General features: G+C 68.6%; 61 protein-coding genes and 1 tRNA gene (1 of these 62 running past the window's edge). 58 read left to right on the forward strand and 4 right to left on the reverse strand.

What is annotated here, in order from left to right:
* Positions 1-135: 135 nt before the first annotated feature.
* From L0P92_RS07425 to L0P92_RS07440, 4 genes are all read left to right on the forward strand, one after another.
* Positions 136-1593 (forward strand): MFS transporter, encoded by a 1458-nt coding sequence (locus L0P92_RS07425; protein WP_234761718.1) that lies wholly within the window; start codon positions 136-138, stop codon positions 1591-1593.
* A 44-nt stretch (positions 1594-1637) separates the two neighbouring features.
* On the forward strand, positions 1638-2018 hold the full coding sequence (locus tag L0P92_RS07430; RefSeq protein WP_234761719.1) for a DUF3291 domain-containing protein: 381 nt from the start codon (positions 1638-1640) through the stop codon (positions 2016-2018).
* 85 nt (positions 2019-2103) lie between these two features.
* Positions 2104-3159 carry a UDP-N-acetylmuramate dehydrogenase gene (locus L0P92_RS07435; protein ID WP_234761720.1) on the forward strand — a complete coding sequence of 352 codons (1056 nt, stop codon included), beginning with the start codon at positions 2104-2106 and terminating at the stop codon, positions 3157-3159.
* A gap of 106 nt (positions 3160-3265) precedes the next feature.
* The gene (locus L0P92_RS07440) at positions 3266-3970 is read left to right on the forward strand and encodes a DsbA family protein (RefSeq protein WP_234761721.1); all 705 of its coding nucleotides are present in this window, start codon (positions 3266-3268) and stop codon (positions 3968-3970) included.
* A gap of 6 nt (positions 3971-3976) precedes the next feature.
* Here L0P92_RS07440 and L0P92_RS07445 read toward each other — a convergent pair whose 3' ends face one another.
* Positions 3977-5008 (reverse strand): adenosine deaminase, encoded by a 1032-nt coding sequence (locus L0P92_RS07445; RefSeq protein WP_234761722.1) that lies wholly within the window; start codon positions 5006-5008, stop codon positions 3977-3979.
* A 121-nt stretch (positions 5009-5129) separates the two neighbouring features.
* A complete protein-coding gene (locus tag L0P92_RS07450; RefSeq protein WP_234761723.1) occupies positions 5130-6356 on the reverse strand; it encodes a pyridoxal phosphate-dependent aminotransferase in 1227 nt (408 codons plus the stop codon).
* Positions 6357-6639: 283 nt separating this feature from the next.
* Here L0P92_RS07450 and L0P92_RS07455 point away from each other — a divergent pair.
* The 16 genes from L0P92_RS07455 (at position 6640) to tuf (ending at position 26190) form a co-directional block, all read left to right on the forward strand.
* Positions 6640-6712: transfer RNA gene (locus L0P92_RS07455), tRNA-Trp, on the forward strand.
* Between the two features lie 108 nt (positions 6713-6820).
* Positions 6821-7105 carry a preprotein translocase subunit SecE gene (secE, locus tag L0P92_RS07460; protein ID WP_234761724.1) on the forward strand — a complete coding sequence of 95 codons (285 nt, stop codon included), beginning with the start codon at positions 6821-6823 and terminating at the stop codon, positions 7103-7105.
* 80 nt (positions 7106-7185) lie between these two features.
* Entirely contained in the window at positions 7186-8010 is an 825-nt protein-coding gene (gene nusG / locus L0P92_RS07465) for a transcription termination/antitermination protein NusG (protein ID WP_234761725.1), read from the forward strand.
* Positions 8011-8189: 179 nt separating this feature from the next.
* Positions 8190-8624 carry a 50S ribosomal protein L11 gene (gene rplK / locus L0P92_RS07470; protein ID WP_028805116.1) on the forward strand — a complete coding sequence of 145 codons (435 nt, stop codon included), beginning with the start codon at positions 8190-8192 and terminating at the stop codon, positions 8622-8624.
* 79 nt (positions 8625-8703) lie between these two features.
* Complete coding sequence (rplA, locus tag L0P92_RS07475; RefSeq protein ID WP_234761726.1) at positions 8704-9429, forward strand: 50S ribosomal protein L1; 726 nt, start codon at positions 8704-8706, stop codon at positions 9427-9429.
* A gap of 130 nt (positions 9430-9559) precedes the next feature.
* Positions 9560-10369 carry an SCO4651 family lipoprotein gene (locus tag L0P92_RS07480; RefSeq protein ID WP_234761727.1) on the forward strand — a complete coding sequence of 270 codons (810 nt, stop codon included), beginning with the start codon at positions 9560-9562 and terminating at the stop codon, positions 10367-10369.
* A gap of 119 nt (positions 10370-10488) precedes the next feature.
* Positions 10489-11340, forward strand: a complete 852-nt coding sequence (locus tag L0P92_RS07485; protein ID WP_234761728.1) for an SCO4651 family lipoprotein — start codon at positions 10489-10491, stop codon at positions 11338-11340.
* A 287-nt stretch (positions 11341-11627) separates the two neighbouring features.
* Positions 11628-12158, forward strand: coding sequence for a 50S ribosomal protein L10 (gene rplJ, locus L0P92_RS07490; RefSeq protein WP_190073632.1), 531 nt, complete (start codon positions 11628-11630; stop codon positions 12156-12158).
* A gap of 119 nt (positions 12159-12277) precedes the next feature.
* The gene (gene rplL / locus L0P92_RS07495; protein ID WP_234761766.1) at positions 12278-12661 is read left to right on the forward strand and encodes a 50S ribosomal protein L7/L12; all 384 of its coding nucleotides are present in this window, start codon (positions 12278-12280) and stop codon (positions 12659-12661) included.
* Between the two features lie 581 nt (positions 12662-13242).
* Entirely contained in the window at positions 13243-16728 is a 3486-nt protein-coding gene (gene rpoB / locus L0P92_RS07500) for a DNA-directed RNA polymerase subunit beta (RefSeq protein ID WP_234761729.1), read from the forward strand.
* 97 nt (positions 16729-16825) lie between these two features.
* Positions 16826-20725: a DNA-directed RNA polymerase subunit beta' gene (locus L0P92_RS07505; protein ID WP_234761730.1), complete on the forward strand. Its 3900-nt coding sequence runs from the start codon at positions 16826-16828 to the stop codon at positions 20723-20725.
* Between the two features lie 300 nt (positions 20726-21025).
* Entirely contained in the window at positions 21026-21490 is a 465-nt protein-coding gene (locus L0P92_RS07510; RefSeq protein WP_234761731.1) for a DUF1707 and DUF4190 domain-containing protein, read from the forward strand.
* Between the two features lie 341 nt (positions 21491-21831).
* Positions 21832-22203 (forward strand): 30S ribosomal protein S12, encoded by a 372-nt coding sequence (rpsL, locus tag L0P92_RS07515; protein ID WP_003948652.1) that lies wholly within the window; start codon positions 21832-21834, stop codon positions 22201-22203.
* A 2-nt stretch (positions 22204-22205) separates the two neighbouring features.
* Positions 22206-22676: a 30S ribosomal protein S7 gene (gene rpsG / locus L0P92_RS07520; protein WP_003998848.1), complete on the forward strand. Its 471-nt coding sequence runs from the start codon at positions 22206-22208 to the stop codon at positions 22674-22676.
* Positions 22677-22715: 39 nt separating this feature from the next.
* Positions 22716-24842, forward strand: a complete 2127-nt coding sequence (gene fusA, locus L0P92_RS07525) for an elongation factor G (protein WP_234761732.1) — start codon at positions 22716-22718, stop codon at positions 24840-24842.
* Positions 24843-24996: 154 nt separating this feature from the next.
* Entirely contained in the window at positions 24997-26190 is a 1194-nt protein-coding gene (gene tuf, locus L0P92_RS07530) for an elongation factor Tu (protein ID WP_030860906.1), read from the forward strand.
* Positions 26191-26286: 96 nt separating this feature from the next.
* Here the strand turns inward: tuf and L0P92_RS07535 are convergent, their stop codons facing one another.
* Positions 26287-26655, reverse strand: a complete 369-nt coding sequence (locus tag L0P92_RS07535; protein WP_234761733.1) for a hypothetical protein — start codon at positions 26653-26655, stop codon at positions 26287-26289.
* A gap of 550 nt (positions 26656-27205) precedes the next feature.
* Between L0P92_RS07535 and L0P92_RS07540 the strand changes: the two genes are divergently transcribed.
* From L0P92_RS07540 to rplO, 38 genes are all read left to right on the forward strand, one after another.
* Positions 27206-28615, forward strand: a complete 1410-nt coding sequence (locus tag L0P92_RS07540) for an exopolysaccharide biosynthesis polyprenyl glycosylphosphotransferase (protein ID WP_234761734.1) — start codon at positions 27206-27208, stop codon at positions 28613-28615.
* Between the two features lie 75 nt (positions 28616-28690).
* Positions 28691-29278 carry an LbetaH domain-containing protein gene (locus L0P92_RS07545; protein WP_234761735.1) on the forward strand — a complete coding sequence of 196 codons (588 nt, stop codon included), beginning with the start codon at positions 28691-28693 and terminating at the stop codon, positions 29276-29278.
* Positions 29275-30390: a glycosyltransferase gene (locus tag L0P92_RS07550; RefSeq protein ID WP_234761736.1), complete on the forward strand. Its 1116-nt coding sequence runs from the start codon at positions 29275-29277 to the stop codon at positions 30388-30390. The genes L0P92_RS07545 and L0P92_RS07550 overlap by 4 nt, the downstream gene beginning before the upstream one ends.
* A gap of 220 nt (positions 30391-30610) precedes the next feature.
* Positions 30611-31312, forward strand: coding sequence for a CDP-alcohol phosphatidyltransferase family protein (locus L0P92_RS07555; RefSeq protein ID WP_234761737.1), 702 nt, complete (start codon positions 30611-30613; stop codon positions 31310-31312).
* Between the two features lie 119 nt (positions 31313-31431).
* Positions 31432-32412: an NAD-dependent epimerase/dehydratase family protein gene (locus L0P92_RS07560; RefSeq protein ID WP_234761738.1), complete on the forward strand. Its 981-nt coding sequence runs from the start codon at positions 31432-31434 to the stop codon at positions 32410-32412.
* 30 nt (positions 32413-32442) lie between these two features.
* On the forward strand, positions 32443-33648 hold the full coding sequence (locus tag L0P92_RS07565) for a glycosyltransferase family 4 protein (protein ID WP_234761739.1): 1206 nt from the start codon (positions 32443-32445) through the stop codon (positions 33646-33648).
* Positions 33649-33803: 155 nt separating this feature from the next.
* Positions 33804-35237, forward strand: coding sequence for a hypothetical protein (locus tag L0P92_RS07570; protein WP_234761740.1), 1434 nt, complete (start codon positions 33804-33806; stop codon positions 35235-35237).
* Positions 35234-36853 (forward strand): hypothetical protein, encoded by a 1620-nt coding sequence (locus L0P92_RS45425; RefSeq protein WP_234761741.1) that lies wholly within the window; start codon positions 35234-35236, stop codon positions 36851-36853. Before L0P92_RS07570 ends, L0P92_RS45425 begins: the two co-directional genes overlap by 4 nt.
* Positions 36850-38394: an oligosaccharide flippase family protein gene (locus L0P92_RS45430; protein ID WP_234761742.1), complete on the forward strand. Its 1545-nt coding sequence runs from the start codon at positions 36850-36852 to the stop codon at positions 38392-38394. Before L0P92_RS45425 ends, L0P92_RS45430 begins: the two co-directional genes overlap by 4 nt.
* Positions 38395-38477: 83 nt before the next feature.
* The gene (locus L0P92_RS07585) at positions 38478-40025 is read left to right on the forward strand and encodes a PQQ-binding-like beta-propeller repeat protein (RefSeq protein ID WP_234761743.1); all 1548 of its coding nucleotides are present in this window, start codon (positions 38478-38480) and stop codon (positions 40023-40025) included.
* A gap of 16 nt (positions 40026-40041) precedes the next feature.
* The gene (locus L0P92_RS07590) at positions 40042-40527 is read left to right on the forward strand and encodes an FAD synthase family protein (protein WP_372497213.1); all 486 of its coding nucleotides are present in this window, start codon (positions 40042-40044) and stop codon (positions 40525-40527) included.
* Positions 40528-40669: 142 nt separating this feature from the next.
* Entirely contained in the window at positions 40670-41773 is a 1104-nt protein-coding gene (locus tag L0P92_RS07595; protein ID WP_234761745.1) for a PQQ-dependent sugar dehydrogenase, read from the forward strand.
* A 67-nt stretch (positions 41774-41840) separates the two neighbouring features.
* Positions 41841-41987, forward strand: coding sequence for a pyrroloquinoline quinone precursor peptide PqqA (gene pqqA / locus L0P92_RS07600; RefSeq protein WP_234761746.1), 147 nt, complete (start codon positions 41841-41843; stop codon positions 41985-41987).
* A 2-nt stretch (positions 41988-41989) separates the two neighbouring features.
* A complete protein-coding gene (pqqB, locus tag L0P92_RS07605) occupies positions 41990-42889 on the forward strand; it encodes a pyrroloquinoline quinone biosynthesis protein PqqB (RefSeq protein ID WP_234761747.1) in 900 nt (299 codons plus the stop codon).
* Positions 42886-43623: a pyrroloquinoline-quinone synthase PqqC gene (gene pqqC, locus L0P92_RS07610; protein WP_234761748.1), complete on the forward strand. Its 738-nt coding sequence runs from the start codon at positions 42886-42888 to the stop codon at positions 43621-43623. Before pqqB ends, pqqC begins: the two co-directional genes overlap by 4 nt.
* Positions 43620-43892 (forward strand): pyrroloquinoline quinone biosynthesis peptide chaperone PqqD, encoded by a 273-nt coding sequence (gene pqqD, locus L0P92_RS07615; protein ID WP_234761749.1) that lies wholly within the window; start codon positions 43620-43622, stop codon positions 43890-43892. The genes pqqC and pqqD overlap by 4 nt, the downstream gene beginning before the upstream one ends.
* Entirely contained in the window at positions 43889-44989 is a 1101-nt protein-coding gene (gene pqqE, locus L0P92_RS07620; RefSeq protein WP_234761750.1) for a pyrroloquinoline quinone biosynthesis protein PqqE, read from the forward strand. Before pqqD ends, pqqE begins: the two co-directional genes overlap by 4 nt.
* A gap of 370 nt (positions 44990-45359) precedes the next feature.
* Complete coding sequence (gene rpsJ, locus L0P92_RS07625) at positions 45360-45668, forward strand: 30S ribosomal protein S10 (RefSeq protein ID WP_003948644.1); 309 nt, start codon at positions 45360-45362, stop codon at positions 45666-45668.
* 17 nt (positions 45669-45685) lie between these two features.
* The gene (rplC, locus tag L0P92_RS07630) at positions 45686-46330 is read left to right on the forward strand and encodes a 50S ribosomal protein L3 (protein WP_190073617.1); all 645 of its coding nucleotides are present in this window, start codon (positions 45686-45688) and stop codon (positions 46328-46330) included.
* A gap of 8 nt (positions 46331-46338) precedes the next feature.
* Positions 46339-46995: a 50S ribosomal protein L4 gene (gene rplD, locus L0P92_RS07635; RefSeq protein ID WP_234761751.1), complete on the forward strand. Its 657-nt coding sequence runs from the start codon at positions 46339-46341 to the stop codon at positions 46993-46995.
* Positions 46995-47414: a 50S ribosomal protein L23 gene (gene rplW / locus L0P92_RS07640; RefSeq protein WP_234761752.1), complete on the forward strand. Its 420-nt coding sequence runs from the start codon at positions 46995-46997 to the stop codon at positions 47412-47414. The genes rplD and rplW overlap by 1 nt, the downstream gene beginning before the upstream one ends.
* A 40-nt stretch (positions 47415-47454) precedes the next feature.
* On the forward strand, positions 47455-48291 hold the full coding sequence (rplB, locus tag L0P92_RS07645; protein WP_037887002.1) for a 50S ribosomal protein L2: 837 nt from the start codon (positions 47455-47457) through the stop codon (positions 48289-48291).
* A 12-nt stretch (positions 48292-48303) separates the two neighbouring features.
* A complete protein-coding gene (gene rpsS / locus L0P92_RS07650) occupies positions 48304-48585 on the forward strand; it encodes a 30S ribosomal protein S19 (RefSeq protein WP_019753092.1) in 282 nt (93 codons plus the stop codon).
* Positions 48586-48629: 44 nt separating this feature from the next.
* Entirely contained in the window at positions 48630-48977 is a 348-nt protein-coding gene (gene rplV, locus L0P92_RS07655; protein WP_019753093.1) for a 50S ribosomal protein L22, read from the forward strand.
* The gene (gene rpsC / locus L0P92_RS07660; protein ID WP_031477835.1) at positions 48977-49798 is read left to right on the forward strand and encodes a 30S ribosomal protein S3; all 822 of its coding nucleotides are present in this window, start codon (positions 48977-48979) and stop codon (positions 49796-49798) included. The genes rplV and rpsC overlap by 1 nt, the downstream gene beginning before the upstream one ends.
* A 5-nt stretch (positions 49799-49803) precedes the next feature.
* Positions 49804-50223, forward strand: a complete 420-nt coding sequence (gene rplP, locus L0P92_RS07665; protein ID WP_030745246.1) for a 50S ribosomal protein L16 — start codon at positions 49804-49806, stop codon at positions 50221-50223.
* Entirely contained in the window at positions 50223-50447 is a 225-nt protein-coding gene (gene rpmC, locus L0P92_RS07670) for a 50S ribosomal protein L29 (protein ID WP_007494763.1), read from the forward strand. Before rplP ends, rpmC begins: the two co-directional genes overlap by 1 nt.
* Positions 50447-50731 (forward strand): 30S ribosomal protein S17, encoded by a 285-nt coding sequence (gene rpsQ, locus L0P92_RS07675; RefSeq protein ID WP_018543912.1) that lies wholly within the window; start codon positions 50447-50449, stop codon positions 50729-50731. Before rpmC ends, rpsQ begins: the two co-directional genes overlap by 1 nt.
* A gap of 107 nt (positions 50732-50838) precedes the next feature.
* The gene (rplN, locus tag L0P92_RS07680; protein WP_003998823.1) at positions 50839-51207 is read left to right on the forward strand and encodes a 50S ribosomal protein L14; all 369 of its coding nucleotides are present in this window, start codon (positions 50839-50841) and stop codon (positions 51205-51207) included.
* Positions 51208-51209: 2 nt separating this feature from the next.
* Complete coding sequence (gene rplX, locus L0P92_RS07685; protein ID WP_053674523.1) at positions 51210-51533, forward strand: 50S ribosomal protein L24; 324 nt, start codon at positions 51210-51212, stop codon at positions 51531-51533.
* Entirely contained in the window at positions 51533-52090 is a 558-nt protein-coding gene (gene rplE / locus L0P92_RS07690; protein WP_015658460.1) for a 50S ribosomal protein L5, read from the forward strand. The genes rplX and rplE overlap by 1 nt, the downstream gene beginning before the upstream one ends.
* Positions 52091-52095: 5 nt before the next feature.
* On the forward strand, positions 52096-52281 hold the full coding sequence (locus L0P92_RS07695; protein WP_003948630.1) for a type Z 30S ribosomal protein S14: 186 nt from the start codon (positions 52096-52098) through the stop codon (positions 52279-52281).
* Between the two features lie 212 nt (positions 52282-52493).
* Complete coding sequence (gene rpsH, locus L0P92_RS07700; RefSeq protein ID WP_030046382.1) at positions 52494-52892, forward strand: 30S ribosomal protein S8; 399 nt, start codon at positions 52494-52496, stop codon at positions 52890-52892.
* A gap of 24 nt (positions 52893-52916) precedes the next feature.
* A complete protein-coding gene (gene rplF, locus L0P92_RS07705; RefSeq protein WP_030046383.1) occupies positions 52917-53456 on the forward strand; it encodes a 50S ribosomal protein L6 in 540 nt (179 codons plus the stop codon).
* Positions 53457-53459: 3 nt separating this feature from the next.
* On the forward strand, positions 53460-53843 hold the full coding sequence (rplR, locus tag L0P92_RS07710; protein WP_071364959.1) for a 50S ribosomal protein L18: 384 nt from the start codon (positions 53460-53462) through the stop codon (positions 53841-53843).
* A gap of 36 nt (positions 53844-53879) precedes the next feature.
* Positions 53880-54485, forward strand: a complete 606-nt coding sequence (gene rpsE, locus L0P92_RS07715) for a 30S ribosomal protein S5 (RefSeq protein ID WP_015658456.1) — start codon at positions 53880-53882, stop codon at positions 54483-54485.
* 2 nt (positions 54486-54487) lie between these two features.
* Entirely contained in the window at positions 54488-54670 is a 183-nt protein-coding gene (gene rpmD / locus L0P92_RS07720) for a 50S ribosomal protein L30 (RefSeq protein WP_003974250.1), read from the forward strand.
* 2 nt (positions 54671-54672) lie between these two features.
* Entirely contained in the window at positions 54673-55128 is a 456-nt protein-coding gene (gene rplO / locus L0P92_RS07725; protein WP_014674382.1) for a 50S ribosomal protein L15, read from the forward strand.
* A gap of 89 nt (positions 55129-55217) precedes the next feature.
* On the opposite strand, the gene L0P92_RS07730 is transcribed toward rplO, so the two are convergent.
* Positions 55218-55928, reverse strand: partial view of a hypothetical protein gene (locus L0P92_RS07730; RefSeq protein WP_234761753.1) — the 3' portion only. Its footprint extends 297 nt past the window's final position; the window shows 711 of its 1008 coding nt (coding positions 298-1008); the start codon falls outside the window, past its right edge — the gene reads right to left on this strand; its stop codon occupies positions 55218-55220.

Raw genomic sequence — 55928 nt, forward strand, 5'->3', positions numbered from 1 at the left:
GGCGAGGGGCAGCCGTAAGGGTGGGGGCGGCGTGGATCGCCCGGCCTTTTCATGAGCGTGAAAGTTAGTGATCAATAACTATCCAGACTGAAGAGTCCGTCACAGAAATCGGAACGCATCACCCCTGGGGGAGCGATGTCACACCAGATCGAACAGAACGCACGGCCGGCCGGCCTCCGAGGGGCCGTGTGGGCCCTCGTCATCACCAGCGTCGCCGGGTTCATGGCGGCACTCGACAACCTCGTCGTCACCACCGCGCTGCCCTCGATCCGCGAGGACCTGGGCGGATCGCTGCCCGACCTGGAGTGGACGGTGAGCGCGTACACGCTCACGTTCGCCGTCCTGCTGATGTTCGGCGCGGCCCTGGGCGACCGGTTCGGCCGGCGTCGGCTCTTCCTCGTCGGCATCACGATCTTCACCGGCGCGTCCGCCGTCGCGGCCCTCGCGCCCGGGCTCGACTCGCTCATCGCCGCCCGCGCGGTACAGGGCGTCGGCGCGGCCATCATGATGCCGCTGACCCTGACCCTGCTGACGGCCGCCGTGCCCGCCGCCAAGCGCGGGATGGCGTACGGCATATGGGGTGCCGTCAACGGGCTCGCGGTCGCGTCCGGGCCGCTCATCGGCGGCAGCCTCACCGAACACATCTCCTGGCAGTGGATCTTCTGGCTGAACGTTCCGCTGGGGCTCGCCCTGCTGCCGCTGGCCCGCCTGCGCCTGGCCGAGTCGTACGGCACCGGCTCCCCGCTCGACATCCCCGGCACCCTGCTGGCCAGCGGTGGCCTGTTCGGGATCGTGTACGGCCTGGTGCGCGGCCCCGCCGACGGCTGGACCGGACGCCTGGTCCTGACCGGCCTGTTCGCCGGAGGCGCGCTGCTCGTCGGGTTCGTGCTCTACAGCACCCGGGCCAAGAACCCGATGCTGCCGATGCGGCTGTTCCGCTCCCGGGCGTTCGCCGGGATCAACACCGCGAGCATGCTGATGTTCCTCGGTATGTTCGGGTCGATCTTCCTGCTCAGCCAGTACATGCAGGGTGTGCTCGGCTACTCGCCGACCGAGGCGGGGCTGCGGATGCTGCCGTGGACCGGCATGCCCATGCTCGTCGCGCCGATCGCCGGCATCCTCTCCGACCGCGTCGGCGGGCGCCCGGTCGTCGCCACCGGCCTGTTCTTCCAGGCCGCAGGGCTCGCCTACATGGCCTCCGTGGTCACCGTCGACGCCTCGTACGCCGCGCAGCTGCCCGGACTGATCATCAGCGGCGTCGGCATGGCCCTGTTCTTCGCGCCGGCGGCCAACCTGGTCATGTCCAGCGTCCGAGCCTCCGAGCAGGGCATCGCCTCCGGCGCCAACAACGCGCTGCGCGAGGTCGGCGGCGCGCTCGGTATCGCCGTGATGGCGTCGATCTTCTCCGCGCAGGGCGGCTACGAGACCGGCCAGACCTTCGTCGACGGCCTGCGGCCCGCCCTGGTCACCGGTGCCGCGGTGGTGGCCCTCGCCGGGGTCGCGGCCCTGCTCATCCCGGGCCGGCGCCACGCCGGCGCTGCCGCGGCCGCCCAGCAGCTGCCCGAGCGCGAACTTCAGACGGCCTCCCACTGACACGTCCGACGAGAACAGACACCTGCGACGAGAAAGGAGCGGTCATGCCCACCCTTCCCTGGACCGTGCCGAACCCCGCCCCGCGCGATGCCGAGGTGCATGTCTTCGCCTCACGCTTCGAGACCCGCACCCTCTGGGGAGCGCTCCGCTTCCTCGCCCGTACGCCGGGCGTGTGGCGGCAGGTGAGCCGGGCGCCCGGAGCGTACGGGGCGACCCTGAAGGCCGAGCCGTTCAAGCGGACCTTCTGGACGCTCTCCGCCTGGGAGTCGCCCGCCGCGCTGAAGGACTTCGCCCGCTCGGGCACCCATGCCCCGACCTCACAGGGCCTGTCCGCGCAGATGCGGGACGCGAAGTTCGCCACCTGGCAGGTGACGGGCGAGGACCTCCCGCTGGACTGGGCGGAGGCGCACCGTCGGCTCACCTGAACGGCACGCGCGCGTGCCGCACGCGTCGGCCCCGGCACTCACATGGGTGCCGGGGCTGTCAGTGCCGTCTCGTAGTCTTGGGCGCGTGCAGGAACTCCACGACGCTCCCCTCGCCCCCCTCACCACCTTCCGGCTGGGCGGACCGGCCACCCGCCTGGTCACCGCCACCACCGACGCCGAGGTGATCGACGTCGTGCGCGAGGCGGACGCCGAGGGGACCCCGCTGCTGCTCATCGGCGGTGGATCGAACCTCGTCATCGGCGACAAGGGCTTCGAGGGCACCGCACTCGTCATCGCCACGAAGGGCTTCGAGCTCGACGGCACCACGCTGGAGCTGGCCGCCGGCGAGGTGTGGACCGACGCCGTCGCCCGCACCGTGGAAGCAGGGCTCGCCGGGATCGAGTGCCTCGCCGGAATCCCCGGCTCCGCGGGCGCCACGCCCATCCAGAACGTCGGCGCGTACGGCCAGGAGGTCTCCGCCACGATCACCGAGGTGATCGCCTACGACCGCCGGGCCGGCGAGACCGTCGTCATTCCGAACGCCGACTGTGCCTTCTCCTACCGCCACAGCCGCTTCAAGGCCGACCCCGAGCGCTATGTCGTCCTGCGCGTCCGCTTCCGGCTGGAGGACGCGGGCGGGCTCTCGGCCCCGGTGAAGTACGCCGAGACGGCACGCACCCTCGGCGTGGCCGTCGGTGACCGCGTACCGCTGGCCGACGCCCGCGAGACGGTGCTCCGACTGCGCGCCGGCAAGGGCATGGTGCTCGACGCCGAGGACCACGACACCTGGTCGGCCGGCTCGTTCTTCACCAACCCGATCCTGACCGAGGAGCAGTTCGCGGCGTTCCGCGCGCGCGTGACCGGGCGTCTCGGCGACGGCGTGGAGCCGCCCGCGTACCCGGCGGGGGAGGGGCACACCAAGACCTCGGCGGCCTGGCTCATCGACAAGGCGGGCTTCACCAAGGGCTACGGCACCGGCCCCGCCCGTATCTCCACCAAGCACACCCTCGCCCTCACCAACCGCGGCGAAGCGACCACCGAGGATCTGCTCGCCCTCGCCCGCGAGGTCGTGGCCGGCGTCCGCGAGGCCTTCGGCATCACCCTGGTCAACGAGCCGGTCACGGTCGGCGTCAGCCTGTAGCCGCAGGCCGTCGGGGAATACCCGCGTGCGGCGGCCCACAGGAGCCGCATAGAGTCGGCCTCTGTCGCGCCCAGGGGAGGGCGCGCTGTCGGGGGAGGGGACACCTATGCGGGGCGCAGGACGGCGTCGTAGAGCCGTGATCGCGGCGGTCGTGGTCATGGCGGCCGTAGTCGCCACCGGGTGCGGTCGGCGCGCTGCGGACACGGGGGGCGGGCACGCCGACGCCGAGGAGTACGCGACGGTCTCGCAGATCGCCGAGTCGATCGCCGTGGACGGCACCACCATCCGCGTCGGCTCCACGCGCGCGAGAACCACCGTGCACCTCTACGAGGACATGCGCTGCCCGGTGTGCGAGGAGTTCGAGACCCAGGGAAGCGGTCAGGCCCTGCTCGACCTGGTGATGGCCGGCCGGATCAGAGTGGAGTACACGCTCGCCTCGTTCCTCGACGACAGGGTCGGCGGCCACGGCTCCGAGAAGGCCGCCAACGCGCTGCGGGCCGCGCTGGACCAGGGGCGGTTCGTCGAGTACCACGAGGTGCTCTACGCCCACCAGCCCGAAGAGGTCGTCGACGGCTACACCGACGCGTTCCTGCTGGAGATGGCCTCGAAGGTGGACGGCCTGCGCGGGCCGGAGTTCGACGCCGCGGTCAAAGGCATGAAGCACCGCGACTTCGTCGCCGAGTCCCAGAAGGCGTTCGACGAGTCCGGGGCACCGGGCACCCCCACCATCGAGGTGAACGACCAGCGGCTCCCGCTGTACGAGGGGCTGTTCGACGGGCAGCAGCTGACCGTGCTGCTCACCAGTCTCTGACGCCGTTCAGCCGGCCAGCCAGTCGTCCACCCTCGACAGCAGCTTCGCCTTCATCTCCTCCGGCGCCGCCGACCCCCGCACCGACTGCCGCGCCAGTTCCGCCAGCTCCTCGTCCGTGAAGGCGTGGTGCCGGCGCGCGATCTCGTACTGGGCGGCGAGCCGCGAGCCGAAGAGCAGCGGGTCGTCGGCGCCCAGGGCCATCGGCACGCCCGCCTCGTACAGCGTGCGCAGCGGCACGTCCTCCGGCTTCTCGTACACGCCGAGGGCGACGTTCGACGCGGGACACACCTCGCAGGTCACGCCCTTGTCGGCGAGGCGCTTCAGCAGCCGCGGGTCCTCGGCCGCCCGCACCCCGTGCCCGATCCGGTTCGCGTGCAGGTCGTCCAGGCAGTCACGGACCGAGGACGGGCCGGTCAGCTCGCCACCGTGCGGGGCCGACAGCAGGCCGCCCTCGCCGGCGATGTGGAAGGCGCGGTCGAAGTCCCGTGCCATGCCCCGGCGTTCGTCGTTCGACAACCCGAAGCCGACCACACCCCGGTCGGCGTACCGCACCGCCAGACGCGCCAGCGTGCGGGCGTCCAGGGGGTGCTTCATACGGTTCGCGGCGACCAGGACGCGCATCCCGAGCCCCGTGTCCCGCGACGCCGTCTCCACCGCGTCCAGGATGATCTCCAGAGCCGGGATCAGACCGCCCAGCCGGGGGGCGTACGACGTGGGGTCCACCTGGATCTCCAGCCAGCCGGAGCCGTCCTTCAGATCCTCCTCGGCGGCCTCCCTGACCAGGCGCTGGATGTCCTCTGGCTGCCGTAGGCACGAGCGCGCCGAGTCGTACAGACGCTGGAAGCGGAACCAGCCCCGCTCGTCCGTCGCCCGTAGTCTCGGCGGCTCCCCGCTGGTCAGCGCGTCCGTCAGCGCCTCGGGCAGGCGCACACCGTACTTGTCGGCCAGCTCCAGCAGGGTGGTCGGCCGCATCGAGCCGGTGAAGTGCAGGTGCAGATGGGCTTTCGGCAGTTCAGAGACATCACGTACACGCTCCATTCCAGGATCCTGCCGTACGTGTCCGCAGTCCCGGTAGCCGTTTCCCCTTTAGTGGTCTTGCTCGCACAGACAAACGGGGCACATACCAGAGCTGGTATGTGCCCCGCGCCGATGCGGAACGTCAGTCCCGCGCCTCGGCCAGCAGCTTCTGGATCCGGCTGACGCCCTCGACCAGGTCCTCGTCACCGAGCGCGTACGACAGCCGCAGATAGCCCGGCGTACCGAAGGCCTCACCCGGGACGACCGCGACCTCGGCCTCCTCCAGGATGAGCGCGGCCAGCTCGACCGAGTCCTGCGGGCGCTTGCCGCGGATCTCCTTGCCGAGGAGGGCCTTCACCGACGGGTAGGCGTAGAAGGCGCCCTCGGGCTCGGGGCAGACCACGCCGTCGATCTCGTTGAGCATCCGCACGATCGTCTTGCGGCGGCGGTCGAAGGCCTCGCGCATCTTCGCGACGGCGTCCAGGTCACCGGAGACGGCGGCGAGCGCGGCGACCTGCGCCACGTTCGAGACGTTCGACGTGGCGTGCGACTGGAGGTTGGTCGCGGCCTTCACGACGTCCTTCGGGCCGATGATCCAGCCCACGCGCCAGCCCGTCATGGCGTACGTCTTGGCGACACCGTTGACCACGATGCACTTGTCGCGGAGCTCGGGCAGGACGGCCGGCAGGGACACGGAGACCGCGTCGCCGTAGACCAGGTGCTCGTAGATCTCGTCGGTCATCACCCACAGGCCGTGCTCGACGGCCCAGCGGCCGATCGCCTCGGTGTCGGCCTCGCTGTAGACGGCGCCGGTCGGGTTGGACGGCGACACGAAGAGGACGACCTTCGTCTTCTCCGTACGGGCCGCCTCCAGCTGCTCCACGGAGACGCGGTAGCCGGTCGTCTCGTCGGCGACGACCTCGACCGGGACACCGCCCGCGAGACGGATCGACTCCGGGTACGTCGTCCAGTACGGGGCGGGGACGATGACCTCGTCGCCCGGGTCGAGGATCGCGGCGAAGGCCTCGTAGATGGCCTGCTTGCCGCCGTTGGTGACGAGGATCTGCGAGACGTCGGGCTCGTAGCCGGAGTCGCGCAGCGTCTTCGCGGCGATGGCGGCCTTCAGCTCGGGCAGACCGCCGGCCGGGGTGTAGCGGTGGAACTTCGGGTTCTTGCAGGCCTCGATGGCGGCCTCGACGATGTAGTCCGGGGTCGGGAAGTCGGGCTCACCGGCGCCGAAGCCGATCACCGGACGCCCGGCGGCCTTGAGGGCCTTGGCCTTGGCGTCCACGGCGAGGGTGGCGGACTCGGAGATCGCGCCGACTCGGGCGGAGACCCGGCGCTCGGTGGGAGGGGTTGCAGCGCTCATGGGGCCCATCGTTTCAGACAGGAAACGCGCCCGGCACGGGGGTTTCACAGACTGAACATCAGCTGAACAACCGTGCGGATCCGGGCCACGGCCAGCGGATCTTGCGCCCGGCGACCGCTGATCTTCGGCCGATCTTTCGTCCGACAACCCTCCCACGGGCACTTTCTGTTCGACGGCGCGCCCCGGACCACGTACACTCTCACCTCGTTGGCCATCAGCGGCCCGCAGTCACAGGGTGCACACCGTGCACCCGCCCGGATGCGGTACGTTGGGGGACACACAAAGGGTCGTAGCTCAATTGGTAGAGCACTGGTCTCCAAAACCAGCGGTTGGGGGTTCAAGTCCCTCCGGCCCTGCTACACACACCTTCGCCAGGATGTGTGCGCATGTACGTACAGCAATGCACCGCCGTGCGGCTCAGACCGGGCGCGGCACGGCCACGACCCGGAATCAGGTGAGGACGAGTGACGGACGCCGTGGGCTCCATCGACATGCCTGATGCCCAGGACGAGGCGCCGGAGTCCAAGAAGACCCGTAAGGGTGGCAAGCGCGCCAAGAAGGGCCCGCTGAAGCGACTCGCGCTCTTCTACCGCCAGATCGTCGCGGAACTCCGCAAGGTCGTCTGGCCGACGCGCAACCAGCTGACGACGTACACCACCGTGGTGATCATCTTCGTCGTCATCATGATCGGCCTGGTGACCGTGATTGACTATGGGCTCGACAACGCCGCCAAGTACGTCTTCGGCTGAGCCAAGAGCGAAGGGCGCCGTGGTTACCGGCGCCCCTTTCGCATGTTCCACCCCTATGTATCCAGGAAGAAGCAGCCACCGTGTCTGACCAGAACGTGAACGACGCCATCGAGCCACACGGGCAGGGCGTCGAGTCCGTGGAAGACGAGCTCGACATCGTCGAAGGCGCGGACGAGGACCTGGACGAGGTCGAGGCTGCCGAGGCCGAGGCGGGCGAGCCCGCCGAGGAGGCCGCGCTCCACGTGGAGGACGAGGAAGAGGTCGCCGAGGAGGAGCCGGCCGAGCCGGTCGACCCCGTCGCCGCCCTCCGCGACGAGCTCCGCACGCTGCCCGGCGAGTGGTACGTCATCCACACCTACGCCGGTTACGAGAACCGGGTGAAGACCAACCTGGAGCAGCGCGCCGTCTCGCTGAACGTCGAGGACTACATCTTCCAGGCCGAGGTGCCGCAGGAAGAGGTCGTCCAGATCAAGAACGGCGACCGCAAGACGATCAAGCAGAACAAGCTGCCGGGTTACGTCCTGGTCCGCATGGACCTGACGAACGAGTCCTGGGGCGTCGTCCGCAACACCCCCGGCGTCACCGGCTTCGTGGGCAACGCCTACGACCCGTACCCGCTGACCCTGGACGAGATCGTCAAGATGCTCGCCCCCGAGGCCGAGGAGAAGGCTGCCCGCGAGGCCGCCGAGGCCGAGGGCAAGCCGGCTCCGGCCCGCAAGGTCGAGGTCCAGGTGCTGGACTTCGAGGTCGGCGACTCGGTCACCGTCACCGACGGCCCGTTCGCCACGCTGCAGGCCACGATCAACGAGATCAACGCCGACTCGAAGAAGGTCAAGGGTCTCGTCGAGATCTTCGGCCGTGAGACGCCGGTCGAGCTCTCGTTCGACCAGATCCAGAAGAACTAGGTCCCGCCAGTTCCTTCTGGAGTCACTGCTTCCGCGCAGGTCAGACGGGCTTTCGTAGCCGGTCTGACCTGCTCGGTTTTTAGCCGCGCATCTATACCCGCTATCGTTGTGCGGTATGCCTGCGTCCGGGTTGGTCCCCAGGTGCAGGCAGGACCCGAATCGAAAGGACCCGGAGAGTAATGCCTCCCAAGAAGAAGAAGGTCACGGGGCTCATCAAGCTCCAGATCCAGGCCGGTGCCGCCAACCCGGCTCCGCCGGTCGGCCCCGCGCTGGGTCAGCACGGCGTGAACATCATGGAGTTCTGCAAGGCCTACAACGCCGCGACCGAGTCGCAGCGCGGTTGGGTCATCCCGGTGGAGATCACGGTCTACGAGGACCGTTCCTTCACCTTCATCACCAAGACGCCGCCGGCCGCCAAGATGATCCTCAAGGCCGCGGGCGTGGAGAAGGGCTCCGGCGAGCCGCACAAGACCAAGGTCGCCAAGATCACCGAGGCGCAGGTCCGCGAGATCGCCACCACCAAGATGCCCGACCTCAACGCCAACGACCTGGACGCCGCCGCGAAGATCATCGCCGGCACCGCCCGTTCCATGGGCATCACGGTCGAGGGCTGACCCCAACCCCCCAAGCAGAAGTGAGTGGCAGGGCCTGCTCGGCCCGGACCACAACTCCTAAGAAATCACAGGAGCAGTTGTGAGCAAGCGCAGCAAGTCTCTCCGCGCTGCGGACGCCAAGATCGACCGGGAGAAGCTGTACGCCCCGCTCGAGGCCGTCCGTCTCGCCAAGGAGACGTCCACGACCAAGTTCGACGGCACTGTCGAGGTCGCCTTCCGTCTGGGTGTCGACCCGCGCAAGGCCGACCAGATGGTCCGTGGCACCGTGAACCTTCCGCACGGCACCGGTAAGACCGCCCGGGTCCTGGTCTTCGCGACCGGTGACCGTGCCGAGGCCGCGCGTGCCGCGGGCGCCGACATCGTCGGTGCCGACGAGCTGATCGACGAGGTCTCGAAGGGCCGCCTGGACTTCGACGCCGTCGTCGCCACCCCGGACCTCATGGGCAAGGTCGGCCGTCTCGGCCGCGTCCTCGGCCCCCGTGGTCTCATGCCGAACCCCAAGACCGGCACCGTGACCCCGGACGTCGCCAAGGCTGTCAACGACATCAAGGGCGGCAAGATCGAGTTCCGCGTCGACAAGCACTCGAACCTGCACTTCATCATCGGCAAGGTGTCCTTCGACGACACCAAGCTGGTGGAGAACTACGGCGCCGCGCTGGAGGAGATCCTCCGTCTGAAGCCGTCCGCCGCCAAGGGTCGCTACATCAAGAAGGCCGCGATCAGCACCACGATCGGCCCCGGCGTTCCCGTCGACCCGAACCGCACCCGCAACCTCCTCGTCGAGGAGGACCCGGCCGCGGTCTGAGCCACCGGCTCACCAGGCTCGAAAGCGGGCCCCACACCCTTCCCGGGTGTGGGGCCCGTCCCCTTGTCCCACCACGTTTGTCAGTGCCCTGGGTTAACGTGCATTCACGGGATTCGCACAGGGGGGACGAATGACGAGCACGAGGGTGCGCCGGTCGGCGTTCTGGGTCGCGCTGCTGACCGCGCTGACGGCCCTGGCCGCCTGCACCTCCACCGACCGCCCCGACGAGGCGGAGCGCACCGGGCCGGCCCGCGCCGTGACAGCCGCCCTGCGCACCGTCGAACGGTCCACCGACCGGGCGGAGTCCGCTCGCGTCAGATCCACCACCACCATCGGCTCGACGCTGTCCATGAAGGCCGACGGCACCCTCGCCTGGGCCGACGACCTCACCGGCACCCTGACGATCACCTACACCGGCGGCACGACGGCAGAGGCGATGCGCCGCCTCGGGACCACCTCGATGGAGGCCCGCTACCTCCCCGACGCCTATTACGCGCGCATAGGCGAGGCGTTCTCCGCCAAGACCGACGGTAAGCACTGGATCAAGTACGCCTACGACGACCTGGACGACCTCGCCGGCAGCTCCGGAGCGGACCTGGCCGCCCAGATGCGCGGCCAGGCCCCGCACACCTCGGTGCAGCGGCTGCTGTCCTCCACGGACGTAAGGAAGGTCGGCGAGGAGACGGTCGGAGGCGTGCGCACCACGCACTACTCCGGGACGGTGCGGGCGGAGGGCGGCACCAGCGAACAGACCGTCGACATATGGGTGGACGGCCGGAACCTGCTGGTCAAGAAGGTCGAGCAGGGCCGCACGGCCACCGGGCGGCTGACCCAGACCGCGTACTACAGCGACTACGGCGTGAAGGCCAGGGTCGAGAAGCCTCCCGCGGCGGACACGGCGGACCTCAAGGAGCTGCTGAAGGGCTCGGCGGGCCGCTGAATTCGCAGGAGTGTTCCCGTCGCCTGGGATACGCTCCCGATCTTGCTGTGCGCCGACCACGCATCAGCCATGTGTGCGCACCAGCCGCGCACCAGCCCTGTGTTCCTTGGGGGGAATCAGTGAGTCTTGCCGTACGTGCCGTCCTGCCTGCCGTGGTTCTGCCGGCCGCCGTGTTGCTGCTCGCGGGCTGTGGGACGGGAGCCGGTGCGGAGGAGTCCGCGGGCTCGTCGGCCGCCGAGGCCGTCGCGCGGGCCGCTGAGCGGACCGAAGGGCTCACGTCCCTGCACTATCGCGTGACCGGCCGGTTCCCGGAGCGGGGGCGGATAGCGGACGAGGGGGCCGTCCGCAGGAAGCCGCTTCAGGCGCGGCTCACGACGGTCAACCTGAGCGGTGCCGAGAAGGGCAGGACCGAGCTGCGGCTGGTCGGCGGGGTGCTGTACGGCAGCGCGCCCGACGACATGGTCGAGAAGATGGGCGGCCGGCACTGGATCAGCTACGGCCCGAACGAGAAGTTCACCACGGACAGCGGCCTGCGCATGGACGTGGGCAGCCTGCGCGACCAGGTCGGCCGCAACCCGGTGCGGGAGGCCGCCTTCCTGGCCGACGCCGAGGACGTGAGGCGGGTCGGCGCCGAGAAGGCCGGGGGCGCCGACACGGCGCACTACGCGGGCACGGCCACGGTCGACGAGCTCCGGGCCTCACTCAAGGGGATCAAGGACAAGGCCGTCCGGGAAGGGCGGGCGAACAGCCTCGACCAGTACGAGAAGGCGGGCGTGGACGAGCTCACCCTGGACGTGTGGGTCGACCGCGACGACCACGTCAAGCAGCTCCGCACCCAGGGCTTGGGTCGCCACGGCGCGCTCGACCTCACCTTCACCTTCCTCGACCAGGACAAGCCGGTGACCGTCCGCGCGCCGCACGCCGGCGACACGGCGGACCTGCGCAAGCCGCTGGAGAAGAGCCGGAGCTGAGGGCCGTAGGGGCGGATTTGCTTGACGGCGATTCCGTCCCGTACTCTCCTACAGAAGCCAAAGACCGCTGGTCGTTGCCGTGTGCTCGTACGAGGGCGCGGTGGCCGAAGGATCCGCTGAAATTCGCGGACGACCCGCGCAGGTGACTGTGGAAGTGCTCCCGGAGTTCGCTGCCCAACAGCGTGCGAGTCCCGGTCGAGCTACGCCCCGTGCGCCTGCGCCGGGGCGTTTCGTTTATGCAGCCCCTTCTGAGCGGTCCTCATCACCCGGAAGGAGGCCGACGCTCTATGCCGACGCCCGACAAGGCTGCCGCGGTAGCCGAGCTCACGGACAAGTTCCGCAGCTCGAACGCCGCCGTGCTGACCGAGTACCGGGGTCTCACCGTGGCCCAGCTCAAGCAGCTGCGCCGTTCGCTCGGTGAGAACTCCGAGTACGCCGTGGTGAAGAACACGCTGACCAAGATCGCGGCCAACGCGGCCGGGATCAACACGCTCGACGACCTGTTCAACGGTCCGACGGCGGTCGCCTTCGTCACCGGTGACCCGGTGGAGTCGGCCAAGGGTCTTCGTGACTTCGCCAAGGACAACCCGAACCTCGTCATCAAGGGCGGTGTCCTTGACGGCAAGGCGCTGTCCGCCGACGAGATCAAGAAGCTTGCGGACCTCGAGTCCCGCGAGGTTCTGCTCGCCAAGCTGGCGGGCGCTCTGAAGGGCAAGCAGACGCAGGCTGCTCAGGTCTTCCAGGCGCTCCCGTCGAAGCTCGTCCGCACCGTGGACGCGCTTCGTGCCAAGCAGGACGAGCAGGGCGGTGCCGAGTAACTCGGCTCGCGCATTGACCGCCGCCTGAGGCTCCCGGCCTGAGGCAGGGGTCGTAGCGGGCCACGTACGCCCGCCAGACATGTACATCCGGCACCAGCCGAATTAGTGGAAGGAAAGCCATCGTGGCTCTCACCCAGGACGAACTGCTCGCCGAGTTCGAGGGCATGACCCTCATCCAGCTCTCCGAGTTCGTGAAGGCGTTCGAGGAGAAGTTCGACGTCACCGCCGCCGCCGCGGTCGCCGTCGCCGGTCCGGCCGGTCCGGCCGCCGCCGCCGAGGCCCCGGAGGAGAAGGACGAGTTCGACGTCATCCTCTCCGGCGCCGGCGACAAGAAGATCCAGGTCATCAAGGTCGTGCGTGAGCTGACCTCCCTCGGCCTGAAGGAGGCCAAGGACCTGGTCGACGGTGCGCCGAAGCCGGTTCTGGAGAAGGTCAACAAGGAGGCCGCGGACAAGGCCAAGGAGGCCCTCGAGGGCGCCGGCGCGTCCGTCGAGGTCAAGTAAGACCCCTCCGGTCGAGTACGACCTCCGCGCTTGCTGAAAGCAGCCTCCTGAGGCTGTAACGCAGTCGCACCGAAGAGCGATCATCCATTCGGGTGGTCGCTCTTCGGCGTTCCTGGGGGCGCGGCCACGGTTACCTTGCGCCCGCTTCGGCGAGGGGTATGGTGATCTTCGTCGTGTCTCCGGGAGCCCCTGGGTTCGGGCATGGGGGCCTTGACGAACCGCACGCAGCGCGCAATTCTCAGGACGCGTCGTCACAAGGATCCGAATCCGAGGCATGGATCGGCGGCGAAGAGGGCAGTATCAACGTGCATTGAGGGCAAGCATGCCGAGGGCGTTGAGAACAACGAGGGTCGCGAAAAACCCGCACTGGACATCAGTGTGCCAAGTGGCTACACTGACCCTTTGCGCTGCCTGTTAGCTGTCCCCTGCCCGTCACCAGGGGCATGCCCTCGCTTGAGCACCGATGACCGGACCACCCTGACCTGGCCATTCTTTGGTCGGAGAAGGAAACGCCTGTCTCTGTGCCCCGGTGAGGGGCCGGTACGCGCGTAGTGAGTCCGAGCCCTCGGAAGGACCCCCTCTTGGCCGCCTCGCGCACTGCCTCGACCGCGAATACGAACAACGGCGCCAGCACCGCCCCGCTGCGCATCTCTTTTGCAAAGATCAAGGAGCCCCTCGAGGTTCCGAACCTGCTCGCGCTGCAGACCGAGAGCTTCGACTGGCTGCTCGGCAACACCGCCTGGCAGAGTCGGGTCGAGGCGGCTCTGGAGTCGGGTCAGGACGTCCCCACCAAGTCCGGTCTGGAGGAGATCTTCGAGGAGATCTCCCCGATCGAGGACTTCTCCGGGTCGATGTCGCTGACGTTCCGCGACCACCGTTTCGAGCCGCCGAAGAACAGCATCGACGAGTGCAAGGAGCGCGACTTCACGTACGCCGCCCCGCTCTTCGTGACGGCTGAGTTCACCAACAACGAGACCGGCGAGATCAAGTCCCAGACGGTCTTCATGGGCGACTTCCCGCTCATGACGAACAAGGGCACCTTCGTCATCAACGGCACCGAGCGTGTCGTGGTGTCGCAGCTGGTCCGTTCGCCCGGTGTCTACTTCGACAGCTCGATCGACAAGACGTCCGACAAGGACATCTTCTCCGCCAAGATCATCCCGTCCCGGGGTGCCTGGCTGGAGATGGAGATCGACAAGCGCGACATGGTCGGTGTGCGCATCGACCGCAAGCGCAAGCAGTCCGTGACCGTACTGCTCAAGGCTCTCGGTTGGACGACCGAGCAGATCCTTGAGGAGTTCGGCGAGTACGAGTCGATGCGCGCCACCCTGGAGAAGGACCACACCCAGGGCCAGGACGACGCGCTGCTCGACATCTACCGCAAGCTGCGTCCGGGCGAGCCCCCCACGCGTGAGGCCGCGCAGACGCTGCTGGAGAACCTGTACTTCAACCCCAAGCGCTACGACCTCGCCAAGGTCGGCCGCTACAAGGTCAACAAGAAGCTGGGTGCGGACGCTCCGCTGGACGCGGGCATCCTGACCGTCGAGGACGTCATCTCGACGATCAAGTACCTGGTGAAGCTGCACGCCGGCGAGACCGAGACGGCCGCGGACAACGGCCAGACGATCGTCGTCGAGACCGACGACATCGACCACTTCGGCAACCGTCGTCTGCGCAGCGTCGGCGAGCTCATCCAGAACCAGGTCCGCACGGGTCTGGCTCGTATGGAGCGCGTCGTGCGTGAGCGCATGACGACCCAGGACGTCGAGGCGATCACACCGCAGACCCTGATCAACATCCGGCCGGTCGTCGCCTCCATCAAGGAGTTCTTCGGCACCAGCCAGCTGTCGCAGTTCATGGACCAGAACAACCCGCTGTCGGGGCTCACCCACAAGCGCCGTCTGTCGGCTCTTGGCCCGGGTGGTCTCTCCCGTGAGCGGGCCGGCTTCGAGGTCCGAGACGTGCACCCCTCGCACTACGGCCGTATGTGCCCGATCGAGACGCCCGAAGGCCCGAACATCGGTCTGATCGGCTCGCTCGCCTCCTACGGCCGGGTCAACGCGTTCGGCTTCGTCGAGACGCCGTACCGGAAGGTCGTCGACGGCCAGGTCACCGACGAGGTGGACTACCTGACCGCCGACGAGGAGGACCGCTTCGTCATCGCGCAGGCCAACGCCACGCTCAACGACGACCTGCGGTTCGCCGAGGCCCGCGTCCTGGTCCGCCGCCGTGGCGGCGAGGTCGACTACGTCGGTGGCGAGGACGTCGACTACATGGACGTCTCGCCGCGCCAGATGGTGTCGGTCGCGACCGCCATGATCCCCTTCCTCGAGCACGACGACGCCAACCGTGCCCTCATGGGCGCGAACATGATGCGTCAGGCCGTGCCGCTGATTAAGTCCGAGTCCCCGCTCGTCGGCACCGGCATGGAGTACCGCTCCGCCGTCGACGCCGGCGACGTGGTCAAGGCCGAGAAGGCGGGTGTGGTCCAGGAGGTCTCCGCGGACTACATCACCACCGCCAACGACGACGGCACGTACATCACGTACCGCCTGGCCAAGTTCGCCCGCTCCAACCAGGGCACCTCGGTCAACCAGAAGGTCATCGTCAACGAGGGCGACCGGATCATCGAGGGCCAGGTCCTCGCCGACGGTCCGGCCACCCAGAACGGCGAGATGGCCCTCGGCAAGAACCTGCTCGTGGCGTTCATGCCGTGGGAGGGTCACAACTACGAGGACGCGATCATCCTGTCGCAGCGCCTCGTGCAGGACGACGTCCTCTCCTCGATCCACATCGAGGAGCACGAGGTCGACGCCCGTGACACCAAGCTCGGCCCCGAGGAGATCACCCGGGACATCCCGAACGTCTCCGAGGAGGTCCTCGCCGACCTCGACGAGCGCGGCATCATCCGTATCGGTGCCGAGGTCATCGCCGGTGACATCCTCGTCGGCAAGGTGACCCCGAAGGGTGAGACCGAGCTGACGCCGGAGGAGCGCCTGCTGCGCGCGATCTTCGGTGAGAAGGCCCGTGAGGTCCGTGACACCTCGCTGAAGGTGCCGCACGGCGAGACCGGCAAGGTCATCGGCGTCCGCGTCTTCGACCGTGAAGAGGGCGACGAGCTGCCGCCGGGCGTGAACCAGCTGGTTCGTGTCTACGTGGCGCAGAAGCGCAAGATCACCGACGGTGACAAGCTCGCCGGCCGGCACGGCAACAAGGGTGTCATCTCCAAGATCCTGCCGATCGAGGACATGCCGTTCCTGGAGGACGGCACCCCGGTCGACATCATCCTCAACCCGCTGGGTGTGCCGTCCCGAATGAACCCGGGACAGGTCCTGGAGATCCACCTCGGCTGGCTCGCCAGCCGCGGCTGGGACGTCTCCGGTCTCGCGGACGAGTGGGCGCAGCGACTCCAGGCGATCGGCGCCGACTCGGTCCAGCCGGGCACCAACGTCGCGACCCCGGTCTTCGACGGTGCCCGTGAGGACGAGCTCGCCGGTCTGCTGCAGCACACCATCCCGAACCGCGACGGCGAGCGCATGGTGCTCCCGACCGGTAAGGCGCGGCTGTTCGACGGCCGTAGCGGTGAGCCGTTCCCGGACCCGATCTCGGTCGGCTACATGTACATCCTGAAGCTGCACCACCTGGTCGACGACAAGCTGCACGCCCGTTCGACCGGCCCGTACAGCATGATCACCCAGCAGCCGCTGGGTGGTAAGGCCCAGTTCGGTGGCCAGCGATTCGGCGAGATGGAGGTGTGGGCGCTGGAGGCTTACGGCGCCGCGTACGCCCTCCAGGAGCTGCTGACCATCAAGTCCGACGACGTCACCGGCCGCGTGAAGGTCTACGAGGCCATCGTCAAGGGCGAGAACATCCCCGAGCCCGGCATCCCCGAGTCCTTCAAGGTGCTCATCAAGGAGATGCAGTCGCTCTGCCTGAACGTGGAGGTGCTGTCCAGCGACGGTATGTCCATCGAGATGCGTGACACCGACGAGGACGTCTTCCGCGCTGCGGAGGAGCTCGGCATCGACCTGTCCCGGCGCGAGCCGAGCAGCGTCGAAGAGGTCTGACGGGAGTCCGGCGGGGCCCTCACCCACAGGGCCCCGCCGACCCCCAGGCCCCCGTTTCAGACCAAAGACTCACGACCCTGAGAGGGATTGACGCATAGTGCTCGACGTCAACTTCTTCGACGAGCTCCGGATCGGCCTGGCCACCGCTGACGACATCCGTCAGTGGAGCCACGGCGAGGTCAAGAAGCCCGAGACCATCAACTACCGCACGCTCAAGCCCGAAAAGGACGGACTCTTCTGCGAGAAGATCTTCGGTCCGACCCGGGACTGGGAGTGCTACTGCGGCAAGTACAAGCGTGTCCGCTTCAAGGGCATCATCTGTGAGCGCTGCGGCGTCGAGGTGACTCGCGCCAAGGTGCGCCGTGAGCGGATGGGCCACATCGAGCTGGCCGCGCCCGTCACGCACATCTGGTACTTCAAGGGTGTCCCGAGCCGGCTGGGCTACCTGCTCGACCTGGCTCCCAAGGACCTTGAGAAGGTCATCTACTTCGCGGCGTACATGATCACGTACGTCGACGAGGAGCGCCGTACCCGCGACCTGCCCTCTCTGGAGGCGCATGTCTCCGTGGAGCGTCAGCAGGTCGAGAACCGCCGGGACGCCGACCTTGAGGCCCGCGCCAAGAAGCTCGAGACCGACCTGGCCGAGCTGGAGGCCGAGGGCGCCAAGGCCGACGTGCGCCGCAAGGTGCGCGAGGGTGCCGAGCGCGAGATGAAGCAGCTGCGTGACCGTGCGCAGCGCGAGATCGACCGTCTCGACGAGGTGTGGACCCGGTTCAAGAACCTCAAGGTCCAGGACCTGGAGGGCGACGAGCTCCTCTACCGCGAGCTGCGTGACCGCTTCGGCACGTACTTCGACGGTTCGATGGGTGCCGCGGCGCTGCAGAAGCGCCTGGAGTCCTTCGACCTCGACGAGGAGGCCGAGAAGCTCCGCGAGATCATCCGTACGGGCAAGGGCCAGAAGAAGACCCGCGCCCTGAAGCGGCTGAAGGTCGTGTCTGCCTTCCTGCAGACCTCCAACAGCCCCAAGGGCATGGTCCTCGACTGCGTCCCGGTCATCCCGCCGGACCTTCGCCCGATGGTGCAGCTGGACGGTGGCCGCTTCGCGACCTCCGACCTGAACGACCTGTACCGCCGTGTGATCAACCGGAACAACCGACTGAAGCGCCTTCTCGACCTCGGTGCGCCCGAGATCATCGTCAACAACGAGAAGCGCATGCTCCAGGAGGCCGTCGACGCGCTGTTCGACAACGGCCGTCGTGGTCGCCCGGTCACCGGTCCCGGTAACCGTCCGCTGAAGTCCCTCAGCGACATGCTGAAGGGTAAGCAGGGTCGATTCCGTCAGAACCTGCTCGGTAAGCGTGTGGACTACTCCGCGCGTTCCGTGATCGTCGTCGGTCCGCAGCTGAAGCTGCACCAGTGCGGTCTGCCCAAGGCGATGGCGCTGGAGCTCTTCAAGCCGTTCGTGATGAAGCGCCTGGTCGACCTGAACCACGCGCAGAACATCAAGAGCGCCAAGCGCATGGTGGAGCGCGGCCGCACGGTCGTGTACGACGTCCTCGAAGAGGTCATCGCCGAGCACCCGGTTCTGCTGAACCGTGCTCCCACCCTGCACCGCCTCGGCATCCAGGCCTTCGAGCCGCAGCTGGTCGAGGGCAAGGCCATCCAGATCCACCCGCTCGTCTGCACCGCGTTCAACGCGGACTTCGACGGTGACCAGATGGCCGTGCACCTGCCGCTGTCCGCGGAGGCGCAGGCCGAGGCCCGCATCCTGATGCTGTCCTCGAACAACATCCTCAAGCCCGCCGACGGCCGTCCGGTGACGATGCCGACCCAGGACATGGTCCTCGGTCTGTTCTTCCTCACCACCGACGGCGAGATGCGGGACGTCAAGGGTGAGGACCGCGGCTTCTCCTCCGTGGCCGAGGCGATCATGGCCTTCGACGCGGGCGAGCTCTCGCTCCAGTCGAAGATCGACATCCGCTTCCCGGTCGGCACCATCCCGCCGCGTGGCTGGACCCCGCCGGCGCAGGAGGAGGGCGAGCCGGAGTGGCAGCAGGGTGACAGCTTCCGTCTGAAGACCACGCTCGGCCGTGCGCTCTTCAACGAGCTGCTGCCCGAGGACTACCCGTTCGTCGACTACGAGGTCGGCAAGAAGCAGCTCTCCGAGATCGTCAACGACCTCGCCGAGCGCTACCCCAAGGTCATCGTGGCGGCGACGCTCGACAACCTGAAGGCGGCCGGCTTCTTCTGGGCGACCCGTTCCGGTGTCACCGTGGCCATCTCCGACGTCGTCGTTCCCGAGGCGAAGAAGGAGATCGTCAAGGGCTACGAGGCGCAGGACGAGAAGGTCCAGAAGCAGTACGAGCGCGGTCTGATCACCAAGGACGAGCGCACGCAGGAGCTCATCGCGATCTGGACCAAGGCGACCAACGAGGTCGCCGAGGCGATGAACGACAACTTCCCGAAGACCAACCCGATCTTCATGATGGTGAACTCGGGTGCACGAGGCAACATGATGCAGATGCGTCAGATCGCCGGTATGCGTGGTCTGGTGTCGAACGCGAAGAACGAGACGATCCCGCGTCCGATCAAGGCGTCGTTCCGTGAGGGCCTGTCCGTGCTGGAGTACTTCATCTCCACGCACGGTGCCCGTAAGGGTCTGGCGGACACCGCTCTGCGTACCGCCGACTCGGGTTACCTCACCCGTCGTCTGGTCGACGTCTCCCAGGACGTCATCATCCGCGAGGAGGACTGCGGCACCGACCGTGGCCTCAAGCTGGCCATCGCCGAGCGTGGCGCCGACGGCGTCCTGCGCAAGGCGGACAACGCCGAGACGTCCGTGTACGCGCGCTGCCTCGCCGAGGACATCGTCGTGGACGGCAAGGTGCTCGCCCCGGCGGGCGTCGACCTCGGTGACGTCCTGATCGACGTCCTCGTCGGCGCGGGCGTCGAGGAGGTCAAGACCCGCTCGGTCCTGACCTGTGAGTCCGCCGTCGGCACCTGCGCGATGTGCTACGGCCGTTCGCTCGCCACCGGCAAGCTGGTCGACATCGGTGAGGCGGTCGGCATCATCGCCGCCCAGTCCATCGGTGAGCCCGGTACCCAGCTGACGATGCGTACCTTCCACACCGGTGGTGTGGCCGGTGACGACATCACCCAGGGTCTGCCGCGTGTCGTCGAGCTCTTCGAAGCCCGTACCCCGAAGGGTGTCGCCCCGATCTCCGAGGCCACCGGCCGCGTGCGGATCGAGGAGACCGAGAAGACCAAGAAGATCGTCGTCACCCCCGACGACGGCAGCGACGAGACGGCGTACCCGATCTCGAAGCGTGCCCGACTCCTGGTCAGCGAGGGCGAGCACGTCGAGGTGGGCCAGAAGCTCACCGTGGGTGCCACCAACCCGCACGACGTGCTGCGCATCCTGGGCCAGCGTGCCGTCCAGGTCCACCTGGTCGGCGAGGTCCAGAAGGTCTACAACTCGCAGGGTGTGTCGATCCACGACAAGCACATCGAGATCATCATCCGGCAGATGCTGCGCCGCGTGACGATCATCGAGTCCGGCGACGCCGAGCTGCTGCCCGGTGAGCTGGTCGAGCGCTCGAAGTTCGAGACCGAGAACCGTCGTGTGGTCCAGGAGGGCGGTCACCCGGCCTCCGGTCGTCCGCAGCTCATGGGTATCACCAAGGCCTCGCTGGCCACGGAGTCCTGGCTGTCGGCGGCGTCCTTCCAGGAGACGACGCGAGTCCTCACGGACGCGGCGATCAACGCCAAGTCCGACTCGCTCATCGGCCTCAAGGAGAACGTCATCATCGGTAAGCTCATCCCGGCCGGTACGGGCCTGTCCCGCTACCGCAACATCCGGGTCGAGCCGACCGAGGAGGCCAAGGCCGCGATGTACTCGGCCGTCGGCTACGACGACATCGACTACTCGCCGTTCGGCACGGGCTCCGGCCAGGCCGTTCCGCTGGAGGACTACGACTACGGTCCGTACAACCAGTAAGGCGTACGTCCACTGAAGGGCGGTCACCCCTCGGGGTGGCCGCCCTTCGGCGTTCCCGGACCTCTCCCCGGAACCCTCCCTGGAATCGCCTCCGGGTCTTCTCCGGGTAGCACCCCGATGCCGGGAACGCCCGTGCGGCGCATCATGGAAGGACTCCGACCAGTACGGGGGAGGTGCCCCATGACATATCCGTCGTGGCAGGGGAGCGGTGCTCCGCGGCCGTGGCAGGGGGGTCAGGCGCCGTTGCGGTGGCAGGGCGGTCATGGGCCGCAGGCGTGGCCGGGCTGGGGTGGGGCGGTGATGCTCGCCTCGCATGCCGACCGTGAGCGGGCCGTGGACGTGCTCAGGGCGGGGTTCGGTGAGGGGCGGCTGGAGAAGGGCGAGTTCGACCAGCGGATCGAGCGGGCCTACGCGGCTCGTACGGTGGGTGAGCTGGCCCTGCTCGTCGCCGACCTCCCCCAGGGGCCGCTGCCGCAGCCGGTGCCCGTCACGCCCGTGCCTCGGACCTTTCTGCCGCTGCCGCGGCCGCGGACCAACGCCAAGGCCGTCGGGTCCGCCGTCTGCGGGGTGCTGTGTGTGGTGAGTTTCGGGCTGACCGGGATTCCGGCGGTGGTGCTGGGGCACTCGGCCCGGTCCGAGATACGGCGCACCGGGGAGGGCGGTGACGCGCTCGCCCTGACCGGGCTGGTGCTCGGGTGGCTGTCGACCGCGGGCTGGGCGGTGCTGCTGACGCTGATGCTCGTGGCCGCCGCGCTGTCCGTCTAGGCCGGCGCGGGAGTGGTCCGGGAGGTGGCCCGATGTGCGCGAATAGCCGATTCGAAGATCGAACACGTCGTGTGGTCTTGACATCGGCCGTATGGCGATGCGGGCGAGGCCCATTTGTTTTGACCGTAGCGTTTGAGGTAGGTACGCTCAGACCTTGTGCCTGGGGTGTGCCCTGGCTCTCGTGCGTGCCTTCAACCGCATAGCGAGCTGTGAGCGGCCACCGTAATCTGTGCTCTTTTCGCCTCGCGGCGGGAGTCCGCCGGATTCGACACACCCGACCGCGTGGGTCGGCGACGTTCCAGGTTAGCTTCACCATTCGGCACACAGAAACCGGAGAAGTAGTGCCTACGATCCAGCAGCTGGTCCGCAAGGGCCGGCAGGACAAGGTCGAGAAGAACAAGACGCCCGCACTCGAGGGTTCCCCTCAGCGTCGTGGCGTCTGCACGCGTGTGTTCACGACCACCCCGAAGAAGCCGAACTCGGCCCTGCGTAAGGTCGCGCGTGTGCGTCTGACCAGCGGGATCGAGGTCACCGCTTACATTCCGGGTGAGGGACACAACCTGCAGGAGCACTCCATCGTGCTCGTGCGCGGCGGCCGTGTGAAGGACCTGCCGGGTGTTCGCTACAAGATCATCCGTGGCTCCCTCGACACCCAGGGTGTCAAGAACCGCAAGCAGGCCCGTTCCCGCTACGGCGCCAAGAAGGAGAAGTAAGAATGCCTCGTAAGGGCCCCGCCCCGAAGCGCCCGGTCATCATCGACCCGGTCTACGGTTCTCCTCTGGTCACGTCGCTCATCAACAAGGTGCTGCTGAACGGCAAGCGCTCCACCGCCGAGCGCATCGTCTACGGCGCCATGGAGGGCCTGCGCGAGAAGACCGGCAACGACCCGGTCATCACGCTGAAGCGCGCTCTCGAGAACATCAAGCCGACGCTTGAGGTCAAGTCCCGCCGTGTCGGTGGCGCGACCTACCAGGTGCCGGTCGAGGTCAAGCCCGGCCGTGCCAACACCCTGGCGCTGCGCTGGCTGGTCGGTTACTCCCGCGCCCGTCGCGAGAAGACCATGACCGAGCGTCTCCTCAACGAGCTCCTCGACGCCAGCAACGGCCTCGGTGCCGCGGTGAAGAAGCGCGAGGACACGCACAAGATGGCCGAGTCCAACAAGGCCTTCGCGCACTACCGCTGGTAGTCGCTACCCACATCGAGACCGAGAGAAGACTGAAGCCTTATGGCTACCACTTCACTTGACCTGGCCAAGGTCCGCAACATCGGGATCATGGCCCACATCGACGCGGGCAAGACGACCACCACCGAGCGGATCCTGTTCTACACCGGTGTGTCGTACAAGATCGGTGAGGTCCACGACGGCGCCGCCACCATGGACTGGATGGAGCAGGAGCAGGAACGTGGCATCACGATCACGTCTGCTGCGACCACCTGTCACTGGCCGCTCGAGGACAACGACTACACCATCAACATCATCGACACCCCGGGGCACGTCGACTTCACCGTCGAGGTGGAGCGTTCCCTGCGTGTGCTCGACGGTGCCGTGACGGTGTTCGACGGTGTCGCCGGTGTCGAGCCGCAGTCCGAGACGGTGTGGCGTCAGGCCGACCGTTACGGCGTGCCGCGTATCTGCTTCGTCAACAAGCTGGACCGTACCGGCGCCGAGTTCCACCGCTGCGTGGACATGATCTCGGACCGTCTGGGCGCCCAGCCGCTCGTCATGCAGCTCCCGATCGGCGCCGAGGCCGACTTCAAGGGCGTCGTGGACCTGGTCCGCATGAAGGCGCTCGTGTGGTCCGCCGAGGCCGCCAAGGGCGAGATGTACGACGTCGTCGACATCCCGGCCACGCACACCGAGGCCGCCGAGGAGTGGCGCGGCAAGCTGGTCGAGGCCGTCGCGGAGAACGACGAAGAGATCATGGAGCTGTACCTGGAGGGCCAGGAGCCCACCGAGGAGCAGCTGTACGCCGCGATCCGTCGCATCACCATCGCGTCCGGCAAGTCCAGCGACACCACGGTCACCCCGGTGTTCTGTGGCACCGCGTTCAAGAACAAGGGCGTCCAGCCCCTGCTCGACGCGGTCGTGCGCTACCTGCCGACCCCGCTCGACGTCGAGGCCATCGAGGGCCACGACGTCAAGGACCCCGAGGTCGTCGTCAAGCGCAAGCCGTCCGACGAGGAGCCGCTGTCCGCGCTGGCGTTCAAGATCATGAGCGACCCGCACCTCGGCAAGCTCACCTTCGTCCGGATCTACTCCGGTCGCCTGGAGTCCGGCACCGCGGTGCTGAACTCCGTCAAGGGCAAGAAGGAGCGCATCGGCAAGATCTACCGCATGCACGCGAACAAGCGTGAGGAGATCGAGTCGGTGGGCGCCGGCGACATCGTCGCCGTCATGGGCCTGAAGCAGACCACCACCGGTGAGACGCTGTCCGACGACAAGCAGCCGGTGATCCTGGAGTCCATGGACTTCCCGGCGCCGGTCATCCAGGTCGCCATCGAGCCCAAGTCCAAGGGTGACCAGGAGAAGCTGGGTGTCGCCATCCAGCGTCTCGCGGAGGAGGACCCCTCCTTCCAGGTCCACTCGGACGAGGAGACCGGCCAGACCATCATCGGTGGTATGGGCGAGCTGCACCTCGAGGTGCTGGTCGACCGTATGCGCCGTGAGTTCAAGGTCGAGGCCAACGTCGGCAAGCCGCAGGTCGCCTACCGCGAGACGATCCGCAAGGCCGTCGAGCGCGTCGACTACACGCACAAGAAGCAGACTGGTGGTACCGGCCAGTTCGCCAAGGTGCAGATCGCGATCGAGCCGATCGAGGGCGGCGACGCCAGTTACGAGTTCGTGAACAAGGTCACCGGTGGCCGTATCCCGAAGGAGTACATCCCTTCGGTCGACGCCGGTGCGCAGGAGGCCATGCAGTTCGGCATCCTGGCGGGCTACGAGATGACGGGCGTCCGCGTCACGCTCATCGACGGTGGCTACCACGAGGTCGACTCCTCCGAGCTCGCGTTCAAGATCGCCGGTTCGCAGGCCTTCAAGGAGGCCGCGCGCAAGGCGTCCCCCGTGCTCCTTGAGCCGATGATGGCCGTCGAGGTCACCACGCCCGAGGACTACATGGGTGAGGTCATCGGCGACATCAACTCCCGCCGTGGTCAGATCCAGGCCATGGAGGAGCGGGCGGGTGCCCGCGTCGTGAAGGGCCTCGTGCCTCTCTCGGAGATGTTCGGTTACGTCGGCGACCTGCGCAGCAAGACGTCCGGCCGTGCCAGCTACTCCATGCAGTTCGACTCCTACGCCGAGGTTCCGCGGAACGTCGCCGAGGAGATCATCGCGAAGGCCAAGGGCGAGTAACGCACCGCGTTCACACGCTTTAGGCTTGACTCCGGAGCCTTGAGGGGCAAACACCCGCAAACACGGATGTTTGCCCCGGGGCCCGGGCTTTCCAGCAAAGATCACCTGGCGCCGATGAAGCAAGGCGTTCAGAACCACTCCACAGGAGGACCCCGTGGCGAAGGCGAAGTTCGAGCGGACTAAGCCCCACGTCAACATCGGCACCATCGGTCACATCGACCACGGTAAGACGACCCTCACGGCCGCCATTACCAAGGTGCTGCACGACGCGTACCCGGACCTGAACGAGGCCTCGGCCTTCGACCAGATCGACAAGGCTCCCGAGGAGCGCCAGCGCGGTATCACCATCTCCATCGCGCACGTCGAGTACCAGACCGAGACGCGTCACTACGCCCACGTCGACTGCCCCGGTCACGCGGACTACATCAAGAACATGATCACCGGTGCCGCTCAGATGGACGGCGCCATCCTCGTGGTCGCCGCCACCGACGGCCCGATGCCGCAGACCAAGGAGCACGTGCTCCTGGCCCGCCAGGTCGGCGTTCCGTACATCGTCGTCGCCCTGAACAAGGCCGACATGGTGGACGACGAGGAGATCCTGGAGCTCGTCGAGCTCGAGGTCCGTGAGCTGCTCTCCGAGTACGAGTTCCCGGGCGACGACGTTCCGGTCGTCAAGGTCTCGGCGCTCAAGGCGCTCGAGGGCGACAAGGAGTGGGGCCAGTCGGTCCTGGACCTGATGGCCGCCGTCGACGAGGCGATCCCGCAGCCCGAGCGTGACGTCGACAAGCCGTTCCTGATGCCGATCGAGGACGTCTTCACGATCACCGGTCGTGGCACCGTCGTCACCGGTCGTATCGAGCGTGGTGTCCTGAAGGTCAACGAGACCGTCGACATCATCGGTATCAAGACCGAGAAGACCACCACCACGGTCACCGGCATCGAGATGTTCCGCAAGCTGCTCGACGAGGGCCAGGCCGGTGAGAACGTCGGTCTGCTGCTCCGTGGCATCAAGCGCGAGGACGTCGAGCGCGGCCAGGTCATCATCAAGCCGGGCTCGGTCACCCCGCACACCGAGTTCGAGGCGCAGGCCTACATCCTGTCCAAGGACGAGGGTGGCCGCCACACGCCGTTCTTCAACAACTACCGTCCGCAGTTCTACTTCCGTACGACGGACGTGACCGGCGTGGTGACCCTCCCCGAGGGCACCGAGATGGTCATGCCGGGTGACAACACCGAGATGAAGGTGGAGCTCATCCAGCCCGTCGCCATGGAAGAGGGCCTGAAGTTCGCCATCCGTGAGGGTGGCCGGACCGTGGGCGCCGGCCAGGTCACCAAGATCAACAAGTGACGCTTGTCGATCTGACCTGGTAGCTCCAGCGAGCTCCTGAAGGGGCCCGTACGACTTCGGTCGTACGGGCCCCTTTGCCGTCTCGGGAGTCGTCCGTCAGGTCTGGGCGCCGTCCTCGACCATGCAGAAGGCGACGTGGCTGATGCCTGTGTAGGCAGTGCCGTTGGGGTTGAGCTGGGCGTGGAGTGTTTCGTCGGCCTCTACCTGGCCGGCCGGGGTGGTCCTGTAGTCATAGAGGTTGGCACCAGTGGTCGGATCGTTGGCGGGGCCACCCTTGACGATGACCGCGGCAACGGCGAAGGGACCGGTGACGCTGAAGTCGAACCTCAACGGTTCGCCTTCCATGTTGGTGGACGTGACGTCGATGATGACCGAACCCTGCTGCCCGTTGACCGTGAACGCGAGCGTCTCATCGGTGGGCTCGTTCTCTGTGTCGGCCTCGTGGACGAAGTCCAGCTCCGGCACGATGTCGTCACAGTTCGGGTTGTTCCCGACCTCTCTGGGTGCCACCTCGGCATCGAACTGCTCGCCCGGGTCCGCCGCCGCGGGGCCCGCCCCAAGGGCGACCGCCAGTGCCGTCGTCAGGCCGAGGCCGACGCAGCGTGCTCCCCATCTCGCTCGGGTTGATCGTGTCGTTACTCGCACGAAGAGTGCTCCTTCTTGCTCTGGGTGTGCAGGGTTCGCCCGGGCTGAGTCGCATCCACCGCCGGGCGTCTGATCATTTGCACAATCCGATGAACGCCACTCCCCGGACCGGATCTGCCTAGGCCGTCCGGGGTGGAGAGCACCGGAAAGGCTGAGCGTCGAGGGGGCGCGCCACGCCTGACGGTACGTCATGGAAATAGGACATACATTTAAAAAAGGTTGATATAACCCTCATGGGGCGTGCGCTGGTCCTCCGATGCGGCGGCGCCCCATGTCTTCGCCGAGGGCCGGGGTCACAGGGAGAACCATGCGGCAGTCCACCAGCACGGTGTCAGGGCGGGCAGTTCCCCTCACGCCGCACCGGCCGGCCATGCGCAGAAGCCCGGCGGACGGGTCGTACGTACCGGTCGCGGTCGGCGCCGACGCGGCGGGGATGGCGCTGCCGACCGCGTTGACCCTCTCGGTGATCGGCGCGGCCCACCCCGTGCACCAGACCGCGGCCATCACGCTCGTCTGGCTGCTCGTCGGCCTCGCCGCCAGGCGCTACGCACCCTCGGCCTGGGACGAAGGCGCCCCGGCCGGACCGGTGGTACGGGACTGGCTGGTGCTGCTCGGCGTGCTGGCCGTGGTGCGGACGGTGTCCGGACTCGAGGGCGCGCCCGCGGCGGAGCTAGCCGCGCTGTGCCCGTCGTTGGCGGTCACCGTGGTCTGCCGCAAGGTGATCCACCGCCGCGTCCTGGCCGTACGCCGACGGGCCGAAGGGCTGCGCCGTGTCCTGGTCCTCGGTGAGGCCGGGGCCGTGGACGCCGTGGTCGGGCAGCTCGCCGAGCGTACGGACCACGGGTATGTGGTGGTCGGGGCCTGTGTGCTGGGCGAGGGCGAGGTGTTGTCCGGGGTGCCCGTGCCCGCCCGGCTGCCCGGCGACGCGCCGCCCGCTTCGGACGAGGACGCCGCGCCGGTGGCGGACGCGGCCGAACTGCTCGGCGCCGACCTGGTCTTCGTCACCGCGGGCCGGCACATGTGCGGGGACCGGCTGCGGCGGCTGTCCTGGGCCCTGCACGACCGGGGCCATCGCCTGATGGTGCTGCCCGGCATCGTCGAAGTGGCCCGGCGACGGGTCCGTATCGCCTCGGCGGCCGGGCTCACGCTGCTGGACGTCTCACCGCCGACGCGCCGTGGCCTGCCGACGCTGCTGAAGGCGGCCACGGACCGGGTGGGCTCGCTCGTCCTGCTCGTGGTGCTGGCCCCGCTGTTCGCCCTGCTGGCGCTCGCCGTGCGGCTGAGTTCGCCGGGGCCGGTCATCTACCGCCAGACCCGTGTGGGCCGCGACGGGACGCCGTTCCCCATGTGGAAGTTCCGGACCATGGTCGTGGACGCGGACCGGATGAAGGGCGAACTGGCGGGGGCGAACGAACACGACGGCCATATGTTCAAGCTGCGCCGGGACCCGCGGGTCACCTCCGCCGGGCGCTTCCTGCGCCGCTACTCGCTGGACGAGCTGCCCCAGTTGGCCAACGTCCTGCTCGGCCACATGTCGCTGGTGGGGCCCCGCCCCCCGCTGCCCGAGGAAGTCGCCCGCTACGACCAGGTGGAGATGCGCCGACTGAGCGTCAAACCCGGCCTCACGGGCCTGTGGCAGGTCAGCGGCAGATCCGATCTGTCCTGGCACGAGACCGTCTCGCTCGATCTGCGCTACGTCGACAACTGGTCGTGGGCCTGGGACATGACGGTCATGGCCCGCACCGTCCGGGCCGTGCTGGACGGGCGTGGGGCCTACTGAGGCCGACGTGCCGCCCCGACCTCCTCGCCATGTGCGTGCCTTCGCGTATCTCCCAGTCCGGAAAGGCCTACCCTCATGCCAGAGACCGCAGTGCCGCCTGACGCGGGCACCCGCACCGGCCCGAGCGCCCCGAGAACCGTCGCGGCACGTTCCCTGAGGGGCTTCACCGGGGCCGGCTACGACAAGGGACGTCCTCTGCTCGTCCAGGCGGCCTGGTTCGCCGTACTGCACCTCGTGTTCGTCAAGTGGTGGTTCCCGGCTCGCTGGCGGCCGGCGGTGCTGCGGGCCTTCGGTGCGCGGATCGGGCGGCGGGTGCTGATCCGGCACGGGGTCCGGGTGCACTGGCCCTGGCGGCTGTCCGTCGGCGACGACGTGTGGATCGGCGAGGGCGCCTGGCTGCTGAACCTGCGGGAGATCACGATCGGGCACGACGTGTGCGTCTCGCAGGGGGCGCTGCTGTGCACGGGGAGCCATCAACGCCGTAGCCGCACCTTCGAGTTCGACAACGGGCCCATCCGTTTGGAGCCCGGGGCGTGGGTGGCGGCGCGGGCGGTCGTGCTGCGCGGGGTGACCGTCGGCCGTGGCGCGGTGGTGGGCGCGTGCGCGGTCGCCCACCGCGACCTCGGTCCTGGCGAGGTCCTCACCCGTGGGGGTGCGGCATGAGGGTGGTCCATGTCGTGACGCTGGTCAGCGACGACGGGGCGTACGGCGGTCCCACGAGCGTGGCCGCCGGGCAGCTGGAGGAATGCGCCGCACGAGGCCATGAGGTGTCGCTGGTGTCCCTGTGGCGCGGCAGGTCGGCGGCGCCCGCGCGCCTCGGCTCGGTGCCGCTGCGCACCCGTCCGGCCCGCTCCGTGTTGCCGGGGCGCTTCACCGGGCTCATGCATCCGCTGCTGGTCAGGGACATGTGGGTCGCGATGGGCAGGGCCGATGTGGTCCATGTCCACGCGGGGCGCGACCTGGTCTCCGTCGCCGCGCTCGCCGTGGCCGCGCTGCGCCGCAAGAGGTTCGTGGCGCAGACGCACGGCATGGTGCAGCCTCGCCGGGCGGCCGCCGTCCGGCTGTTCGACCGTCTGTACGTGCCGCTGCTGCGCCGGGCGCGTGGCTGTCTGGTGCTCACCGAGCAGGAACGCCGGGACGTGGCCGAGGTGGTCGGTGCCGGCGGTCCGCCGCTGATGACGCTGCCCAACGGGGTGCGACCCGAGCGTGCCGACGGCGCCGGCGAGGGCGGGCGGCGCGACCGGGAGGTGCTGTTCCTCGCCCGGCTGCATCCGCGCAAGCGCCCGGACGCGTTCGTCGAGATGGCCGCGCTGGTGCACCGCAGGATGCCCGACGCCCGGTTCACCCTCTACGGGGCGGACGAGGGGGTGCTGCCCGCGGTGCGCCGGCTGATCGCCGCCCACGGGCTTCAGGGCATCGTCTCCTACGGCGGGGCGCTGGAGCACGCGCAGGCGGTACGGGCGTACCGGCGGGCGGCGGTCTATGTGCTGCCCAGCGTGGACGAACCGTTCGGGATGACGGTGATCGAGGCGCTCTCGGCGGGCACCCCCGTGGTGTGCACCGACACCTGCGGCATCGCCGACGAGCTGGCCCGGCGGGAGGCGGCGGTGGTCACCGACGGCAGTCCCGCGGAGCTGGCCGACGCGGTGTGCGGCCTGCTCGCCGACGACGCCAGGCGGGCGGCCCTGGCCGAGGCGGGGCGGCGCGCCGTCGCGGAGGCGTTCTCCGTGCACGCGGTGACGGACCGGCTGGAGGCGATCTATCGGGGCCTGTGACCGAAGACCGCCGCAAGGAGCTTGCGGCCGTTCGGATGGACAACGTGACCGCCCCGCTGGCCGGATCGGGTGAAGTGCGCCGAGGCGCCTACCTTCTGGCCATGGGTTCCCTTCTCGGACGGCCGTCCGTGGTCCGCCGCCACGTCATCCGCGGAGGGGCCCCGGCGAGAGCCTTCGGCACGTGGTGATCCGTCCGCCCGTTCACGCACGAGGTCAGGGAATGGACTTTTCCAGCACGCTCCGGCAGCTCTCGAAGGCGCAGAAACCCGCTCGGGGGGTTTCCCTCTACGCACGGTTCGTCAACCGGCCGGCCGGCCGGCTGCTCGCGGCCGCGGCGTACCGCATCGGGCTCTCGCCCAACCATGTGACGGCCGTCAGCGCCCTGATCACCTTCACGGGCGTGTTCGCGACGGCGCTGCTCCCGCCCTCCCACGCGCTGGGCCAGTGGGTCGCGCTCGCGCTGCTGCTCGGCTTCGCACTCGATTCCGCGGACGGTCAACTGGCCCGGCTGCACCGGTCGTCCAGCGCCTGCGGGGAGTGGCTGGACCATGTGGTGGACTGCGCGAAACTCCTGGCCGTGCATGCGGCGGTGCTGATCTCCTTCTACCGCTTCTTCGAACTGCCGCGTCCCGCGCTGCTGCTGCCGATCGTCTTCCAGTGCGCCGCGGTCCTGCTGTTCTTCGGAGGGATTCTCACCGAACAGCTGAGACGGCGAAGTCAGGACCCGGCCACCGGACCGGTGCCCGGGCCGTCCACGGTGCGGGCGGTGGCACTGCTGCCCGTGGACTACGGCCTGCTCTGCCTGAGCTTCCTCTTCCTCGGGAACCAGAGGCTGTTCCTCGCGGTGTACGTCGTGCTGCTCGCGGCGCATGTGGTGCTGCTGCCGGTGTTCCTCGCCAAGTGGCTGCGGGAGCTGGCCTGACGCGGAGCCGGACGGAGGCATCCGGGGTCTGGGATGCGGAAACGCGCGGCAATTCACATGAAAAGGTGCAAAAGGTAGCTAACCTTCCAGCGGATTCCGGCTTTCCAGAAGGAGCTGCCATGAGCAAGCAGGTGGACGTCGTTGTCGCGGGAGGCGGGGGATTCATCGGTGGGCACCTCGCGGCCGACCTCCTGGCGCAGGGGCTGACCGTCCGGTGCGTCGACATCAAGCCGCGGCACGAGTGGCAGCAGGTGCACGCCGCCGCCGAGAACGTCGTCGCCGACCTGTCCCTCCTGGACGACGCCCGCGCCGCGGTCCGCGACGCCGGCCAGGTCTACATGCTCGCCGCCGACATGGGCGGCATGGGATTCATCGAGAACCACAAGGCCGCCTGCATGATGTCGGTGCTGACCAGCACCCACATGCTCAAGGCCGCGCACGAGGCCGGCGTGGAACGCTACTTCTACTCCTCGTCCGCCTGTGTGTACGCCGCCGGCAAGCAGACCGCCTCGAACGTCACCGCGCTGAAGGAGGAGGACGCCTACCCGGCGCAGCCCGAGGACGGCTACGGCTGGGAGAAGCTGTTCTCCGAGCGCATGTGCCGCCACTTCGAGGAGGACTACGGCTTCACCTGCCGTATCGCGCGCTACCACAACGTGTACGGCCCCGCGGGCACCTGGACCGGAGGCCGCGAGAAGGCACCGGCGGCCGTGTGCCGCAAGATCGCCGAAGCCGTCCTCTCCGGGTCGCACCGGATCGACATCTGGGGCGACGGCCGGCAGACCCGCTCCTTCATGTACATCGACGACTGCCTGCACGGCACACAGATGCTGATGCGCGGCAGCAGCAGTGTCCCCGTCAACATCGGCTCGTCCGAGCTGGTCACCATCAACCAACTGGTCGACACCGTCGAGGAGATCGCGGGCATCCGCTGCGAGCGCAAGTACCAGCTGGACGCCCCGCAGGGCGTGCGCGGCCGCAACTCCGACAACACCCTGATCCGCGAACTCCACGGCTGGGAGCCCTCGATCCCGCTGGCCGAAGGGCTGGAGAAGACCTACGCCTGGGTCTACGACCAGGTCAAGCGCGCCCGCTCCTGACCCCTCGAACGCCGGCCGGGAGAGCAGCCGATGAGGATCCTCGTCCACGACTACAGCGGACACCCCTTCCAGGCCCAGCTCTCCCGTGAGCTGGCCCGGCGCGGCCATGACGTCGTGCACTCGACCTGCCCGGCCTATGTCTCCGGGAAGGGCAACCTCGCCGAGGACCCGGTCGCCGGCCTGCGCTTCGTCACCATCGGCGACCGCGTCGTCCTCGACAAGGGCGCCTACGTCCGACGCCTCTTCCAGGAGACCCGGCTGGGCGTGGAACTGGCCCGGCAGGTACGGCGCGAGAAGCCGGACGTGGCGATGCTGGGGAACCTGCCGATCCCGACCCTGGCCGTGGCCGCGGCGGCACTGAGGGCGCTGCGCATCCCCTGGGTGCTGTGGCACCAGGACATCACCGCCGTCGCCCTCAAGAGCTTCGCCGCCGCCGGGGTGTCCAGGCTGATGGGCGTCGCCGCCAGGGTCTTCGAGCGGGGCGAGAAGTGGGCGGCGCGCCGGGCCTCGGCGATCGTGGTGATCGCCGACTCCTTCGTGCGGGTCCATCGGGAGTGGGGCACCGCCGACAAGGTCACCGTCATCCCCAACTGGGCGCCGCTGGACGAGATCCTGCCCGTGCCACGCGCCAACGCCTGGTCCCGGGAACACGGCCTCACCGGTGTCAGGACCGTGCTCTACTCCGGCACCCTCGGCCTCAAGCACCACCCCGCCCTGCTGGTGCGGCTGGCCGAGACGCTGCGCGAGCAGGGCGAACGGGTCCGTCTCGTCGTCGTCAACGACGGCCCCGCCGTGCCGGTCCTCAAGGAGGCCGCCGCCGCCCGGGGCGTCGGTCTGACCCTGCTGCCCTTCCAGCCCTACGACCGGCTGCCCGAGGTACTGGGCAGCGGCGATGTGCTGGTCGTGCTGCTGGCGGCGGACGCCGGTGAGTTCTCGGTGCCCTCCAAGACGCTGTCCTACCTGTGCGCCGGACGCCCCGTACTGGGTCTGATGCCGGCGGACAACCTGGCGGCGGAGCTGCTCCGCCAGGCCGGCTCGGCGGTGTTCGCCCCGGAGGAGGCCTCGCTGCCGGACGCGGCCACATGGGTCCGCGAGGTCCTGGACGACCCGGCACGCGCGGAGGCGCTGGGCAAGGAGAGCCGGGCGCTGGCCGAGCGGGAGTTCGCTCTCGAAGGGTGTGCCTCGCGATTCGAGGAAATTCTGCGAGCGGTACGCCGCCGCACCGACGGCAAGTGATTATTGTGAATTCATAGCAATTTACGTCAAGTGAAAACACCCTCTGAAATGCGGGAGATCGGCCCGGCCTACAGGTTATAAATCTACTGGCGCCGATTTGTTCCGTTTGCCCGCTCAATCGGGGGTGCAGAGTGCGAGGCAGTAAAAAGCGTTGCGTGGCAGCGGTGTGCTGCTGGGCCCTCCTTTTCATCGCCTTTCTGCCCGCACTCATCCTCCAGGACGCCGACGCACGGTTCGGGGCGGCACTCGTGGCGCAGTGCGTCGTCGTGGCGCACAGCGGCGGGGCGCTCACCAGGGTGCTCACCGATACCTCGGTGCGTCTCGTCGCCCTCGGATTCTGGCTCTTCGTCTACGTGTGGCTCGGCCTGGCCCCGCTCGCGATGCTCGCCACCGACTCCTACCCGCTGGAATACCGCACCGGAGAGTCGACCGCCTTCGCCGCCGCCGTACTGACCGAACTAGGGCTCCTCGCCTACAGCGCGGGCGTGGCACTGGCCGCCGCACGCAAGAACGCCGGCTCGGCCGTGCTCGAACCCCTGCTGTCCCGCACGCTCGCCCCGCTGCCCGTGCTCCTGCTGTGCGGCCTGTCGCTCGCGCTCGCGGTCGTGCTGATCCCCGGGCAGGAAGGGGGCGTGCAGGCCTTCTTCACCAGCAGGCAGGCGCTGCGGCAGTCGGGCGCCGACCCGGATCTCACGCACGCGCTGCGCGTCTGGGCCCTCGCCGTCCCCGCCTTCTGGGCCGCGGTGGGCCTCGTCCACCTGCCCCGCCTGCCCGGCGGGGACCGGCTGCTGCGCGCGATCCGCCTGCTGCTGCTCCCCCTCCTCCTCGCGCTCAACGTCCTCGTCAACAACCCGATCAGCAGGCCGCGCTTCTGGGCCGGCACCGTCCTGCTGGTGCTGCTCTTCTCCTGGCGCCGGTTCAGCACCCCCCGGGCCTTTCGCGTCACCGCGGTGGCACTCACGACGGTGGTGCTTTTTGCTTTTCCGTACAGCGACTACTTCCGTTACGACGAACGCGAAGTCGTGCACGTCGTGGCGCTCGCCGAGCAGTTCAGCTCCAACATGGATTACGACGCCTTTCAGCAAATGCAGACGGGCATCGACTACGTACGGGAAAACGGATTCTCACCGTCGGCCGTGCTGGGCCCGGTCCTCTTCATGGTGCCCCGCTCGGTATGGCCCGACAAACCCCAGACGACGGGTATCGAACTCGCCCAGTACGCGGGCTACGACTTCCACAACCTCTCCGCGCCGCTGTGGATCGAGAGCTATCTGTGGGGCGGCGCTCCCTGTGTCGTCGCCGTGTTCTGTCTGCTGGGCGCGGCCGGACGGCGGATGGACGACATCAGGGCCCGGCTGTGGGACCGGCAGGGCACGCTGGCGGCGCTCCTGGTCCCCGCCTTCGCCTTCTACCAGCTGATCTTCCTGCGCGGCAGCCTCATGGCGATCGTCGGCCCGATGCTGCTGCTCCTGACCGTTCCGCTCCTCATCACCACCCGCGCCGCCCGGCCATCCCGGCTCCCGTCACCGGTGCGGACGCCCGCGACCACGGGCCCCGCGCCCATCCCCGGACACAGGAGGCATCCGTGACCAGCCCCGCCGGCTTCGACGACCGGTACGACGACCCCGACCAGCTGCGCGACCAGGTCCGCCTGCTGCTGAGGTACCGCGCGACCATCGCGCTGGGCGTGGTCCTCGGCCTGCTCGGCGGACTCGTCCTGGTTCTGCTGCGCGCGGGCGCCTACACCTCCACCAGCGAGGTGCTCGTCCGGTCGAGAACGGACCCCTTCAGCACCTTCGGGGTGGCCGCCGACAACCAGGTGAGCATGGGCACGGAACTCCAGATCGCGCTCAGCGCGACCGTCGCGGCCCGCGCGGCGACGGCCCTGCGGCAGCCCTCAGACGCCGACGCGCTGCTGACGGACCTGCGGGTGACCAACCCCCGGGACACCCAGGTGCTCCGGTTCGAGTACACGGGCGGCACCCCGACGCGTGCGGCCCGCGTGACCAACGCGTTCGCGCAGGCCTACCTAGCCGACCGCCAGGACCGCTCCAAGGCCATGGTCACGCGCATGACCACCGGCCTGGAAGCGCAGATCACCGCGCTCACCAAGCGGGTCATGGCGATGAAGTCCGGCGGGTCCTCCGCCGGCACCGCGGGCATGCAGCAACAGATCGGCATCCTGCAGAAGCGGGTCTCGGACATCAGGACCTACGACACCTCCGGCGGCGACGTCGTCCGCCGCGCCGAGCCGCCGACCCGACCCTCGGGGCCCGCCCCCGCATGGCTCGTCGCGTTCGGCCTGATCGCCGGTCTGCTCCTGGGTGTCGTCCTGGCCTGGCTGCGCTCCGCGCTGGAGCCGCGGGCACGCTCGGTCGGCGAGGTCCAAGGGGCGCTGCACGCCCCGGTCCTGGGCATCCTCCCGGCCCCAGACACCGACGGCGACCTGCTGGAGGTCGGCCGATCCGCGGGCAGCCGCGCGGAGGCGTACCGCGCCCTCGCCTTCCGGCTGCGCGGCGGCGACGACCGTACGCCCGTGGGCAGGCTCATGGTCGTGGCGCCGGCGGCGTCGAGGCGCGCCTCCGGCACGACGGAACGCGGAGCCGAGGCCGTCGCCGTGAACCTCGCCGCCGCCCTTGCCGAGTCCGGCGACGACGTACTGCTGGTGGACGCCACCGCGGCCGCGCCCGGCCTGCCGGCCCGGCTGCCGCTGACGACCGGGGACGCCGCGCCGACCGACGTCCCCGAGGGCGAAGTGGTCGTCGACGCGGGCACGGTCGGGAGGTTCACGCTCCGCCCGGACAGCCGCGGAGTCACCGACAGCCGTGCGGCCACCGACGGCCGCGGTGTCACCGGCGACGACAGGCCGACGCTCTTCCTCACCCCGTCGCTGCTGGAACACGCCGACGGTCAGGCGCTCGCCCGACGCGTGGACGGTGTGCTCGTGGTGGGCGCTCTGGGCGAGGTCCGACGGGACGACCTCAAGCGGGTGCGCGAGCTGATCAGCTGCGCCGGAGGGCACGTCGTCGGCGTGGCGCTGCACCACGTGACCCCGGTCGGCCCGCTCCGCCGGTTCGTCGACAGCGACCGGGTGCGCCGGGCCACCGGGCGGACCCCGGCCACCACCGCCTCCGGACCGGCCGACGACGTCGTGGCGCGGCCCGCCGCGCCCGCGCAGGACGACACGCTCAGCGTCTCCCGGTGAGCGCCTCCGGTACGGCCGCCACCGCCACCGGCGACAGGACCCCCCGGTCCGGGGTCGCCGCCACCGCACGGGGCGGATGGTGGGGCTTTCTGGGGGCGACGGTCAACGCGGTCTTCGGCTACGCCCTGGTCACCCTGGTCACCCGGGGGCTCGGGGCGTACGGGGCCGGAGCGGTGTTCACCGGCGTCGCGGCCTTCACCATCCTGTGCAACGCCTGCAAGCTCGGGGCCGACACCGGGCTGGTGCGCTTCGTCTCCGGCGACCTCGCCACCACCGGGGGCCGCGCGGTGGGGGCCCTGCTGCGCAGCGCGGTCCTGCCCGGTGCCGTCGCGAGCACGGCGGCCGCCGCGCTGCTGTTCCTGTCGCCCTGGACGGCCACCTCGCTGCTGCCGAACCTCGCCCCGGACGACGCGGTGACCCTGGTCCGGCTGTTCGCCGTGTTCCTGCCCCTGGCCACGGTCACCCTGATCCTGCTGGGCGCCACCCAGGGCTACGGCACCGTGATCCCGTTCGTCGGCGTCGAGCAGATCGGCAAACCGGTCCTGCGCGTGCTGATCGCCGTACCGGTCGTGCTGCTGGCCCCGGGCGTGCTGAGCCTGGCGGCCGCGTGGCTGGTGCCGACGGTGGCCGGCTTCGTCATCGCCTGTCTCGCCGTACGCGGTCGCCGCCGGACGAGTCCGCCCCGTCCGTCCGGAGCGGACACGGCCGCCGCCCGGCGGGGGTTCTGGGCCTTCGCCGGGCCGCGGGCGGTGTCCTCCGTCTTCGACATCAGCGCGGTCTGGGTGGGCGTCGTCCTGCTGTCCAGCCTGGCGACGAGCGAGGAGGCGGGCATCTACACCGCCGTCGGCCGCGTCGTCATCGCGGCGACGCTGCTCCAGCTCGCCATCCGGCTGGCCGTCGCTCCCGAGATCAGCCGTCTCCTCGCCGTCGGCGACCTGCCGCAGGCCTGCCATCTGCACCGGGTCTCGACACGCTGGATCGTGCTGTTCTCCTGGCCGCTGCTGGTCCTGCTCACGAGCTTCCCGGGCACCGTCCTGTCGTTGTTCGGGCCGGAGTTCGAGCAGGGGGCGGGCGCGCTGGTGGTGCTCTGTGTCGCCTCCGCGGTCAACGTGGGGGTGGGCAACGCCCAGACCGTGCTGCTCATGGCGGGCAAGAGCTCCTGGCATCTGGCGGTCACCGGCGTCGCCTTCACCGTGCAGCTGACGGTCGGCCTCCTCGCCGTGCCCCGGCTGGGCGTCCTCGGCGCCGCGCTGTCCTGGGGAGCGGCGACCGTCGTCGAGAACCTCGTCTCCGCGGCGCTGGTACGGCGGCATCCGGGGTTCACGATCATCGACCACGGCTACCTCGTCGCGACCGCGGCCGGCCTCGGCCTCACGGTGCCGCTGGTCCTTTCCGCACGGCTGCTGGCAGGTGACACGACCGTCGGACTGACCACCGCGGTCACCCTGGGAATCTTCGCATTCGGCATAAGTCTGTGGCGATTTCGCACACCTCTGGACATGCGCGAACTCGTCGGTGTGCTGCGCGAACGCGCCACATGAGGCCGTCTCCGAGCCGGGACCGCCCCGCCTTCTCCCCTTCTCCGCTCCTCACCACCCGTACTCGCTGCAACCCGGGAAGTTCCATGCGCCTGAGAAAAAGCACGAAGAGGGGGGCCACCACGGCTTCGGCTGTGGCCCTCCTCGCGGCCGCCTCGCTGATCACCGCCACGGCCACGGCCGCGGCAGCCGACGGCGACGAAAAGACCCTGACCGCCGACACGTTGGCGACCTGGCAGACCGACGGCATCGTCTGGTCGCTGGAGTACGCGAACGGGGTCGTGTACGTCGGCGGCACCTTCAACAAGGTGCGGCCCCCGGGCGCCAGGCCCGGCCAGCGGGAGGTCGCACGCAAGAACTTCGCCGCGTTCGACGCCCGCACCGGCCGGCTCCTGCCCTGTGCCCTGCCGTTCTCCGGCGCCGGGAACACCGTACGGGCGCTGAAGGCGTCGCCCGGCGACGAAGTGCTCTACGTCGGCGGCTCGTTCACCAGGGCCGGCAAGACCGGGGTGGCCAGCGCCGCCGCGCTCAACACGGGCAACTGCACGCTGCGCAAGGACTTCCGGCCCACCGTGTCGTCGTTCGTGCGGGCCATCGACGTCACGGACGGCGCGGTCTTCCTCGGCGGCGACTTCACGCTCGTCAACGGCCGGGAGCGGGAGCGCGTCGCCGCGCTCACCCCCGGCGGTGCGCTGCTGCCGTTCAAGGCGGAGATCGACGGTCCGGTACGGGCCCTGCTCGCCGCGCCCGAGTTCGGCAAGGTGATCGTCGGCGGCAACTTCAACATGGTCAACGGTGACCTGGAGCGGTCCCTCGTCGCCCTGCGGCCCGTCACCGGCAAGACCGTGGTCTCCTACCCGGGCTGGCTGCCGTCCAGGTCCTCCGTGCAGGCGCTGACACGCGACGCGACCAACTTCTATGTCGCGGCCGAGGGCAGGGGCACCGGCATCTTCGACGGCCGTATCGCCGGCCGTCTCGGCAGCGGCGAGATGGTGTGGAAGGACACCTGCCTGGGCGCCACCCAGGCCGTCGCCGTGCACAACGGCGTCCTCTACAGCGGCTCCCACGCCCACAACTGCCGGGACACTCCGGGAGGTTTCGACGAGGGCCACTTCCGCCAGCACTTCCTCGCCCAGTCGGTCCGCGACCGGCACATCCTGCACTGGTTCCCCGACACGGACGGCGGGACCGGCGAGGGCAACGGCCCTCGGGCGCTGAAGATGGCCGGGCAAATCCTCTGGGCGGGCGGCGAGTTCACCGAGGTCAACGGCAGACGGCAGCAGAGCCTGACCCGCTTCACGCCCGGGCCCGACCGCGGCGCCCCGCAGGAGCCGCCCCGGCTCAAGGCCTCGGCCTCGCGCACCGGCCGGGTCACGCTCAGCTGGCGTTCCGCATGGGACCGGGACGACGCGGTGCTGAAGTACCGGATCTACCGGGACGGCAAGCTCGTGGCCTCGCCGACGGGCCGGTCCAAGGAGTGGAACCGCCCCGTCATGAAGTACACGGACACCGTCGCTCCCGGCTCCCGCCACAGCTACCGGATCGCCGTCACCGACGGCAGGAACACGGCACCCGCGTCGAAGGCGCTCGTGGTCACCGCGGCCGGCTCCGAGCGGACGAAGGCACAGCGCTGATGGGAGAACGTCGTTGATGGGAGAACGTCTCGGCTACGCGCCGGGGGTCTTCGACCTCTTCCACGTGGGCCATCTGAACATCCTGCGCCGGGCGCGCGACCACTGCGACCGTCTCGTCGCCGGCGTCTGCTCCGACGAACTGGTGGTCCACCTGAAAGGCCGCCCGCCCGTCGTACCGCTCGCCGAGCGACTCCAGATCGTCCGCAGCGTGCGCCATGTGGACGACGTCCACGTCGCGACCGTGCACGACAAGATCGAGATCTGGAAGGAGGTCGGCTTCGACGTCATCTTCAAGGGCGACGACTGGCTCGGCACGGACGTGTGGACCGCGCTCGAAGCCGAATTCGCCAGGGTGGGGGTGGAGGTCGTCTATTTCCCCTACACCGTGCACACCTCCAGCACCCTGCTGCGGGACGCGCTGCGCCTCCTCGGCGAGGAGAACCCCTCCGGGCCGCTCGCCGGCCGGCTCGCCGTACCCCGCCCGGGAGGAACGGAGAGCTGACGCGCGCCGGTGACCCAGGTGCTGGTGTGGCTGACGGGTCCGTCGAGGCCTCGGACCCCTCAGCCGTCCCTCCGTCGGCGAGCTCACCCTCGCAGCTCACTCCGTGTGGCGTCGAGGTGTACGTATTGTGAAGATTGCTTGCATGACAGACACAAGATCCCCAAAGCGGCATTCGTACCTCATGGGCACGGCGGCGATGGCCGCAGCGACGGTGCTGGCGGCGGGCCTTACCCAGCCGGTGGCCGCCGCCCCGAACGCCGCCGACGGCGGCGCGCCCGCCGGGGTCACGACCCTGTCGGCGGGATGGCAGACCCCGTGGGGCATCTCGTTCCTTCCGGACGGACGGTCGGCCCTGGTCACCGAGCGACTGACCTACCAGGTTCACCGACTCGACCGCGACGGCACCAAGAAGCGGGTCGGCGAAGTGCCGTACACGGTTCCCGGGCCGTCCGATCAGGGCTCCGGCGGACTGCTGGGCGTGGCCCCGTCACCGACCTGGGACGGCAAGAAGGACAAGCGGGTGTTCTTCATGCACACCACGAGGAACGAGACCCGGGTCGCCAGGATGGACTACGACGGCACGTCACTCAGGAACTACAAGCCGCTGGTCACCGGCATCCGGCGGGGCGGGGACCACAACGGCGGCAGGATCGCCTTCGGCCCCGACAAATACCTCTACGTCTCGACCGGCGACGCCCTGCAACGGAACCTCGCGCAGAACAAGAGCTCGCTGAACGGCAAGATCCTCCGGATCACGACGACCGGCGCGCCCGCCCCCGGCAACCCCTTCGGCAACCGCGTGTACAGCTACGGCCATCGCAATCCGCAAGGCCTGGCGTGGGACCGCGAGGGCCGACTCTGGTCGGCCGAGATCGGGCAGGAGGCCAAGGACGAGATCAACCTGATCAAGCGCGGAGCCAACTACGGCTGGCCCACCTGCGAGGGGCCGTGCGCCGTCAACGGCATGAGCAACCCCAAGGCCACCTTCACCCCGGACAAGGGCGTCCCCGCCCAGCTCGCCATCGTGCGCAACGTCCTTTACGTCTCCTCGCTGCGCGGCCAGCGGCTGTGGCGCGTCCCGATCATCGGGAGCAGCGAGCGCCTCGGCACGAAGACCGCCTTCTACCCCGGCAGATATGGCCGGCTGCGTGCCATCGCCAAGGTTCCCGGCGTGAACGAACTGTGGCTCGGCACCAGCGACCGGGGCAACGGCAGGAACCTGATCCTCCGCGTGCCCATCAAGTGACGCCGAGTCCAGGCCACTCGGGCCCGATCCGAGCCCGACAAACACCGACAGAAGGGACGTACGCCCCATGCCCGAGAACACCGAACAGCTGAAGCCCGTCGAGCACACCGCCTCGGACCAGACGGACGACGCCACGTGGCAGACCCCCGCCTGCGAGGTCGTCGACACCGCCCTGGAGGTAACCGCCTACTCCCTCAGCACCCGCCAGCCGTAGCCATGCTGCTGCTGGTACTCGGCACCGCCGCCGGCGGCGGCATCCCCCAGTGGAACTGCGCGTGCCCCGGATGTGCCGGGGCACGCGCCCACCCGCTACGGCGGCGCCGGCACGCCTCACTCGCCGTGCGGACGGGGGAGGGGCGGTGGTACCTGGTCAACGCGACGCCCGACATCGGCGACCAGATCGAGGCCCGGCCCGAGCTGCGGCCCGGGCCCGAACCCCGGCGGACTCCGATCGTCGGCGTGGTCCTCACCGACGCCGAACTCGACCACACCCTGGGGCTCGCCCGGCTGCGGGAGGCGGACCGGCTCCAGGTGACGGCGACGGCCCCGGTCCGCGAGGCGCTGCTCGACCGCCTGCGCCTCGGTGAGGTGCTGACGCCGTACACCGACCTGACCTGGCGGGACCTGCCCACACACGGTGCCCAGCCCCTGGACGCCACGGCTGCGGGCCCGCGGATCAGCGCCATCCCGGTCTCCGGCAAGCGTCCGCGGTACGCCGCCGACGCCCCGGACGACGAGGCATGGGTCGTCGCGCTACGCCTGTACGACCCGGCCGGCGGCGCCACCGTCCTCTACGCCCCGGCCCTGGCCGCCTGGCCGGACCCCCTTCAGCAGGCCGCCGCCGAGGCCGACTGCGTCATCGTCGACGGCACCTTCTTCGACGACGAGGAGCCCCGCCGTACCGGCATCTCCTCCCGCACCGCCACCGGCATGGGCCACCTGCCGATCGACGGCCCGGACGGCACCGCCGAACGCCTCGCCCGTCTGCCCGCCCGCTGCCTCTACACCCACCTCAACAACACCAACCCCCTCGTCGACCCGGCGGCGCCCCAGCACAAGCGGCTCGCCCGGCTCGGCATCGAGGTGGCGCACGACGGGATGGTGATCGAACTTTGAGCACAGCGGCCGCGCACCCGAGACCAGCACCGCTTCCCGAGCCCTGGAGCCCCGCGGAGTTCGAGGCCCGCCTGCGCGCGGTGGGGGAGGAGCGCTACCACCACCGGCACCCCTTCAACATCCGGATGCACAGCGGCGGCCTCAGCCCGGCCGAACTCCGCCGCTGGATCGTCAACCGCTTCCACTACCAGCGCCACATCCCCGTCAAGGACGCCCTGATCACCGCCAAGCTGGACAGCCCCGAACTGCGCCGGATGTGGCTGCGCCGCATCCAGGACCACGACGGGCCACAGGAGGGCGAGGGCGGCATGGAGCGATGGCTACGGCTCGCGGAGGCCGCAGGCGTGGACCGCGGGACGCTGCTGCGCGCCGACTCCGTACTGCCGGGCGTACGCCTCGCGGTCGACGGATACGTCAACTTCTGCCGGCTGCGCTCGCCCCTCGAAGCCGTCGCCGCCTCGCTCACCGAGCTGTCCGCCCCGGACCTGATGCTCACCCGTATCGAGGCCTTCGAACGCCACTACCCATGGATCGAACCCGACGGCCTCGCCTACTTCCGCTCCCGGGTCTCCCAGGGCCGGCGCGACAGCCGGGAGGCGCTCGACCTCGTTCACCTCTGGGCCCGCTCCCGCGACGACCAGGAGCGCGCCGTCGCCGCACTGCGCTTCAAGTGCGAGGTCCTGTGGTCGCTGCTGGACGCCGTGGACCGGGCCGGCCGGGAGGAGCCGCAGTGAGCACGGCACCCGGTACCGACTGGCGGCCCACCCCCGCCCCCTCCATCGTGCGCCGCCACGACCCCGTACGGGGCGACGACCTGCTGCTCCGCCCCGAGCGCGTCGGTGTCCTGACCGGCTCGGCCGGGGTGGTCGTGGAGCTGTGCGACGGCACCCGCACCGTGGGCGACATCGTCGGCGAACTGGCCGGACGCTTCCCCGCCGCCCTCGTGGCCACCGAGGTGCCGGCGTTCCTGGAGCGACTGCGGGAGGAGGGGTGGCTGCGGTGAGCGCTCGCCCCTGGGCACTGCTCGCCGAGCTCACCCACGCCTGTCCGCTGCACTGCGGCTACTGCTCCAATCCCCTCGAACTCACCAGCCGTACAAGTGAGTTGAGCACCGAGCAGTGGGCCGAGGTGATGCGTCAGGCCGGCGAGCTCGGCGTCGTCCACACGCATCTGTCGGGCGGTGAGCCGTTGCTGCGCCGGGACCTTGAGGGGATCGTCGCCGCCGCCGACGCCGCCGGTATCTACACCCAGCTCGTCACCAGCGGCGTCGGCCTGGACCGGGCCCGGCTGGATGTCCTCGCCGGCGCCGGGCTGAAGAGCGTCCAGCTCTCCGTCCAGCACGCCGAGCCCCGCGCCAGCGATCGGATCGCCGGGCGCCGGTCCTTCGAAGAGAAGGGGCGGGCCGCCGCGGTCGTACGAGACGTCGGCCTGCCCCTCGGGCTCAATGTCGTCCTGCACCGCGACAACCTCGACGCCCTCGACGACATCGTCGAGCTCGGCCTGTCCTGGGGCGTCGAGCGCATCGAGCTGGCGAACGTGCAGTTCTACGGCTGGGGGCTGCTCAACCGCGCCGCGCTGATGCCGACGCGCGAGCAGCTCGCCGGGGCGCGGGAGGCCGTACGGCGGTGGCGGGAGAGGCTGCCCGCCGGGCCCGAGCTGGTCTGGGTCGTCCCCGATCACTTCGACGGCGTCGCCAAGCCCTGCATGGGCGGCTGGGGCTCGGTCTCGCTCACCGTCACCCCCGACGGCACCGTCCTGCCCTGCCCGGCGGCGGCCGCCCTGCCGGACCTGGACCCGCCGAACGTACGGGATCATTCGCTGGGGTGGATCTGGGGGCGGTCCGAGGCGTTCCGTCGGTATCGCGGTACCGACTGGATGGCCGAACCCTGCCGCAGTTGCTCCCGGCGCGACGAGGACTTCGGTGGCTGCCGCTGCCAGGCGTACGCCCTCACGGGGGACGCCACCCGTACCGATCCCGCCTGTCGGCTCTCCCCGGACCATGGCCTGATCAGAGCCCTGACCGAGGACAAAGGGGGCGAAAGGCCGAAAATCCGGCACCGGGTGCCCGGGCGAGCCAAGGGGGCGGCGGGCCGGGTTTGACCTACGTCACCCCGGGGGTATTCTCTCCGGCTCGATTGGCGGACCCCCTGCCCCATATGGCAGACTGTCCGAGTTGCTCGGTCGAGTGTTGATGCTGCGCGCCTCCCGCCGGGAGGACCGGAAGCGAGTCCCACAGTACTCGTCGCCCTAACTGCCGTGAGGCAGCGCTGGGGCGGACGTACGGGAATCTTCCGGGAAGTGTGGTGCGGCACTGGCCAGGCACCCGGTGAACCTCTTTCCCAAGGCAAGGGATGTTCGAACAAGGGACATCTGTGTCAGCGGAAGCGCGACACGCCCGACCGCGTGGGTCGGAGAAGTCGAAGGAACACCGGGTTCCAGAGCTGTAGAGAGACAGGACTACTGAGTAGCCATGGCGGGACAGAAGATCCGCATCCGGCTCAAGGCCTACGACCACGAGGTCATCGACTCCTCGGCGAAGAAGATCGTCGAGACGGTGACCCGCACTGGTGCGTCGGTCGCGGGCCCGGTGCCGCTGCCCACTGAGAAGAACGTGTACTGCGTCATCAAGTCGCCGCACAAGTACAAGGACTCGCGCGAGCACTTCGAGATGCGCACGCACAAGCGCCTGATCGACATCCTCGACCCGACGCCCAAGACCGTTGACTCTCTGATGCGACTCGACCTCCCGGCCGGTGTCGACATCGAGATCAAGCTCTGAGGGTCGGTGATCTGAGAATGGCTAAGCAGATCAAGGGCATCCTGGGCGAGAAGCTCGGCATGACGCAGGTGTGGGACGCGAACAACCGCGTCGTCCCGGTCACCGTCGTCAAGGCCGGCCCCAACGTCGTGACCCAGGTTCGTACGAACGACGTCGACGGCTACGAGTCGGTTCAGATCGCCTTCGGCGACATCGACCCGCGCAAGGTGAACAAGCCCCTCAAGGGCCACTTCGCCAAGGCCGACGTCACCCCCCGTCGTCACCTCGTCGAGATCCGCACCGCTGACGCCTCCGAGTACACGCTCGGCCAGGAAGTCACGGCCGAGGTCTTCGAGGCCGGCGTGAAGGTCGACGTCACCGGCAAGAGCAAGGGCAAGGGCTTCGCCGGTGTCATGAAGCGTCACAACTTCAAGGGCCTCGGCGCCGGTCACGGCACCCAGCGCAAGCACCGCTCTCCCGGTTCCATCGGTGGCTGCGCCACCCCGGGCCGTGTGTTCAAGGGCCTCCGCATGGCGGGTCGTATGGGCAACGAGCGGGTCACCACCCAGAACCTGACCGTCCACGCCGTTGACGCGGAGAAGGGTCTGCTGCTCATCAAGGGCGCGGTTCCCGGTCCGAACGGCGGCCTCGTCCTGGTCCGCACCGCGGCCAAGGGGGCCTGAGGTAACCGATGAGCACTGTTGACATCCTTTCGCCGGCGGGCGACAAGGCCGGTTCCGTCGAGCTCCCCGCGGAGATCTTCGACGTAGAGAAGATCAGCGTTCCGCTGCTCCACCAGGTCGTCGTCGCGCAGCTGGCCGCTGCCCGCCAGGGCACGCACAAGACCAAGACCCGTGGCGAGGTCCGTGGTGGTGGCAAGAAGCCTTACCGCCAGAAGGGCACCGGTCGCGCCCGTCAGGGCTCGACCCGCGCGCCGCAGTTCGCCGGTGGTGGCGTCGTGCACGGTCCCGTGCCGCGTGACTACTCGCAGCGGACCCCGAAGAAGATGAAGGCCGCGGCCCTGCGCCACGCCCTCACCGACCGGGCCCGCAACAACCGCATCCACGTCGTCTCCGGCGTGATCGAGGGCGAGACCCCCTCCACGAAGGCCGCGAAGAGCCTGTTCGGCAAGATCTCGGAGCGCAAGAACCTGCTCCTGGTCGTCGAGCGCGCCGACGAGGCCGCGTGGCTGTCCGCCCGCAACCTGCCCCAGGTCCACATCCTGGAGCCGGGCCAGCTGAACACGTACGACGTTCTCGTCTCGGACGACGTGGTCTTCACCCAGGCCGCCCTGGAGTCCTTCGTGTCCGGCCCGAAGGCCAATGACACCGAAGGGAGCGAGGCCTGATGGCTATCCGTCACCCCGCCATTGCCTCCAAGGCCGCGAAGAAGGCCAAGGCCGCTCGCGTCGCCAAGGCGCGTCGCCACGCCGCCGAGGGCAAGAACACCGTCGTCACCCCGGCCAGCAAGGCGTTCACGGACCCCCGTGACGTCCTGATCAAGCCGGTCGTGTCCGAGAAGAGCTACGCGCTTCTCGACGAGAACAAGTACACGTTCATCGTCGCGCCGAGCTCCAACAAGACCCAGATCAAGCAGGCCGTCGAGTCGGTCTTCGAGGTCAAGGTCACCGGGGTCAACACGATCAACCGCCAGGGCAAGCGCAAGCGGACCCGCACCGGCTTCGGCCAGCGTGCAGGGACCAAGCGCGCGATCGTGACCCTCGCCGAGGGCGACCGTATCGACATCTTCGGCGGTCCGACCGCCTGAGGGCGGTCCGGATCGTCCGATATCGGACGAGGACTGAGAAATGGGAATCCGCAAGTACAAGCCGACTACGCCGGGCCGTCGTGGCTCCAGCGTCGCCGACTTCGTCGAGGTCACGCGGTCCACGCCGGAGAAGTCGTTGGTCCGCCCCCTGCACAGCAAGGGTGGCCGTAACAACTCCGGTCGTGTGACCGTCCGCCACCAGGGTGGTGGCCACAAGCGCGCCTACCGTGTGATCGACTTCCGTCGTCACGACAAGGACGGCGTGCCGGCGAAGGTCGCGCACATCGAGTACGACCCCAACCGCACCGCGCGCATCGCGCTGCTGCACTACGCCGACGGCGAGAAGCGCTACATCCTCGCCCCGCGCAACCTGCAGCAGGGTGACCGCGTCGAGAACGGTCCCGGGGCCGACATCAAGCCGGGCAACAACCTGGCGCTGCGCAACATCCCGGTCGGTACCACGATCCACGCGATCGAGCTCCGTCCCGGTGGCGGCGCCAAGTTCGCCCGCTCCGCCGGTGCCTCCGTGCAGCTGCTCGCGAAGGAGGGCCAGATGGCCCACCTGCGCATGCCCTCCGGTGAGATCCGCCTGGTCGACGTGCGCTGCCGCGCCACCGTCGGCGAGGTCGGCAACGCCGAGCAGAGCAACATCAACTGGGGTAAGGCCGGCCGTAAGCGCTGGCTGGGCGTCCGCCCGACCGTTCGCGGTGTGGCGATGAACCCGGTTGACCACCCGCACGGTGGTGGTGAGGGCAAGACCTCCGGTGGTCGCCACCCGGTCTCCCCGTGGGGTCAGAAGGAGGGTCGTACTCGTGCTCCCAAGAAGGCGAGCAACAAGTACATCGTCCGCCGCCGCAAGACGAACAAGAAGCGCTAGGAGCGGGTTTAGATGCCGCGCAGTCTCAAGAAGGGGCCCTTCGTCGACGACCACCTGATCAAGAAGGTGGAAGCCCAGAACGAAGCCGGCACCAAGAACGTCATCAAGACCTGGTCCCGTCGCTCCATGATCGTGCCGGCCATGCTCGGCCACACGCTCGCGGTGCACAACGGCAAGACCCACATCCCGGTGTTCGTCACCGAGTCGATGGTCGGCCACAAGCTCGGCGAGTTCTCGCCGACGCGCACCTTCCGGGGCCACGTCAAGGACGACCGGAAGTCGAAGCGCCGCTAGTAGCGGATCGCATTCAGACACGTAAGTAACTGAGAGGGACAACCATGGAAGCCAGGGCCCAGGCGCGGTACATCCGCGTTACGCCCATGAAGGCCCGCCGCGTGGTGGACCTTATCCGTGGCATGGATGCCACGGAGGCTCAGGCTGTTCTGCGATTCGCTCCGCAGGCAGCCTCCGTGCCCGTCGGCAAGGTGCTCGACAGCGCCATCGCCAACGCCGCGCACAACTACGACCACCCGGACGCCTCCTCGCTGTTCATCAGCGAGGCGTACGTCGACGAGGGCCCGACCCTGAAGCGGTTCCGTCCGCGTGCCCAGGGCCGTGCCTACCGGATCCGCAAGCGGACCAGCCACATCACCGTGGTCGTCGCCAGCAAGGAAGGAACCCGGTAATGGGCCAGAAGGTTAACCCGCATGGGTTCCGGCTCGGTGTCACGACCGACTTCAAGTCGCGTTGGTACGCCGACAAGCTGTACAAGGACTACGTCAAGGAAGACGTCGCCATCCGTCGGATGATGACGTCCGGCATGGAGCGCGCCGGTATCTCGAAGGTTGAGATCGAGCGCACCCGTGACCGTGTGCGGGTGGACATCCACACCGCGCGTCCGGGCATCGTCATCGGCCGCCGTGGCGCCGAGGCCGACCGCATCCGCGGTGACCTCGAGAAGCTCACGGGCAAGCAGGTCCAGCTGAACATCCTCGAGGTCAAGAACCCCGAGACCGACGCTCAGCTGGTTGCCCAGGCCGTTGCCGAGCAGCTCTCCTCCCGCGTCTCCTTCCGCCGCGCCATGCGTAAGAGCATGCAGTCGGCGATGAAGGCCGGCGCCAAGGGCATCAAGATCCAGTGCGGTGGCCGCCTCGGTGGCGCCGAGATGTCCCGCTCGGAGTTCTACCGCGAGGGCCGTGTGCCCCTGCACACGCTCCGCGCGAACGTGGACTACGGCTTCTTCGAGGCCAAGACGACCTTCGGCCGCATCGGTGTGAAGGTCTGGATCTACAAGGGCGACGTCAAGAACATCGCCGAGGTCCGCGCCGAGAACGCTGCGGCCCGTGCGGGTAACCGCCCGGCCCGTGGTGGTGCCGACCGCCCGGCCCGTGGTGGCCGTGGTGGCGAGCGGCGCGGTCGTAAGCCGCAGCAGGCTGCCGGTTCCGAGGCCCCCAAGGCCGAGGCTCCCGCGTCCGCTCCGGCTGAGAGCACCGGAACGGAGGCCTGACCGACATGCTGATCCCCCGTAGGGTCAAGCACCGCAAGCAGCACCACCCGAAGCGCTCTGGCATGTCCAAGGGTGGAACGCAGGTTGCGTTCGGCGAGTACGGCATCCAGGCGCTCACCCCGGCCTACGTGACGAACCGTCAGATCGAGGCCGCTCGTATCGCCATGACGCGTCACATCAAGCGTGGTGGCAAGGTCTGGATCAACATCTACCCGGACCGTCCCCTCACCAAGAAGCCCGCCGAGACCCGCATGGGTTCCGGTAAGGGTTCTCCGGAGTGGTGGATCGCCAACGTCAAGCCCGGACGCGTGATGTTCGAGCTGTCGTACCCCAACGAGAAGATCGCCCGTGAGGCTCTGACTCGCGCCGCCCACAAGCTGCCGATGAAGTGCCGGATCGTCAAGCGCGAGGCAGGTGAAGCGTGATGTCGGCCGGTACCAAGGCGTCCGAGCTGCGCGAGCTGGGCAACGAGGAGCTTCTGGCGAAGCTCCGCGAGGCCAAGGAAGAGCTGTTCAACCTCCGCTTCCAGGCGGCGACGGGTCAGCTCGAGAACCACGGCCGTCTCAAGGCGGTCCGCAAGGACATCGCGCGGATCTACACCCTGATGCGCGAGCGTGAGCTGGGCATCGAAACGGTGGAGAACGCCTGATGAGCGAGAAGAACGTGACTGAGAACGCAGAGGCGCGCGGTTTCCGCAAGACCCGTGAGGGTCTGGTCGTCAGCGACAAGATGGACAAGACCGTCGTCGTCGCCGTCGAGGACCGTGTGAAGCACGCGCTGTACGGCAAGGTCATCCGCCGTACGAACAAGCTCAAGGCGCACGACGAGCAGAACGCCGCGGGCGTCGGCGACCGTGTCCTCCTCATGGAGACCCGGCCGCTGTCCGCGACGAAGCGCTGGCGCGTCGTCGAGATCCTCGAGAAGGCCAAGTAATTTCCTGCGGGGAACATCCCGCAGGTCAGTTCCGCCAGGCTCGGCAGGGGCTCACCTCGTAACGAGGCGGCCCCTGCCGGGAACCGGCAGACACACAGGAGATAGACGTGATCCAGCAGGAGTCGCGACTGCGCGTCGCCGACAACACTGGTGCGAAGGAGATCCTTTGCATCCGTGTGCTCGGTGGCTCCGGTCGCCGCTACGCGGGCATCGGTGACGTCATCGTCGCCACCGTCAAGGACGCGATCCCCGGTGGCAACGTGAAGAAGGGTGACGTCGTCAAGGCGGTCATCGTTCGCACCGTCAAGGAGCGCCGCCGTCCGGACGGCTCGTACATCCGCTTCGACGAGAACGCCGCCGTCATTCTGAAGAACGACGGCGACCCTCGCGGCACCCGCATCTTCGGCCCGGTCGGCCGTGAGCTGCGCGAGAAGAAGTTCATGAAGATCATCTCGCTCGCGCCGGAGGTGCTGTAAGCATGAAGATCAAGAAGGGCGACCTGGTCCAGGTCATCACCGGTAAGGACAAGGGCAAGCAGGGCAAGGTCATTGCCGCTTACCCGCGCGACGAGCGCGTCCTGGTCGAGGGTGTCAACCGGGTCAAGAAGCACACCAAGGCCGGTCCGACCGCTCGCGGTTCGCAGGCCGGCGGCATCGTCACGACCGAGGCGCCGATCCACGTCTCCAACGTCCAGCTGGTCGTTGAGAAGGACGGCAACAAGGTCGTCACGCGTGTCGGCTACCGCTTCGACGACGAAGGCAACAAGATCCGCGTTGCCAAGCGGACGGGTGAGGACATCTGATGGCTACCACCACCACTCCGCGTCTGAAGACGAAGTACCGCGAGGAGATCGCGGGCAAGCTGCGTGACGAGTTCAAGTACGAGAACGTCATGCAGGTTCCCGGCCTCGTCAAGATCGTGGTCAACATGGGTGTCGGCGACGCCGCCCGTGACTCGAAGCTGATCGAGGGCGCCATCCGCGACCTGACCACGATCACCGGTCAGAAGCCGGCCGTCACCAAGGCCCGCAAGTCCATCGCGCAGTTCAAGCTGCGTGAGGGTCAGCCGATCGGTGCCCACGTCACGCTTCGTGGCGACCGCATGTGGGAGTTCCTGGACCGCACCCTGTCGCTCGCGCTCCCGCGCATCCGCGACTTCCGTGGTCTGTCCCCCAAGCAGTTCGACGGCCGTGGCAACTACACCTTCGGTCTCACGGAGCAGGTCATGTTCCACGAGATCGACCAGGACAAGATCGACCGTACCCGGGGTATGGACATCACCGTGGTCACCACGGCGACCAACGACGCTGAGGGCCGCGCGCTCCTTCGTCACCTCGGCTTCCCGTTCAAGGAGGCGTGAGCGAGATGGCGAAGAAGGCTCTGATTGCCAAGGCTGCTCGCAAGCCCAAGTTCGGTGTGCGTGGCTACACGCGCTGCCAGCGCTGCGGCCGTCCGCACTCCGTGTACCGCAAGTTCGGCCTGTGCCGCGTGTGCCTTCGTGAGATGGCTCACCGTGGCGAGCTGCCGGGCGTGACCAAGAGCTCCTGGTAATCCCTGTAATCAGGGATTCCTGAAGCTCTCGGTAAGCATCTGGGTGGACAGGGGCCCACCCCCGCATGGCTTAGGCTTGTGGGGTTGGGCGCCTGTCGCGCCCGTACGACTTACTACGCCGTAGGTCCACCGCGCCGCACCCGTCCCGTCTCGGATCGGGGAGAGGGATGGCGCACCAGGAAACCCCGGCGAGAGAGGCCGAAGGCCAATTCATGACCATGACTGATCCGATCGCAGACATGCTTACGCGTCTGCGGAACGCGAACTCGGCATACCACGACTCCGTGACGATGCCGGCATCGAAGATCAAGTCGCACATCGCGGAGATCCTCCAGCAGGAGGGCTTCATCACGGGCTGGCGCGTCGAGGACGCCGAGGTCGGCAAGAACCTCGTCCTCGAGCTGAAGTTCGGCCCGAACCGTGAGCGCTCCATCGCGGGCATCAAGCGGATCTCCAAGCCCGGTCTCCGGGTGTACGCGAAGTCCACCAACCTGCCGAAGGTGCTCGGCGGCCTCGGCGTGGCGATCATCTCCACGTCGCACGGGCTCCTCACCGACAAGCAGGCCGGCAAGAAGGGCGTGGGTGGGGAAGTCCTCGCCTACGTCTGGTAGCGGAAGGGAACGGAGGAAACAGCTATGTCGCGTATTGGCAAGCTCCCCATCACGGTTCCCGCCGGCGTGGACGTCACCATCGACGGCCGTACGGTCTCGGTCAAGGGCCCCAAGGGCACGCTGACCCACACCGTTGCCGCGCCGATCGACATCGCCAAGGGTGAGGACGGCGTCCTGAACGTCACCCGCCCCAACGACGAGCGTCAGAACAAGGCCCTGCACGGCCTGTCCCGCACGCTGGTGGCGAACATGATCACCGGCGTGACCCAGGGTTACGTGAAGAAGCTCGAGATCAGCGGTGTCGGTTACCGCGTGACGGCCAAGGGTTCGAACCTTGAGTTCGCGCTCGGCTACAGCCACCCGATCACCGTCGAGGCCCCCGAGGGCATCACCTTCAAGGTGGAGGCCCCGACCCGGTTCTCGGTCGAGGGCATCGACAAGCAGAAGGTCGGCGAGGTTGCGGCCAACATCCGCAAGCTGCGCAAGCCCGACCCGTACAAGGCCAAGGGCGTCAAGTACGAGGGCGAAGTCATCCGCCGCAAGGTCGGAAAGGCGGGTAAGTAAGCCATGGCATACGGACAGAAGATCCTGAAGGGCGACGCCTACAAGCGCGCCGCGATCAAGCGCCGTCACATCCGGATCCGCAAGCGGATCAACGGTACGGCGGAGCGTCCGCGTCTGGTCGTTACCCGCTCCAACCGCCACATCGTGGCCCAGGTGATCGACGACCTCAAGGGTCACACCCTTGCGTCGGCGTCCACCCTGGACACCTCGATCCGCGGTGGCGAGGGCGACAAGTCCGCGCAGGCCAAGCAGGTCGGCGCCCTGGTCGCCGAGCGTGCCAAGGCCGCCGGTGTCGAGGCCGTCGTGTTCGACCGTGGTGGCAACCAGTACGCCGGGCGCATCGCCGCCCTGGCGGACGCCGCCCGCGAAGCCGGGCTCAAGTTCTGAGCCGCTCGTAGCTAGCGGAAAGAGAGAGGTAATCCAATGGCTGGACCCCAGCGCCGCGGTGGCGGTGCCGGTGGCGGCGAGCGGCGGGACCGTAAGGGTCGTGACGGTGGCGCAGCCGCCGCCGAGAAGACTGCTTACGTTGAGCGTGTCGTCGCGATCAACCGTGTCGCCAAGGTTGTGAAGGGTGGTCGTCGCTTCAGCTTCACCGCGCTGGTCGTGGTGGGCGACGGTGACGGCACCGTGGGTGTCGGTTACGGCAAGGCCAAGGAGGTGCCGGCCGCCATCGCCAAGGGTGTTGAGGAGGCCAAGAAGCACTTCTTCAAGGTCCCCCGTATCCAGGGCACCATCCCGCACCCGATCCAGGGTGAGAAGGCTGCCGGCGTCGTGCTCCTGAAGCCCGCGTCGCCCGGTACCGGTGTTATCGCCGGTGGTCCGGTGCGTGCCGTGCTCGAGTGCGCCGGTATCCACGACATCCTGTCGAAGTCGCTCGGCTCCGACAACGCGATCAACATCGTGCACGCGACCGTGGAGGCCCTGAAGGGCCTGCAGCGTCCCGAGGAGGTCGCGGCCCGCCGTGGCCTGCCGCTCGAGGACGTCGCCCCCGCGGCTCTTCTCCGTGCGCGTGCCGGGGCGGGTGCGTAATCATGGCGCAGCTCAAGATTACGCAGGTCAAGTCCTATATCGGCAGCAAGCAGAACCACCGTGACACCCTGCGCTCCCTTGGTCTCAAGGGCATCAACACGCAGGTCGTCAAGGAGGACCGCCCCGAGTTCCGCGGCATGGTGCACACCGTCCGCCACCTCGTGACGGTCGAGGAGGTCGACTGATCATGGCGGAGCAGAACCCGCTCAAGATCCACAACCTCCGTCCCGCCCCGGGCGCCAAGACCGCCAAGACCCGTGTCGGTCGTGGTGAGGCGTCGAAGGGTAAGACGGCCGGTCGTGGTACCAAGGGTACGAAGGCCCGTTACCAGGTTCCGGAGCGCTTCGAGGGTGGCCAGATGCCCCTTCACATGCGTCTTCCGAAGCTGAAGGGCTTCAAGAACCCGTTCAAGACCGAGTACCAGGTCGTGAACCTCGACAAGCTGGCCGCGCTGTACCCCGAGGGTGGCGAGGTCACCGTCGAGGGTCTGGTGGCCAAGGGTGCCGTTCGCAAGAACAGCCTCGTCAAGGTCCTCGGCCAGGGCGAGATCTCCGTGGCGCTGCAGGTGACGGTCGACGCCGTCTCCGGCTCCGCCAAGGAGAAGATCACCGCCGCCGGCGGCACCGTCACCGAGCTCGTCTGAGTTCGGACGGCGTCTCGCTGACGTAACAGCAGGACGGCCGGGAACGGCCCTCTTCGGAGGGGCGTTCCCGGCCGTTTCTGTCTGGCCCGTCAGGCGCCGGTGATGCGCTCGGCGTTCTTCCGCCACTTGTCGCGCAGGCCGAGGAACTCCTTCATCTGCTCGGCGTGTTGGCCGATGTACCGCTGCTCGTAGGCGGACTCCACGGCGACGACCACGTCGAGATAGCGCACCTGCTTCTTACAGGCCATGTCCGCGGTTGCCGTGGCTGTTTCGGCCTTGCTCGGGCCCTTGCCGGTGCTGGTCTGCCACCGGGAGTCCGTCGCCGCCTCCGACGGGGAGGCGTACGTGTACCCGTCGGACTTCATGCAGGCGGACCAGTCGGAGATCACCCGCTCGATGCGGCTGTCCTTCTGGATCTGAAGCGAGAGGGTCTGGCGGATCACACTCACATAGGACTCGATGAGTCCCCGTGGGCTGGCGTCCGAGACCCGGGTGATGACCATGCCCTGTTCCTCGAATTTACGAGGCGGACTGGCGCCCTCGGTCAATTCGCGTCCGGCTTCCCCGTAGCATCCGTCCTTGGGGACCCGGTGTCCTTTGTAGGTCGCCATCTTTCCGGAGAGCAGCTTTTTCTCGGTCTGGGTCGCCGTGTCGTCCCAGCTACCCTTTTCCGGGCCCTCGGGCGGAAGGGAATAGCCTTTCTTCGCCGCCTCGGGGAACCAGAGGAATTCATAGATGTTCGGTTCGGCCTCGGCCACCGCGTCCTCGTCGAGCGGATGCTGCCGGTGGCCGAGGTCGCG

The sequence above is a fragment of the Streptomyces muensis genome (genome assembly GCF_021474425.1).
Classification (GTDB): Bacteria; Actinomycetota; Actinomycetes; order Streptomycetales; family Streptomycetaceae; genus Streptomyces; species Streptomyces muensis.

Coding starts and splice junctions, on each gene's coding strand:
- L0P92_RS07565 (WP_234761739.1), top strand. CDS start 32,443: ATGAGGATCCTCGTCCACGACTACAGCGGACACCCCTTCCAGGCCCAG.
- rplD (WP_234761751.1), top strand. CDS start 46,339: ATGAGCACTGTTGACATCCTTTCGCCGGCGGGCGACAAGGCCGGTTCC.
- L0P92_RS07595 (WP_234761745.1), top strand. CDS start 40,670: ATGACAGACACAAGATCCCCAAAGCGGCATTCGTACCTCATGGGCACG.
- rplP (WP_030745246.1), top strand. CDS start 49,804: ATGCTGATCCCCCGTAGGGTCAAGCACCGCAAGCAGCACCACCCGAAG.
- L0P92_RS07545 (WP_234761735.1), top strand. CDS start 28,691: ATGCCAGAGACCGCAGTGCCGCCTGACGCGGGCACCCGCACCGGCCCG.
- L0P92_RS07695 (WP_003948630.1), top strand. CDS start 52,096: ATGGCGAAGAAGGCTCTGATTGCCAAGGCTGCTCGCAAGCCCAAGTTC.
- rplK (WP_028805116.1), top strand. CDS start 8,190: ATGCCTCCCAAGAAGAAGAAGGTCACGGGGCTCATCAAGCTCCAGATC.
- rpmD (WP_003974250.1), top strand. CDS start 54,488: ATGGCGCAGCTCAAGATTACGCAGGTCAAGTCCTATATCGGCAGCAAG.
- rpsC (WP_031477835.1), top strand. CDS start 48,977: ATGGGCCAGAAGGTTAACCCGCATGGGTTCCGGCTCGGTGTCACGACC.
- rplF (WP_030046383.1), top strand. CDS start 52,917: ATGTCGCGTATTGGCAAGCTCCCCATCACGGTTCCCGCCGGCGTGGAC.
- L0P92_RS07510 (WP_234761731.1), top strand. CDS start 21,026: ATGCTCGCCTCGCATGCCGACCGTGAGCGGGCCGTGGACGTGCTCAGG.
- L0P92_RS07430 (WP_234761719.1), top strand. CDS start 1,638: ATGCCCACCCTTCCCTGGACCGTGCCGAACCCCGCCCCGCGCGATGCC.
- fusA (WP_234761732.1), top strand. CDS start 22,716: ATGGCTACCACTTCACTTGACCTGGCCAAGGTCCGCAACATCGGGATC.
- rpsE (WP_015658456.1), top strand. CDS start 53,880: ATGGCTGGACCCCAGCGCCGCGGTGGCGGTGCCGGTGGCGGCGAGCGG.
- rpsQ (WP_018543912.1), top strand. CDS start 50,447: ATGAGCGAGAAGAACGTGACTGAGAACGCAGAGGCGCGCGGTTTCCGC.
- rplC (WP_190073617.1), top strand. CDS start 45,686: ATGGCTAAGCAGATCAAGGGCATCCTGGGCGAGAAGCTCGGCATGACG.
- rpsG (WP_003998848.1), top strand. CDS start 22,206: ATGCCTCGTAAGGGCCCCGCCCCGAAGCGCCCGGTCATCATCGACCCG.
- rplX (WP_053674523.1), top strand. CDS start 51,210: ATGAAGATCAAGAAGGGCGACCTGGTCCAGGTCATCACCGGTAAGGAC.
- rplR (WP_071364959.1), top strand. CDS start 53,460: ATGGCATACGGACAGAAGATCCTGAAGGGCGACGCCTACAAGCGCGCC.
- rplO (WP_014674382.1), top strand. CDS start 54,673: ATGGCGGAGCAGAACCCGCTCAAGATCCACAACCTCCGTCCCGCCCCG.
- rpsS (WP_019753092.1), top strand. CDS start 48,304: ATGCCGCGCAGTCTCAAGAAGGGGCCCTTCGTCGACGACCACCTGATC.
- L0P92_RS07480 (WP_234761727.1), top strand. CDS start 9,560: ATGACGAGCACGAGGGTGCGCCGGTCGGCGTTCTGGGTCGCGCTGCTG.
- rplE (WP_015658460.1), top strand. CDS start 51,533: ATGGCTACCACCACCACTCCGCGTCTGAAGACGAAGTACCGCGAGGAG.
- L0P92_RS07450 (WP_234761723.1), bottom strand. CDS start 6,356: ATGAGCGCTGCAACCCCTCCCACCGAGCGCCGGGTCTCCGCCCGAGTC.
- rplV (WP_019753093.1), top strand. CDS start 48,630: ATGGAAGCCAGGGCCCAGGCGCGGTACATCCGCGTTACGCCCATGAAG.
- rpsH (WP_030046382.1), top strand. CDS start 52,494: ATGACCATGACTGATCCGATCGCAGACATGCTTACGCGTCTGCGGAAC.
- L0P92_RS07445 (WP_234761722.1), bottom strand. CDS start 5,008: ATGGAGCGTGTACGTGATGTCTCTGAACTGCCGAAAGCCCATCTGCAC.
- L0P92_RS07440 (WP_234761721.1), top strand. CDS start 3,266: ATGCGGGGCGCAGGACGGCGTCGTAGAGCCGTGATCGCGGCGGTCGTG.
- rplJ (WP_190073632.1), top strand. CDS start 11,628: ATGCCGACGCCCGACAAGGCTGCCGCGGTAGCCGAGCTCACGGACAAG.
- pqqB (WP_234761747.1), top strand. CDS start 41,990: ATGCTGCTGCTGGTACTCGGCACCGCCGCCGGCGGCGGCATCCCCCAG.
- rplB (WP_037887002.1), top strand. CDS start 47,455: ATGGGAATCCGCAAGTACAAGCCGACTACGCCGGGCCGTCGTGGCTCC.
- L0P92_RS07540 (WP_234761734.1), top strand. CDS start 27,206: ATGCGCAGAAGCCCGGCGGACGGGTCGTACGTACCGGTCGCGGTCGGC.
- pqqA (WP_234761746.1), top strand. CDS start 41,841: ATGCCCGAGAACACCGAACAGCTGAAGCCCGTCGAGCACACCGCCTCG.
- rpmC (WP_007494763.1), top strand. CDS start 50,223: ATGTCGGCCGGTACCAAGGCGTCCGAGCTGCGCGAGCTGGGCAACGAG.
- rplW (WP_234761752.1), top strand. CDS start 46,995: ATGGCTATCCGTCACCCCGCCATTGCCTCCAAGGCCGCGAAGAAGGCC.
- L0P92_RS07590 (WP_372497213.1), top strand. CDS start 40,042: ATGGGAGAACGTCTCGGCTACGCGCCGGGGGTCTTCGACCTCTTCCAC.
- L0P92_RS07560 (WP_234761738.1), top strand. CDS start 31,432: ATGAGCAAGCAGGTGGACGTCGTTGTCGCGGGAGGCGGGGGATTCATC.
- rpsJ (WP_003948644.1), top strand. CDS start 45,360: ATGGCGGGACAGAAGATCCGCATCCGGCTCAAGGCCTACGACCACGAG.
- L0P92_RS07425 (WP_234761718.1), top strand. CDS start 136: ATGTCACACCAGATCGAACAGAACGCACGGCCGGCCGGCCTCCGAGGG.
- L0P92_RS07555 (WP_234761737.1), top strand. CDS start 30,611: ATGGACTTTTCCAGCACGCTCCGGCAGCTCTCGAAGGCGCAGAAACCC.
- L0P92_RS07585 (WP_234761743.1), top strand. CDS start 38,478: ATGCGCCTGAGAAAAAGCACGAAGAGGGGGGCCACCACGGCTTCGGCT.
- L0P92_RS07550 (WP_234761736.1), top strand. CDS start 29,275: ATGAGGGTGGTCCATGTCGTGACGCTGGTCAGCGACGACGGGGCGTAC.